At 68.3% G+C, this 57671-nt stretch carries 48 protein-coding genes, 3 tRNA genes and 2 pseudogenes; 41 read left to right on the forward strand and 12 right to left on the reverse strand.

All coding sequences use genetic code 11. The features are described from left to right. Window positions 1-184: 184 nt before the first annotated feature. From MSA03_RS07600 to MSA03_RS07665, 14 genes are all read left to right on the forward strand, one after another. On the forward strand, window positions 185-1141 hold the full coding sequence (locus tag MSA03_RS07600; protein WP_218028806.1) for a DUF6807 domain-containing protein: 957 nt from the start codon (window positions 185-187) through the stop codon (window positions 1139-1141). Then, window positions 1138-2235 (forward strand): Gfo/Idh/MocA family protein, encoded by a 1098-nt coding sequence (locus MSA03_RS07605; RefSeq protein WP_036272694.1) that lies wholly within the window; start codon window positions 1138-1140, stop codon window positions 2233-2235. Before MSA03_RS07600 ends, MSA03_RS07605 begins: the two co-directional genes overlap by 4 nt. Further along, window positions 2232-3227: a family 43 glycosylhydrolase gene (locus tag MSA03_RS07610; protein WP_244946359.1), complete on the forward strand. Its 996-nt coding sequence runs from the start codon at window positions 2232-2234 to the stop codon at window positions 3225-3227. The genes MSA03_RS07605 and MSA03_RS07610 overlap by 4 nt, the downstream gene beginning before the upstream one ends. 157 nt (window positions 3228-3384) lie before the next feature. Continuing rightward, window positions 3385-4677, forward strand: a complete 1293-nt coding sequence (locus MSA03_RS07615) for an ABC transporter substrate-binding protein (protein WP_028496454.1) — start codon at window positions 3385-3387, stop codon at window positions 4675-4677. Window positions 4678-4750: 73 nt separating this feature from the next. Next, window positions 4751-5746, forward strand: coding sequence for a carbohydrate ABC transporter permease (locus MSA03_RS07620; RefSeq protein WP_028496455.1), 996 nt, complete (start codon window positions 4751-4753; stop codon window positions 5744-5746). Beyond that, window positions 5743-6672, forward strand: a complete 930-nt coding sequence (locus MSA03_RS07625) for a carbohydrate ABC transporter permease (RefSeq protein ID WP_028496456.1) — start codon at window positions 5743-5745, stop codon at window positions 6670-6672. The genes MSA03_RS07620 and MSA03_RS07625 overlap by 4 nt, the downstream gene beginning before the upstream one ends. 15 nt (window positions 6673-6687) lie before the next feature. Further along, entirely contained in the window at window positions 6688-7341 is a 654-nt protein-coding gene (locus MSA03_RS07630; protein WP_147050244.1) for a hypothetical protein, read from the forward strand. 30 nt (window positions 7342-7371) lie between these two features. After that, window positions 7372-8649 (forward strand): ABC transporter substrate-binding protein, encoded by a 1278-nt coding sequence (locus MSA03_RS07635; RefSeq protein ID WP_147050245.1) that lies wholly within the window; start codon window positions 7372-7374, stop codon window positions 8647-8649. Window positions 8650-8675: 26 nt separating this feature from the next. After that, on the forward strand, window positions 8676-10193 hold the full coding sequence (arfA, locus tag MSA03_RS07640) for an arabinosylfuranosidase ArfA (protein ID WP_147050246.1): 1518 nt from the start codon (window positions 8676-8678) through the stop codon (window positions 10191-10193). 178 nt (window positions 10194-10371) lie between these two features. After that, window positions 10372-11499 (forward strand): Gfo/Idh/MocA family protein, encoded by a 1128-nt coding sequence (locus MSA03_RS07645; RefSeq protein ID WP_036272776.1) that lies wholly within the window; start codon window positions 10372-10374, stop codon window positions 11497-11499. 5 nt (window positions 11500-11504) lie between these two features. After that, entirely contained in the window at window positions 11505-12707 is a 1203-nt protein-coding gene (locus tag MSA03_RS07650; protein WP_028496461.1) for a dihydrodipicolinate synthase family protein, read from the forward strand. Next, window positions 12704-13573 (forward strand): sugar phosphate isomerase/epimerase family protein, encoded by an 870-nt coding sequence (locus tag MSA03_RS07655; RefSeq protein ID WP_028496462.1) that lies wholly within the window; start codon window positions 12704-12706, stop codon window positions 13571-13573. Before MSA03_RS07650 ends, MSA03_RS07655 begins: the two co-directional genes overlap by 4 nt. A gap of 10 nt (window positions 13574-13583) precedes the next feature. Then, on the forward strand, window positions 13584-14621 hold the full coding sequence (locus MSA03_RS07660) for a LacI family DNA-binding transcriptional regulator (RefSeq protein ID WP_244946360.1): 1038 nt from the start codon (window positions 13584-13586) through the stop codon (window positions 14619-14621). A gap of 16 nt (window positions 14622-14637) precedes the next feature. Next, window positions 14638-15738: a glycerate kinase gene (locus tag MSA03_RS07665; protein WP_170245473.1), complete on the forward strand. Its 1101-nt coding sequence runs from the start codon at window positions 14638-14640 to the stop codon at window positions 15736-15738. A gap of 357 nt (window positions 15739-16095) precedes the next feature. On the opposite strand, the gene pgm is transcribed toward MSA03_RS07665, so the two are convergent. Beyond that, window positions 16096-17736: a phosphoglucomutase (alpha-D-glucose-1,6-bisphosphate-dependent) gene (gene pgm, locus MSA03_RS07670; protein ID WP_147050249.1), complete on the reverse strand. Its 1641-nt coding sequence runs from the start codon at window positions 17734-17736 to the stop codon at window positions 16096-16098. 57 nt (window positions 17737-17793) lie between these two features. On the opposite strand from pgm, the gene pheA reads away from it, so the two are divergent. Then, on the forward strand, window positions 17794-18753 hold the full coding sequence (gene pheA / locus MSA03_RS07675) for a prephenate dehydratase (protein ID WP_051526281.1): 960 nt from the start codon (window positions 17794-17796) through the stop codon (window positions 18751-18753). A gap of 532 nt (window positions 18754-19285) precedes the next feature. Here the strand turns inward: pheA and MSA03_RS07680 are convergent. The 3 genes from MSA03_RS07680 to MSA03_RS07690 are packed head-to-tail and all read right to left on the reverse strand — an operon-like array spanning window position 19286 to window position 22933. After that, complete coding sequence (locus tag MSA03_RS07680) at window positions 19286-20320, reverse strand: LLM class flavin-dependent oxidoreductase (RefSeq protein WP_147050250.1); 1035 nt, start codon at window positions 20318-20320, stop codon at window positions 19286-19288. A 57-nt stretch (window positions 20321-20377) separates the two neighbouring features. Next, a complete protein-coding gene (locus MSA03_RS07685) occupies window positions 20378-21733 on the reverse strand; it encodes a cryptochrome/photolyase family protein (protein ID WP_147050251.1) in 1356 nt (451 codons plus the stop codon). A 33-nt stretch (window positions 21734-21766) separates the two neighbouring features. Then, window positions 21767-22933, reverse strand: coding sequence for a diacylglycerol/lipid kinase family protein (locus MSA03_RS07690; RefSeq protein ID WP_028496469.1), 1167 nt, complete (start codon window positions 22931-22933; stop codon window positions 21767-21769). Between the two features lie 61 nt (window positions 22934-22994). Between MSA03_RS07690 and serS the strand changes: the two genes are divergently transcribed. From serS to MSA03_RS07710, 4 genes are all read left to right on the forward strand, one after another. After that, window positions 22995-24275: a serine--tRNA ligase gene (gene serS / locus MSA03_RS07695; RefSeq protein ID WP_147050252.1), complete on the forward strand. Its 1281-nt coding sequence runs from the start codon at window positions 22995-22997 to the stop codon at window positions 24273-24275. Beyond that, the gene (locus MSA03_RS07700; RefSeq protein ID WP_147050253.1) at window positions 24272-25189 is read left to right on the forward strand and encodes an HAD family hydrolase; all 918 of its coding nucleotides are present in this window, start codon (window positions 24272-24274) and stop codon (window positions 25187-25189) included. The genes serS and MSA03_RS07700 overlap by 4 nt, the downstream gene beginning before the upstream one ends. Before the next feature lie 101 nt (window positions 25190-25290). After that, window positions 25291-25375, forward strand: a tRNA-Ser gene (locus MSA03_RS07705). Window positions 25376-25394: 19 nt separating this feature from the next. Further along, complete coding sequence (locus tag MSA03_RS07710; RefSeq protein ID WP_244946361.1) at window positions 25395-26714, forward strand: LCP family protein; 1320 nt, start codon at window positions 25395-25397, stop codon at window positions 26712-26714. Window positions 26715-26737: 23 nt separating this feature from the next. Here MSA03_RS07710 and MSA03_RS07715 read toward each other — a convergent pair whose 3' ends face one another. Beyond that, window positions 26738-27541 carry an SDR family oxidoreductase gene (locus MSA03_RS07715; RefSeq protein ID WP_147050255.1) on the reverse strand — a complete coding sequence of 268 codons (804 nt, stop codon included), beginning with the start codon at window positions 27539-27541 and terminating at the stop codon, window positions 26738-26740. 160 nt (window positions 27542-27701) lie between these two features. On the opposite strand from MSA03_RS07715, the gene MSA03_RS07720 reads away from it, so the two are divergent. Together MSA03_RS07720 and MSA03_RS07725 are read left to right on the forward strand one after the other, a co-directional pair. After that, window positions 27702-27793: transfer RNA gene (locus MSA03_RS07720), tRNA-Ser, on the forward strand. Between the two features lie 523 nt (window positions 27794-28316). Next, window positions 28317-29481 (forward strand): annotated as a pseudogene (locus MSA03_RS07725) (IS3 family transposase). 213 nt (window positions 29482-29694) lie between these two features. Here MSA03_RS07725 and MSA03_RS07730 read toward each other — a convergent pair. From MSA03_RS07730 to MSA03_RS07745, 4 genes are all read right to left on the reverse strand, one after another. Continuing rightward, a complete protein-coding gene (locus MSA03_RS07730) occupies window positions 29695-30591 on the reverse strand; it encodes a carbohydrate ABC transporter permease (RefSeq protein WP_147050256.1) in 897 nt (298 codons plus the stop codon). Further along, entirely contained in the window at window positions 30588-31460 is an 873-nt protein-coding gene (locus MSA03_RS07735) for a carbohydrate ABC transporter permease (protein WP_147050257.1), read from the reverse strand. The genes MSA03_RS07730 and MSA03_RS07735 overlap by 4 nt, the downstream gene beginning before the upstream one ends. Window positions 31461-31522: 62 nt before the next feature. Beyond that, a complete protein-coding gene (locus tag MSA03_RS07740; protein ID WP_218028807.1) occupies window positions 31523-32842 on the reverse strand; it encodes an ABC transporter substrate-binding protein in 1320 nt (439 codons plus the stop codon). Between the two features lie 103 nt (window positions 32843-32945). Further along, window positions 32946-33953 carry a LacI family DNA-binding transcriptional regulator gene (locus tag MSA03_RS07745; protein ID WP_147050259.1) on the reverse strand — a complete coding sequence of 336 codons (1008 nt, stop codon included), beginning with the start codon at window positions 33951-33953 and terminating at the stop codon, window positions 32946-32948. A 210-nt stretch (window positions 33954-34163) separates the two neighbouring features. Between MSA03_RS07745 and MSA03_RS07750 the strand changes: the two genes are divergently transcribed. The 17 genes from MSA03_RS07750 to MSA03_RS07830 all read left to right on the forward strand — a co-directional run bounded on the left by MSA03_RS07750 (window position 34164) and on the right by MSA03_RS07830 (window position 52573). Then, complete coding sequence (locus tag MSA03_RS07750; RefSeq protein ID WP_147050260.1) at window positions 34164-35522, forward strand: glycoside hydrolase family 172 protein; 1359 nt, start codon at window positions 34164-34166, stop codon at window positions 35520-35522. Between the two features lie 2 nt (window positions 35523-35524). Continuing rightward, window positions 35525-36766: a glycoside hydrolase family 32 protein gene (locus tag MSA03_RS07755; RefSeq protein WP_147050261.1), complete on the forward strand. Its 1242-nt coding sequence runs from the start codon at window positions 35525-35527 to the stop codon at window positions 36764-36766. Further along, on the forward strand, window positions 36747-37826 hold the full coding sequence (locus tag MSA03_RS07760; protein WP_244946362.1) for a carbohydrate kinase family protein: 1080 nt from the start codon (window positions 36747-36749) through the stop codon (window positions 37824-37826). Before MSA03_RS07755 ends, MSA03_RS07760 begins: the two co-directional genes overlap by 20 nt. Before the next feature lie 36 nt (window positions 37827-37862). After that, window positions 37863-38426, forward strand: coding sequence for a glycosyl hydrolase family 28-related protein (locus MSA03_RS07765; protein ID WP_147050263.1), 564 nt, complete (start codon window positions 37863-37865; stop codon window positions 38424-38426). Beyond that, window positions 38314-38790 (forward strand): GH32 C-terminal domain-containing protein, encoded by a 477-nt coding sequence (locus MSA03_RS07770; protein ID WP_503826266.1) that lies wholly within the window; start codon window positions 38314-38316, stop codon window positions 38788-38790. The genes MSA03_RS07765 and MSA03_RS07770 overlap by 113 nt, the downstream gene beginning before the upstream one ends. Before the next feature lie 126 nt (window positions 38791-38916). Continuing rightward, a complete protein-coding gene (locus tag MSA03_RS07775; RefSeq protein WP_147050265.1) occupies window positions 38917-40389 on the forward strand; it encodes a glycoside hydrolase family protein in 1473 nt (490 codons plus the stop codon). Between the two features lie 52 nt (window positions 40390-40441). Next, entirely contained in the window at window positions 40442-41770 is a 1329-nt protein-coding gene (locus tag MSA03_RS07780; RefSeq protein WP_147050266.1) for an ABC transporter substrate-binding protein, read from the forward strand. A gap of 64 nt (window positions 41771-41834) precedes the next feature. Continuing rightward, window positions 41835-42716, forward strand: a complete 882-nt coding sequence (locus MSA03_RS07785) for a carbohydrate ABC transporter permease (protein ID WP_147050435.1) — start codon at window positions 41835-41837, stop codon at window positions 42714-42716. Continuing rightward, window positions 42713-43624: a carbohydrate ABC transporter permease gene (locus MSA03_RS07790; RefSeq protein ID WP_147050267.1), complete on the forward strand. Its 912-nt coding sequence runs from the start codon at window positions 42713-42715 to the stop codon at window positions 43622-43624. The genes MSA03_RS07785 and MSA03_RS07790 overlap by 4 nt, the downstream gene beginning before the upstream one ends. A gap of 32 nt (window positions 43625-43656) precedes the next feature. After that, window positions 43657-44634 (forward strand): LacI family DNA-binding transcriptional regulator, encoded by a 978-nt coding sequence (locus tag MSA03_RS07795; RefSeq protein ID WP_371863085.1) that lies wholly within the window; start codon window positions 43657-43659, stop codon window positions 44632-44634. A 144-nt stretch (window positions 44635-44778) separates the two neighbouring features. Next, entirely contained in the window at window positions 44779-46101 is a 1323-nt protein-coding gene (locus tag MSA03_RS07800) for an ABC transporter substrate-binding protein (RefSeq protein WP_147050269.1), read from the forward strand. A 155-nt stretch (window positions 46102-46256) separates the two neighbouring features. Then, window positions 46257-47111, forward strand: coding sequence for a carbohydrate ABC transporter permease (locus MSA03_RS07805; protein ID WP_147050437.1), 855 nt, complete (start codon window positions 46257-46259; stop codon window positions 47109-47111). Further along, window positions 47108-47944: a carbohydrate ABC transporter permease gene (locus MSA03_RS07810; protein WP_147050270.1), complete on the forward strand. Its 837-nt coding sequence runs from the start codon at window positions 47108-47110 to the stop codon at window positions 47942-47944. Before MSA03_RS07805 ends, MSA03_RS07810 begins: the two co-directional genes overlap by 4 nt. A 21-nt stretch (window positions 47945-47965) precedes the next feature. Further along, on the forward strand, window positions 47966-49327 hold the full coding sequence (locus MSA03_RS07815) for a NosD domain-containing protein (RefSeq protein ID WP_147050271.1): 1362 nt from the start codon (window positions 47966-47968) through the stop codon (window positions 49325-49327). Continuing rightward, entirely contained in the window at window positions 49324-50373 is a 1050-nt protein-coding gene (locus MSA03_RS07820) for a LacI family DNA-binding transcriptional regulator (protein ID WP_147050272.1), read from the forward strand. Before MSA03_RS07815 ends, MSA03_RS07820 begins: the two co-directional genes overlap by 4 nt. An 80-nt stretch (window positions 50374-50453) precedes the next feature. Further along, window positions 50454-51680 carry a glycoside hydrolase family 32 protein gene (locus MSA03_RS07825; protein ID WP_170245470.1) on the forward strand — a complete coding sequence of 409 codons (1227 nt, stop codon included), beginning with the start codon at window positions 50454-50456 and terminating at the stop codon, window positions 51678-51680. Then, entirely contained in the window at window positions 51677-52573 is an 897-nt protein-coding gene (locus tag MSA03_RS07830; RefSeq protein WP_147050274.1) for a PfkB family carbohydrate kinase, read from the forward strand. The genes MSA03_RS07825 and MSA03_RS07830 overlap by 4 nt, the downstream gene beginning before the upstream one ends. 47 nt (window positions 52574-52620) lie before the next feature. Here the strand turns inward: MSA03_RS07830 and MSA03_RS14685 are convergent, their stop codons facing one another. Both MSA03_RS14685 and MSA03_RS14690 read right to left on the reverse strand, forming a co-directional pair. Next, on the reverse strand, window positions 52621-53010 hold the full coding sequence (locus MSA03_RS14685) for a tyrosine-type recombinase/integrase (protein ID WP_371863087.1): 390 nt from the start codon (window positions 53008-53010) through the stop codon (window positions 52621-52623). Between the two features lie 460 nt (window positions 53011-53470). After that, window positions 53471-53830: pseudogene (locus MSA03_RS14690) on the reverse strand (N-terminal phage integrase SAM-like domain-containing protein); the annotation flags it as partial. A 321-nt stretch (window positions 53831-54151) separates the two neighbouring features. On the opposite strand from MSA03_RS14690, the gene MSA03_RS14340 reads away from it, so the two are divergent. From MSA03_RS14340 to MSA03_RS07855, 3 genes are all read left to right on the forward strand, one after another. Next, window positions 54152-54258 (forward strand) — tRNA-OTHER (locus MSA03_RS14340). A 354-nt stretch (window positions 54259-54612) separates the two neighbouring features. Then, complete coding sequence (locus tag MSA03_RS07850; RefSeq protein WP_244946365.1) at window positions 54613-55194, forward strand: hypothetical protein; 582 nt, start codon at window positions 54613-54615, stop codon at window positions 55192-55194. Window positions 55195-55682: 488 nt separating this feature from the next. After that, the gene (locus tag MSA03_RS07855; RefSeq protein ID WP_218028808.1) at window positions 55683-56156 is read left to right on the forward strand and encodes a MarR family winged helix-turn-helix transcriptional regulator; all 474 of its coding nucleotides are present in this window, start codon (window positions 55683-55685) and stop codon (window positions 56154-56156) included. A 251-nt stretch (window positions 56157-56407) separates the two neighbouring features. Here MSA03_RS07855 and MSA03_RS07860 read toward each other — a convergent pair whose 3' ends face one another. Further along, the gene (locus MSA03_RS07860; RefSeq protein WP_170245471.1) at window positions 56408-57496 is read right to left on the reverse strand and encodes a trypsin-like serine peptidase; all 1089 of its coding nucleotides are present in this window, start codon (window positions 57494-57496) and stop codon (window positions 56408-56410) included. Window positions 57497-57671: the final 175 nt, after the last annotated feature.

Consider the following 57671-nt stretch of genomic DNA (forward strand, 5'->3'; position numbering starts at 1 on the left):
TCTAGCGCGCGGACCCGCACGCCCGTCCTCGCCGCGCCCGCATCCCGTGTCGGATTCGTACGCGCGGTCGAAAGCGGCACGCGCGGTCGAACTTTCCGCAGCGCGTGCTGTTTTCGGCCGCGCGAACGGCTGGATGACGGTGTGCGCGCGGCCTGGATAGCGCTTTCCCGCGAGATCTCCTAGGGTGGATGCCACGTCCCACGACCCCGGAGGTCCCATGCACTTCGACGCCGAAGAGTCCGGCCGCCTGCGCCTGCGCGACGGTGCCGGGGTGCTCGCCGAGTACGTGTACGAGCCCGACGACGCGCCGATCGAGTCACCGCGACCGTACGCGCTGCTGCGCACGCGGGCGGGCGTCGATGTGACGGCCTACCGCCCCGACGACCACGTGTGGCACAAGGGCCTCTCCCTCGCGCTCCCGGTCGTCGGGCCGCACAACTTCTGGGGCGGCCCGACCTACGTGCACGGCGAGGGCTACGTGCAGCTGCCGAACAACGGCGCGCAGGTGCACCGCGGATTCGTCGTCTCCGACACCCCCGTCGCGGATGCCGTCGCCGGCCTCGCCCGCGTCGACGAAGACCTCGACTGGGTCGCCGAGGACGGCGCCCCCGTGCTCGTCGAACGCCGCACCCTCACCGCCCGGCCGATCGACGCCGACACGTGGGCGTTCACGTGGCGGAGCGCTCTGCGCAACGTCGCCGACGTGCCGCTCGGCTTCGGCTCGCCGACGTCGAAGGGCCGCGAGAACGCCGGTTACGCCGGCATCTTCTGGCGCGGTCCCGTTGCCTTCACCGGCGGCGACATCGTCGCCCCCTCTGGGCTCGCAGGCGATGACACGCGTGGTCAGCCCGGGCCGTGGCTCGCATTCATCGCGCCGGACCGCTCCGCGGGCGTCCTCGTGCTGGATGCCGGCGAGGGCGAGAGCCCCTGGTTCGCGCGCAGCGCCGAGTATGCCGGCCTCAACCCGGCACCCTTCTTCTTCCACGAGACCGTTCTGCCTCCCGCCGAGACCCTCGTCCTCGCCTCCGCGCTTCTCATCGGCACCGCCGAGGTCGCGGCGCTGGCATCCACCGTCGGTGCGACGCTCGTCGACGAGCTGCGCGCCGCTCACACCCCCGACCCCACGGAGGACCCCGCATGACCGTCCGCACCCTGCGCTGCGCCATCGTCGGCACGGGCGCCGTCGCCCACCTCCACGCGCGCGCCGTCGGCGCCCACCCGCACGCCGAGCTCGTCGCCGTCACGAACCTGACCCGCAGCAAGGCCGACGAGTTCGCGCGGGCGTGGGGCGCCCCCGCGGTCTACGACACCCTGGACGAACTGCTGGATGCCGAGCATCCCGACGTCGTCCTCATCTGCACGCCGCCCGGCGTGCACCGGGAGCAGACCATCGCGGCCTTCGCGGCCGGCGCTCACGTCGTCGTGGAGAAGCCGCCGGCACCCTCTCTCGACGAGCTCGACGAGATGCGCGCCGCGGCGGCTGCCGCCGACCGGCAGCTCGCGGTCGTCTTCCAGCAGCGCACCGGCACGGCGGCGGCGCACGTGCGCACGCTGTTGCAGAGCGGAGCCGTGGGGCGGCCGCTCATCGCCGTCTGCCAGACGCTCTGGTACCGCGACGCGGAGTACTTCGCCGTGCCGTGGCGGGGTCAGTGGGAGACCGAGGGCGGCGGGACGACCCTCGGTCACGGCATCCATCAGCTCGACCTGCTCGCCTTCCTCCTCGGCGACTGGGCGAGCGTGCAGGGCCGGCTCTGGCGGCTGGACCGCGAGACGCAGACCGAGGACGCCTCGACCGCGACCGTCACCTTCGCCAACGGCGTCGTGGCCCAGGTGGTGACGAGCGCGGTCTCCCCTCGGCAGATCAGCTCGATCCGACTCGACACGCAGAAGGCGACGATCTCGGTCGAGCACCTCTACGGACACGGCCACGAGAACTGGAAGATCACGCCCGCGCCGGGATTCGAGGCCGAGGCCGACGCGTGGGATCTGCCTCCGTTGGAGGAGCGCAGCGACCACGGTCCGCTGCTGCGCGACGTGTTCGACGCGCTGCTCGCCGGCGAGCAGCTCCCGCCGACGGCAGACGAGCCGGCCCGCTCTTTCGAGCTCGTCGCCGCCATCTATGCGTCAGCAGCGGCCGACGGCGCCGTCGTCACGCCGGCCGATCTCGCGGTACACCCCACGCACCGCGCCGGCTTCGCAAGTCCAGTGGCTGACATGCGCGACGTCGACTCGTGAGCCTCGGCATCCGGGCGGAAGCGGACGAGTGGGACGAGCTGTACCGCGACCCGGTGTACGACGGGGCGACCGATCCGACGGTCGTCATCGCCGACGGCGAGTGGTGGATGTTCTACACGCAGCGTCGCGCGACCCATCCGGACCCCGGACCGGGCGTCGCCTGGGTGCACGGCAGTCGCATCGGCGTGGCCCGCTCCGACGACGGCGTGAGCTGGCGCTACACCGGCACCCTCGAGCCGGATGCCGGCGGTCTCACGCTCGAGCCTGGCCCGCCGCCGCTGCACGTCGACGTCACCCACTGGGCGCCCGAGGTCATTCATGACGGCCGTCGGTGGCGGATGTTCCTCACCGAGATCGACGGGGTCCCGGACCGCTGGCCGGGCTTCGCCCGCACCATCGTCGGCTACGACTCCGAGGATCTCCGGTCGTGGAGGCGACTCGGCCCTCTGTCGCTCTCGAGCGACCGGGTCATCGACGCGGCCGTCGCCCGAACGGGGGAGGGGCTCTGGCGCCTCTGGTACAAGGACGAGGTGGCCGACTCGGTCACGATGACGGCATCCTCGACCGATCTGGCCGAGTGGGTGCTCGAGGGGGTCGCGATCGGCGGGCGGCCGCACGAGGGGCCGTCGGTCTTCGAGCTCGACGGTTGGTGGTGGATGGTCGTCGACGAGTGGCGGGGGATGGGCGTCTACCGTTCCGTCGCCGGTGTCGGCTGGCACCGTCAGGGCGGGGCGGATGCGGTCATCCTGGGCCCCGGCGACCTGCCGGGCGGCGACATCGGCAATCATGGCGCGGCCGTCCGCGACGGCGACGACGTCTGGTTCTACTTCTTCGCACGTCCGGCGGGCGTCGCAGGCGGGAGCGGCGTCGCTGAGGACGAGCGACGCAGCGCTGTCTACCGGGTGAAGCTGCGTGTCGACGAGGGCGTCCTTTCGACGCGCTCCCACCTGACCGCCTGGCAGACTGTGACCGGTAACACTTCGGAGATGTAACGAACGGAAAGCGTTTGCCCGCGACGGTTGCGTAACGTTTCAACGCGTAGTACCGTAACCGGCAAGCGCTTTCCCATCGGGATGGCTCGCACCCGCACACACGGACACGGACGTCCCCGCAGCACCAGAACACGGGCGTTCGACAGAGAGGACAAAGATGTTCAGCAAGAAGCGGTCACTCGCCGCTGTCGCCCTCGCGACCGGCGCCGCACTGGCCCTCGCCGGCTGCGCCGGCGGCGGAGCGGACCCCGAAGCCACCTACGACCCGGACGAGAAGGTCACACTCGACCTGGCGTTCTGGGGCAACGACGTCCGCGCCGGCCTGTACAACGAGGCCATCGCCGCGTTCAACGAGGAGTACCCGAACATCAAGGTCAACGCGACCTTCCTCGGTTTCCCCGAGTTCTGGGAGAAGCGCCAGACCGAGGCCGCCGGCGGGGGCCTGCCCGACGTCATGCAGTTCGACTACTCGTACCTGCGTCAGTACTCGGAGAACAACCTCCTGCTCGACCTCGACCCGTACCTGGGCGGCATCATCGACACCGAGCCGCTGAGCGACCAGATCCTCCAGATCGGCGTCGTCGGTGACACCACCTACGGCATCGCGACCTCCACGAACGCGTGGGGCCTGTTCACGAACCCGGTGCTGCTCGAGACTGCCGGTGTGGACGAGTTCGCGGGCGGCACGTGGGATGAGTACGCCGACTGGATGACCGAGGTCACGGAAGCCTCCGGCGGCAAGTTCTGGGGCGGCGGCGACTTCACCGGTCGCATCCAGAACTTCGAGCTGCAGCTGCGCTCGGAGGGCTCGTACCTCTTCAGTGAGGACGGTGAGCCCGGCTTCGACGAGGAGCGCCTCACCGAGTTCTGGGAGTCCGGCGCCGAGCTGCGCGACGGCGTCGTCGTCCCGCAGCAGCGCGTCGAGGAAGTCCTCCCCAAGGGCGCCTTCGACTCCGCCCTCGCGGCCAGCGAGCTCACGTGGGACAACTTCGGTGCCGGCTACCTCGCCGGTCTCGGCGAGGGCTACACGGAGCTCGGCCTCCTCGCCCCGCCGATCACCAAGGAAGGCGCGAAGGACCTGTACCTCAAGCCGTCCATGCTGCACGCGATCTCGGCCAAGACCGAGCACCCCGAGGCCGCGGCCACGCTGGTGAACTTCCTCGTCAACTCGCCCGAGTCCGGCGCGATCTTCGGCACGAACCGCGGCCTCCCGGCCTCGGAGACCGCCCTCGAAGGCGCCGAGCTCGACCCGCTGAGCGAGCAGGTCCGCGCCCACGAGGCCGCGATCGCCGACCGTCTCGGCGACGCCCCGCCCGTCCCGATCGTCGGCTACGGCACGCTGGAGGAGAAGTTCCGCGTGCTCGGCACCGAGCTGAACTTCGGCACCAAGACGGTCGACGAGGCCGTCTCCGAGTTCTTCAACGAGATGGACATCGTCCTCAACGGATGACATCCCTGCGGGGCCCGGATGCACGTCCGGGCCCCGCAGCCTCCACCCCCTTCCCCACCACCTCAGGAGCACCGTGAGCACGACAGCGACCAGGGTCATCGTCACGAAGCAGCCCTCCACCCAGCGACGCCTGGTCCGCAAGCCCCGCCCGGAGCACCTCACCCGGCCCGGCCAGCGGTCGCGGGCGCGTCGCGAGACCGTCGCCGGCTACGCGTTCCTCATCCCGTGGCTCATCGGGTTCTTCGGGCTCACGCTCGTGCCGATGGTCTACTCCCTCTACCTCTCGTTCACGCGCTACGACATCTTCTCCGCGCCCAAGTGGATCGGGCTGGACAACTACATCCGCCTCTTCACGAACGACCCGAACTTCATCCAGTCGGCGCAGATCACGCTCGTCTACGTCCTCGTCGGCACTCCCATCACCCTCGTCGCCGCCCTCCTCGTGGCGATGCTGCTGAACTACCGCGACCGCGGCGCCGCGTTCTTCCGCTCCGCGTTCTACGCCCCGTCGCTCATCGGCGCGTCGGTATCGGTCGCGATCGTCTGGCGGGCGATGTTCTCCTCGAACGGCCCCGTCGACAACGGTCTGAGCCTCTTCGGCATCGAGCTCGGCGGCTGGATCGGCGAGCCGTCGCTCATCCTCCCGATGATGATCCTCCTGGCGGTGTGGCAGTTCGGCGGCACCATGGTCATCTTCCTGGCGGGCCTCAAGCAGATCCCGAAGGAGCTGTACGAGGCGGCCGAGATGGACGGCGCCGGCCCGTGGGCGCGCTTCCGCGCCGTCACGATCCCGATGCTCTCGCCCGTCATCTTCTTCAACCTGCTGCTCGGCCTCATCGGAGCGTTCCAGGTCTTCGGGTCGGCGTACATCATCTCCAACGGCACCGGCGGCCCCGCCGGCATGACGAACTTCATCACCGTCTACCTCTACAAGACCGGCTTCAGCGACGGCCGGATGGGGTATGCCGCCGCCATCGCGTGGGTCCTGCTGATCGCCGTCGCGATCATCGCCGCCATCCTCTTCCGCACCCAGCGCAACTGGGTCCACTACTCAGGAGACAACCGATGACCACTTCATCCTTCTCCGAGAACGCGCTCATCCAGGTCGAGAACCAGGTCGACCCCGACGCGAAGACCCGGCCGGCCCGGCGACGCGTCAAGCGCAAGACATGGCAGACGATCATCTGGTTCATCGCCCTGCTGGCGGTCACCGTCGTCGTGCTGTACCCGCTCGTGTGGCTGTTCGTCTCGACGTTCAAGCCGAACTCCGAGTTCGGCCAGAACATGGGTCTGCTGCCGAACAACCCGACGATCGAGAACTATGTCAAGGTGGCCGAGGGCATCGCCGGTGTGCCGATGTCGACGTTCTTCCTGAACTCGTTCATCATCGCGGCGGCCTCCGTCATCGGCACCGTGATCTCCAGTGCGCTGGCCGCCTACGCGTTCGCCCGCCTGCAGTTCAAGGGTCTCGGCATCCTGTTCGCCGCCATGATCGGCACGTTGCTTCTGCCGTTCCACGTCGTGATCATCCCGCAGTACATCCTGTTCAACAATCTGGGACTGGTCGACACGTTCGTGCCCCTGATCCTGCCGAAGTTCCTGGCCACGGAGGCGTTCTTCGTCTTCCTCATGGTCCAGTTCATCCGGCAGATGCCGCGCGACATGGACGAGGCCGCGAAGATCGACGGTGCCGGACACCTGCGCATCTTCTGGGCGATCATCCTGCCGCTGATCAAGCCGGCCCTCATCACCTGCGCGATCTTCTCGTTCATCTGGGCGTGGAACGACTTCCTCGGTCCGCTGCTGTACCTCACGAGCCCGGAGAACTACCCGCTGCCCATCGCGTTGCGTCTCTACAACGACCAGACGTCGGTGAGCGACTACGGCGCCACGGTCACGGCATCCTTCATCGCGCTCGTCCCGATCCTGCTCTTCTTCATCGTCTTCCAGCGCTTCCTGGTCGACGGCGTCGCGACGCAGGGCTTGAAGGGCTGACGGGGGATGCCGACCATGACGAGCACGCGCCGCGAGCAGACCGCCGCTCTCCGCGCCGACCGCTCCGGCAGCGGGCCGACCGTCGCGGAACGGCCTCCGGCACGGTTCCCCGGCGCCTCGGCCGCCTTCGCCCTGTTCGGCGAGGTGCTGCTGATCGGCGTGCTCGTGACCCTGGTGAGCCTTCCCGTCGTGACCTTGCCGGCCGCGCTGGCCGCCGGCATCCGGCACCTCCGGCGCTTCGTCGCCGCCGAAGCCTCCCAGGTCAGCGCGTTCTGGGCCGACGTGCGCCGGGCCGCCCTGCCCGGGGCGCTCGTCGGGCTCGTGGCCACGGTGCTCGCGCTCGTGCTCCTGCTCGACATCGATCTCGCGCGCTCGGGGCTCCTCCCCGGGGGCGCCGTCATCGAGGTCGTGGGCTGGATCGGCCTGGCCGCCGTCTCGGTCGTCGTCCTCTCGGCGGCAGGGGCCTGGTCGCCCGAGCGCGGATGGCGCCCCGCCCTGCGGGCCGTGCCCGCCCTCGTCCGCGCCGACATCGCCGGCGCCGCCTACCTCGTCGCCGCGGCCGGCTTCGTCGTCGTCCTCGCCTGGATGATGCCGCCGCTCGTCATCGCCGGGCTCGGCTGCGCCGCGCTCGCGGTCGTCGCCGTCCCCACCCGCCGCCGTCGTCGCTGACGGCGCTCGATCACCCGAAGAAGGAAACTGATGCCTGCTCTGCGCCCCTGGGCCGCGCTCGCCGCCGCTGCCGTCACCCTTTTTGTCCTTTCCGGCTGCGCGGGGGCGACCTCCGACGCCGCCCCGTTCGAACCGGACGAAGAAGTCAAGATCGATTTCGCGTTCTGGGGCAACGACGACCGGGCGACGCGCTACGACGCGCTCATCGACGCCTTCAACGAGGAGTACCCGAACATCACGGTCAACGTGAGCTTCAGCGACTTCCCGAGCTTCTGGGAGAAGCGGCAGACTGAGGTCGCCGGCGGCGGTCTGCCGGATGTCTTCCAGTTCTCGGACAGCTACCTGCGCCAGTACGCCCAGCCCGGCCACATCCTCGACCTCGCCGAGGTGTCCGACTACATCGACACGACGACCTTCGAGGACTCGCTCCTCGGAACCGGCGCCCTCGAGGGGACGCAGTACTCGCTGCCGACCGGATACAGCCTCTGGGCGAACTTCCTCAACGACGACCTCGTGAAGACCTCCGGCGTAGAGGCGCCCCAGGGCGGGACGACGTTCGCCGAGTTCGATGAGTGGATGGACGAGGTGACCGCGGCCGGCGGCGGCGACGTGTACGGCGGCACCGACTACACCCAGCGCATCCAGGTCTTCGAGCTCGCCCTCCGCGCCGAGGGCGGCAACCTCTTCACCGACGACGGCGGGCTCGGCTTCACCGAGGACGACCTGCGCGAGTTCTGGGAGTCCGGGCAGAGGCTGCGCGACGGCGCGGCCGTGCCGCAGAAGCGCCTCGAGGAGCTGTCCCCGAAGTCCGGGTTCGGCGCGGCGCTGACGGCCAGCGAGATGAGCTGGAGCAACTTCCTCGGCGGTTACCTCGCCGACTCCGGCGCCTCGTCGATCTCCATCATCGCGCCGCCGACCGCCACCTCGGGGTCCAAGGACCTCTACCGGCAGGCCGGGCTCCAGGTCGCGATCTCGGCGAAGACGGAGCACCCGGAAGCCGCCGCACTGTTCCTCGACTTCGTCGTGAACAGCGAGGCTGCCGGCGAGATCTTCGGGACCACGCTCGGCTTCCCGGCCTCCTCGTCCAAGCTCGCCGGCGCGACCCTCGAGGGTGCGGACAAGCAGGTCGCCGACTACATCGAAGCCGCCGCGGAGCGCATCGGCGACGCGCCGCCGGTCCCGGTCGTCGGATATGGCACGCTCGAGCAGAAGTTCTGGGACCTCGGCAAGTCCCTCGGCCTCGGGGTCATCTCCGTCGACGACGCCGTGAGCCAGTTCTTCTCCGAAGCCGACGTCGTCCTCGGCTGAACAGCACCCTTCCGAAAGGACCCCGCGTGACCTCCGTCCACGGCTTCGTCGACCCGCGCTTCGAGATCTCCCGCATCGACCGGCGCCTCTTCGGCGGGTTCGTCGAGCACCTCGGACGCCACATCTACGACGGCATCCACGAACCCGGCCACCCCACCGCCGACGCGGACGGCTTCCGCGCCGACGTCGTCGAGCTCGTGAAGGAGCTCGGCGTCTCGACCATCCGCTACCCGGGCGGCAACTTCGTCTCCGGCTACCGCTGGGAGGACGGCATCGGGCCCCGCGAGGACCGCCCGCGGCGGCTGGACCTCGCGTGGCACTCCACCGAGACCAACGAGGTGGGGCTGCACGAGTTCCAGGCCTGGCTCGACCTCGTCGGCAGCGACCTCATGCTGGCCGTGAACCTCGGCACGCGGGGCACCCAGGAGGCCCTCGACCTGCTGGAGTACGCCAACGCCTCCGTCGAGACGGCGTGGACGCGCCGGCGCGCGGAGAACGGCCGGGACGAGCCTTTCGGCGTGACGATGTGGTGCCTCGGCAACGAGATGGACGGTCCCTGGCAGCTGGGCCACCGCAACGCGGAGGACTACGGCAAGCTCGCCTCCCGCACCGCGAAGGGGATGCGGATGCTCGACCCCGGCGTCGAGCTCGTCGTCTGCGGGTCGTCGGGCAGCGGCATGCCGACCTTCGGCTCGTGGGAGCGGACGGTGCTCGAGCACACGTTCGACGACGTCGACTTCATCTCCTGCCACTCGTACTACCAGGAGCACGGCGGCGACGCGCAGGAGTTCCTTGCCTCGGGCGTGGACATGGCGCGGTTCATCGAATCGGTCGTCGCGATCGCGGATGCCGTGGCGGCGACGCGCAAGAGCGACAAGCGCATCATGATCTCGTTCGACGAGTGGAACGTCTGGTACCTGCACCGCGAGGACGGCAGCGAGAGTGGCGACGAGCTGACCGGCGACGACTGGCCGGTCGCCCCGCGGCTGCTGGAGGACCGCTACCACGCCCTGGACGGTGTGGTCTTCGGCGACCTGCTGATCACGCTGCTGCAGCACTCCGACCGGGTGCGCTCGGCATCCCTCGCCCAGCTCGTCAACGTCATCGCCCCGATCATGACCGAACCGGGCGGGCCGGCGTGGCGGCAGACGACGTTCTTCCCGTTCTCGATCACATCGCGCCTGGCGGGGGAGCGGGCGGTGCGGGTCCCGGTGGATGCCGGGACGATCACGAGCGCGCGGTTCGGCGAGGTCGCGCGCGTCAACGCCGTCGCGACGGTGGATGACGGGGGCGCCACCCTGTTCCTGGTGAACCGCTCGACGACGGATGCCGTCGACCTGCGGCTGGACATCACCGCGCTCGCGGGCGGCGACATCGCCGTCATCGAATCGCACCTGCTGCACGAGGACGACCTGTACGCGGCGAACACGCTGCAGGAGCCGGAACGGGTGGGGGTGCGACCGCTGGACGGCGCGCACGTGACCGACGGCATCCTGTCGCTGCAGTTGCCCGCCGTCTCGTGGGCGGCCGTCCGGCTCGGCTGACGCGATGGCTCCGGGAGCGCTTGCGGAAAGCGCATTCCGATGTCAGGATGAAGATACGGAAAGCGCTTACCGGATGAGCCGGCAGGCGATGAGAGAAGGAACGACAGTGTCAGAGACGACCACCCTCGCCCCCGCGGCGACGTCCGCCCGGCCCCAGGTGCGCGAGATCGGCATCATCATGAACGGCGTCTCCGGCCGTATGGGCTACCGCCAGCACCTCGTCCGCTCGATCCTCGCGATCCGCGAGCAGGGCGGCATCGAGCTGCCGGACGGGTCGAAGATCACCGTCAAGCCGCTCCTCGTCGGTCGCAGCGAGGCGAAGCTCGCCGAACTCGCCGCGAAGCACGGCATCGAGGACTACACGACCGACCTGGATGCCGCCCTCGCGGACCCCCGCTGGGAGATCTACGCCGACTTCCTCGTGACGAAGGCGCGTGCCACGGCGCTGCGGAAGGCGATCGCCGCCGGCAAGACGATCTACACCGAGAAGCCGACGGCCGAGTCGGTCGACGAGGCGCTGGAGCTCGCGAAGCTCGCCGCCGCCGCCGGGGTGAAAACCGGGGTCGTGCACGACAAGCTCTACCTGCCGGGCCTGCAGAAGCTCAAGCGCCTCATCGACTCCGGGTTCTTCGGCCGCATCCTCTCGGTGCGCGGCGAGTTCGGCTACTGGGTGTTCGAAGGCGACTGGCAGCCCGCGCAGCGCCCCAGCTGGAACTACCGGACCGAGGACGGCGGCGGGATCATCGTCGACATGTTCCCGCACTGGAACTACGTCCTGGAGAACCTCTTCGGCGACGTGAAGTCCGTCTACGCCCAGGCCGCGGTGCACATCGCCGACCGCTGGGACGAGAACGGGGAGCACTACACCGCGACCGCCGAAGACGCCGCCTACGGCGTCTTCGAGCTCGAGGGCGACATCGTCGCGCAGATCAACTCCTCGTGGACCGTCCGCGTCAACCGCGACGAGCTCGTCGAGTTCCACGTCGACGGCACGCACGGCTCGGCCGTCGTGGGCCTGTTCGGCGCGAAGATCCAGCACCGCAACGCCACCCCCAAGCCGGTGTGGAACCCCGACCTCGCCGACGACCACGACTACGCCGCCGACTGGGCGCAGGTGCCGACCAACGAGATCTTCCTCAACGGCTTCCGCCAGCAGTGGGAGGAGTTCCTCACCTCCTACGTGCTCGGCACCGACTACCCGTTCGACCTGCTCGCCGGCGCCCGCGGGGTCCTCCTCGCCGAGGCCGGCCTGCAGTCCAGCCGCGAGGGCCGCAAGGTCGCGCTGCGCGCCCTGACCCTGGACTGATCCGCATGACCGACCTCACCCTCCTCGGCGCCGACGGCGTCGTGCACCGCACGCCGCTCGTCGAGTCGTCGGGCTACACGAAGCCCACCGAGCCGCTGCGCAGCCGTGTCGCCTACGCCGCCGCGCACGTGGTCCCCGTCACGTGGGGCGAGAACACGCCGGGGCAGCCGGCGCAGATCGACTGGGACGCGACGCTCGACTTCCGCCGCGCCGTGTACTCGTGGGGCCTCGGCGTCGCCGACGCCATGGACACGGCGCAGCGCAACATGGGGCTCGACGCCGCCGCGACCCGCGAGCTCATCGCGAGGTCGGCGGAGGTCGCGCGCGAGGAGGGCGGGTCGGTCGTCGTCGGAGTCAACACCGACCACATCGACGACGAGCACATCACGCTCGATGAGGTCAGCGACGCCTACAAGGAGCAGCTGCACTTCACCGAGGAGCAGGGCGCCGGCCCCGTCGTCATGGCGAGCCGCCACCTCGCCCGCGTCGCGGCATCCGCCGAGGACTACCGGCGCGTCTACCGCGAGGTGCTCGCCGCCGCGACGACGCCTGTCGTCCTGCACTGGCTCGGCACCGCGTTCGACCCGCAGCTGGAGGGCTATTTCGGCGCGACCCACTGGCGCGACGCCTCGCGCGTCCTGCTCGAGGTCATCGAGGAGAGCGCGGACAAGGTCGCGGGCGTGAAGATGAGCCTCCTCGACGCCGAGTCCGAGGTGTCGGTGCGCGAGCGCCTGCCCGAGGGTGTCCGGATGTTCACGGGCGACGACTTCAACTACGTCGGGCTCATCGGCGGCGCCGACGTGCCCGCCGCCGCCCAGCCGGCCCGGAACCCGGCCGCGACGCGTCAGCACTCCGACGCCCTGCTGGGCGCGTTCGCGGCGCTCACGCCGGTCGCCTCGGCGGCCATTCAGGCGCTGGATGCCGGCGACCCCGACCGCTACCTCGAGATCCTGGCGCCCACTGAGGAGCTCAGCCGGCAGGTCTTCGCCGCGCCGACGTTCTACTACAAGACCGGGGTCGCGTTCCTGTCTTGGCTGAACGGACACCAGGCCGCGTTCCAGATGGTCGGCGGCCTGCACTCCGCACGGAGCCTCCCGCACCTGTCACGCATCGTCGAGCTCGCGAACGCGGCCAAGGCGTTCGAGCAGCCCGAGCTCGCGGCCGAACGCTGGCACGCGCTCCTCAGCCTGAACGGAGTCTCCGCGTGAGCACCCCCGACCCGCGCCTGTCGATCAACCAGGGCACGCTGAAGTACGCCGACCTCGCCACCGCGCTGCGCGCGACCGCGGAGGCCGGTGTGCAGGCGATCGGGCTCTGGCGGGAGCCGGTCCAGGAGGTCGGACTCGCCACCGCCGCCCGGATGCTGACCGACTCCGGGCTGCGCTTCTCCACGCACTGCCGGTCCGGCTTCTTCACGATGCCCGAGGGTCCCGCGCGCCGCGCCTCGATCGAGGACAACCGCGTCGCGATCGAGGAGGCCGCGACGCTCGCCGCCGCGGGCGCTGCGGGCTCCACGGCCGTGCTCGTCATCGTCGCCGGCGGGCTCCCGCAGGGGTCTCGCGACCTCATCGGCGCCCGCGAGCGGGTGCGCGACGCGATCGGGGAGCTTGCCCCGGATGCCGCCGCCGCCGGCGTCACGCTGTCGATCGAGCCGCTGCATCCCATGTACGCCTCGGATCGCTGCGTCGTCTCGACGCTCGGGCAGGCGCTGGACATCGCCGCGGACTTCGATCCGGCCGTCGTCGGCGTGACCGTCGACACGTTCCACATCTGGTGGGACCCCGACGTCCTGGCATCCATCGAGCGCGCCGGCCGGGAAGGCCGCATCGCGACCTACCAGGTGTGCGACTGGAAGACGCCGCTGCCGGCGGACGTCCTGCTCGGCCGCCACTACCCGGGCGACGGCGTCATCGACTTCGGTCCCATGACCCGCGCGGTGATGGCATCCGGCTATGACCGCGACATCGAGGTCGAGCTGTTCAACGAGGACATCTGGGCGACCGCGCCGCTGGAGGCCGTGCGCCGCACCGCCGCCGGGTTCGAGGTCGCGGTCTCGCCCTACCTGACCGAATAGGATCACGATCGTGACCGACGCCCCCGCTCGCCTGCGCGCGACCTCCACGACGCTCGACGACGTCGCGCGGGAGGCGGGCGTGTCGCTGGCCACCGCGTCCCGCGTGCTGAACGGGTCGACCCGCAAGGTCGCCGACTCGTACCGTGCGCGTGTCGAGGACGCGGCCGAGCGGCTCGGCTACAGCGCGAACCTGTCCGCGCAGGCCACCGCGCGGGGCACGTCGGCGACGATCGCGCTCCTCGTGGCGGACATCGCCGACCCGTACTTCGGCGAGCTCGCGTCCGGCGTCGCCCGCGGCGCGGAGGAGGCGGGCCTCGTCGTCACGATCTCGATCACAGAGCGCGACCCCGAGCGGGAGGTGCGGCTCGTCCGCGCCCTGCGCGGCCAGCGTCCCCGCGGGGTCATCCTCGCCGCATCCCGCACGTCGCGGGAGATGGCGCCGGAGCTCGCGCGGGAACTCGATCTCGTCACGGCGGCCGGGGGCCGCGTCGTCGCCCTCGGCGCCGGCATCCCCGACGTCCGCAACGTCGTCATCGACAACCGGGGCGGCGCCGAGGCGCTCGGCGCCGCGCTGGCCGGCCGCGGCTACCGGAACGCCGTCGTGCTCGCCGCCGCCGACGGCGTCGTGACGAGCGACGTGCGTCTCGACGGCTTCACCGCCGGGTTCACGGCCGGTGGCGGCGCCGCGCCGCGCGTCTACCGCGGCGCGTTCACCCGCGAGTCCGGCGTCGAGCTCATGGACCAGGCGCTCGCCGACGGCATCGAGCCGGGCACCGTCGTCTTCGGCATCAGCGACGTCGTCGCGATCGGCGCCCTGTCGGCGGTGCGCGCGGCGGGCCGCGAGGTCGGCGCCGACATCGCCCTGTGCGGCTTCGACGACATCCCCACCGGGCGCGATGTGACGCCCGCCCTCACGACCGTGCGCGTGCCCCTCGAGGAGGTCGGCTACGCCGCGTTCCGGGCGGCCGTCGACGACGAGTGGGCACAGGATGCGGATGCGCTCCGCCTCGAGGTGCTGCTGCGCGACAGCACACCGTCGCGCGCGTGAGCCGGGCGTGGGTTCTGTGACGCACGTCGTCGTCGCGCTCGACAGCTTCAAGGGATCGATCACCGCGGCCGATGCCGCGGTCGCCGTGTCGGCCGGGGTCGAGGCGGCGGTCGGGGCGGATGCCGCGGTGGACGTCGTGCTGCGGCCCATGGCCGACGGCGGCGAGGGTACGGTGGCGGCGTTCGCGGCGGCCGTGGACGGCGCCGAGCGCGTTCCGGTGGCGGTGCGCGGACCGGCGGGGCGGCCCGTCGAGTCATCGTGGCTGCGCCTGCCGGACGGCACGGGCGTCGTCGAGCTGGCCTCCACGAGCGGGATCGAGCTCCTCGGCGAGGAGCGTCGGCCCTGGGATGCCGACACCTTCGGCTTCGGTCAGGCTGTCGTCGCCGCGCTCGATGCCGGGGTGTCACGGCTCGTCCTCGGGATCGGGTCCAGCGCGTCGACCGACGGCGGGGCCGGGCTCTTGTCGGCGCTCGGCGCGCGACTGCGTGACGCGTCGGGTGCAGCGATCGCGCCGGGTGCGCGGGGGCTCGCCGACGTCGCGTCAGTCGACCTGTCGGGGCTCCGTCCCCTGCCTGAGGGTGGCGTGGTCGTGCTGAGCGACGTGACGAACCCGCTGCTCGGCCCGGCCGGTGCGGCCGCCGTCTTCGGCCCGCAGAAGGGCCTGGATGCCGACGGCGTCGCCCGCGCCGAATCCGGCCTCGCCCGACTGGCCGCGCTCGTCGGCGCCGACGCGGCGACACCGGGGACCGGCGCGGCGGGCGGCACCGGCTTCGCGCTGCGTGCGTGGGGCGCACAGCTCCGGCCCGGCGCGGCCGAGGTCGCCGACCTCATCGGCCTCGCGGACGCCGTGCGCGGCGCCGACCTCGTCGTCACGGGGGAGGGCGCCTACGACGGGCAGTCCGCGGCGGGCAAGGTGCCGTCCTTCGTCGTCGGCCTCGCCGCCGAGGCGGGGGTGCCGGTCGCCCTCGTCGCGGGGCGCATCGCGCCGGAGGCGGACGTGGCCGCGTTCGCGGCATCCCTCTCGCTCACCGACCTGGCGGGCAGTTCCGCCGCAGCGATGACCGACCCGGCCCAATGGCTCCGCGCCGCCGGCGCCGCCCTGGCCGCGCGGCTCTGACCTCCGGGGCAGGTCGGTTCGGGGTCACTTCCTGCCGCCTCGGACCTCGCGAGGCGACCATACTCGGCCCCTATCCGGGGCGCGCGGTCCGGGGCGCCGGGTTCGGGGTCAGTTCGTGCCGCCTCCGACCCCGCGAGGCGACGTTACTCGACCCCTATCCGGGGGCGCGCGGTCCGGGGCGCCCGGTTCGGGGTCACTTCGTGCCGCCTCGGACCTCGCGAGGCGACCACACCCGACCCCAATCTGGTCGGCGCGGTCCGAGCCGCCCGGTTCGGGGTCACTTCATGCCGCCTCGAACCCGGCGAGGCGACGCCAAGCGCCCCGATTCGAGCCCACCTGGTCTGAGCGTTGCCGCGATCAGCCGCCGAGGGCGGCCGAGACGACGGCGCGGGCCTCTTCCTGTACGGCGGCGAGGTGCTCGGGGCCCTTGAGGCTCTCGGCGTACAGCTTGTACACGTCCTCGGTGCCCGACGGGCGCGCCGCGAACCAGGCGTGCTCGGTCTGCACCTTGAGCCCGCCGATCGCGGCGCCGTTGCCCGGCGCGTGCGAGAGCTTCGCAGTGATCGGCTCACCGGCGAGCTCCGTCGCGGTCACAGCCTCCGGCGCGAGCTTGCCGAGCGTCGCCTTCTGCGCGGGCGTCGCCGGGGCATCCACCCGCTGGTACGCCGACGCGCCGAACTCCGCCTCGAGCTCCGCGTACCGCTGCGACGGCGTCTTGCCCGTCACGGCCAGGATCTCCGCCGCGAGCAGGCACAGCAGGATGCCGTCCTTGTCGGTCGTCCAGACGGTGCCGTCCTTGCGCAGGAACGAGGCGCCCGCCGACTCCTCGCCGCCGAAGGCGACCGACCCGTCGAGCAGGCCGGGCACGAACCACTTGAACCCGACCGGCACCTCCAGCAGCGTCCGTCCGAGCGATTCGGCGACGCGGTCGATGATCATCGAGGAGACGAGGGTCTTGCCGATCGCGGCATCCGACGGCCACCCGCCGCGGTGGCGGTACAGGTAGTCGATCGCGACCGCGAGGTAGTGGTTGGGGTTCATGAGACCCGCGTCGGGGGTGACGATGCCGTGCCGGTCGGCATCCGCGTCGTTGCCGGTGAGGATGTCGTACTCGTCGCGGCGCGAGACGAGGGATGCCATCGCCGACGGCGACGACGGATCCATGCGGATCTTCTCGTCCCAGTCGAGGGTCATGAAGCGCCACGTCGGGTCGACTTCGGGGTTCACGACGGTGAGGTCGAGGCCGTAGACCTCGGCGATGAGGGCCCAGTACTCCACGGAGGCGCCGCCGAGCGGGTCGGCGCCGATGCGGACGCCCGCGCGGGCGATGGCATCCACGTCGATGATGCTGCCGAGGTCGCGCACGTAGCCGTCGCGGAAGTCGTACGTGCCGACGGTCGCGAGGTCGATGTCGGCGAAGCGCGTGCGGGTGACGCCCTCCAGGCCGGCGGCGATGAGCGCGTTCGCGCGGTCGGCGATCCAGCCGGTCGCGTCGGTGTCGGCGGGGCCGCCGTGCGGCGGGTTGTACTTGAAGCCGCCGTCGCGCGGCGGGTTGTGCGAAGGGGTGACGACGATGCCGTCGGCGCGGCTCGCGTCATCGCCCGCCTTGCCGCGGTTGTAGGTGAGGATGGCGTGGCTGAGCGCCGGCGTCGGCACCCACGAGTCGCGGGAGTCCACCCGCACGTCCACGCCGTTGCCGACGAGGACCTCGACGGCCGTCCGTTCAGCGGGCCGGGACAGCCCGTGCGTGTCACGGCCGAGGAAGAGGGGACCGGTGATCCCCTGCGCGGCGCGGTAGTCGACGATCGCCTGCGTCGTGGCGAGGATGTGGTCCTCGTTGAAGCTCGTCGACAGCGACGAGCCGCGGTGACCGCTCGTGCCGAACGCGACGCGCTGCTCCGGCACGGAGGCGTCGGGTTTGCGGTCGTAGTAGGCGTTGATCAGTTCGTCGATGTCGATGAGATCGGATGCTTCGGCTGGCTGTCCTGCGCGGCTCATTGCCCCAGTCTGACACCGCGGAGGAGGGGAAGGCACCCCGCACTAGGCTTGTGGACCGTGAGCATCGATCCCGAAGCGCCTGTCCGTCGCACGTACAGCTACTTGGGTCCCGCGGGAACGTTCACGGAGTCCGCCCTCGCGCAGGTGCCCGAGGCGCGCGAGCAGATCTGGCGGCCGGTGCGCAACGTCGGCGAGGCGCTCGCCGACGTCGTCGAGGGACGCTCGGATGCCGCGATGATCGCGATCGAGAACTCCGTCGACGGCGGGGTCTCCACGGCGCAGGACGCCCTGGCCACGATGCCGGGCCTGCGGATCGTGGGGGAGTACCTCGTTCCGGTGAACTTCGTGCTCGTCGCACGGCCCGGCGTGCGGCTGGAGGACGTCACGCTCATCGCGGCGCACCCCGTCGCCTACGCCCAGTGCCTGCAATGGCTCAGTGAGAAGCTCCCCGAGCACGCGCACATCCCGGCGGCCAGCAATGTGGCATCCGCCGTGGGCATCATCGACGGCGTGAGCGACGCGCAGGCGGCGATCGCGCCTCCCGGCATCCTGGAGCACTACGACCTGGAGCTGCTGGCCGAGGGCATCGGCGACAACGTCAATGCCGTGACGCGGTTCGTGCTCGTGAGCCGCACGGTCGCGGCGCCCGCGCCGACCGGCGCCGACAAGACGTCGCTCATCGTCGAGCTGCCCGAGGAGTACCCCGGCGCGCTGCTCGAGCTGCTCGAGCAGTTCGCGACCCGTGGGATCAACCTCTCGCTCCTGGCTTCGCGGCCGATCGGCGACGAGCTGGGCCGGTATCGCTTCGTGATCGACGCCGACGGGCACATCGAGGACGAGCGGATGGCCGACGCCCTCCTGGGCCTGCGCCGCTTCTCGCCGAAGGTGATCTTCCTCGGGTCGTACCCGCGCGCCGACCGCGCGATCGTGCACTACCCGGAGCGCTACTCCGACGACGTGTTCGTCGAGGCGCGCGACTGGCTGCGTGGGCTCATCTCCGGCGAGCCCGACGCGTAGCCGCGGGGTCGCGGCTCGTTCACCCGCGCCAAAGTGCGGGTCGCGGCGCACTGCACCCGCCTTTCGGCACGGATGAATTGCGCCGCGGATTCTCGGTCGCGCCGAAGTGTGGGTCATGGCCCGAGGCACCCGCAGTTCGGCGCGGACGAACTGCCGCGCGGCCCCGGCATCCATCACGACGCGTGGGGGCGTGTCCTCCGCCTCCGCCTCGGCCTCGGCGCCCGCGTCCCGCCCGCGCCCGCGGCTCCGGAGGAGATGTCGCGTCGGGAGGACGCATTCCCGGGATTCCACCTCCCGAGGCGTCATCTCCTCCCGGGGCGTCACATCCTGGGGGCGATGTCCCGCGGATGCGGAGGAGATGTCCCGCCAGGAGGATGAAAACCTTGGGATGCCACCTCCCGGGGCGTTATGTCCTCCCCAGGCGTCACATCCCCGCGGGGCGTTACGTGCCCCGGGCGTCACATCTCCCCGGAGCGTCACGTCCCCCGGGGTCACCGACCCCCGGGCCACGCCCGCGCAGGGCGCAACCGCGTCAGCCGGCGACGGCCTCGAGGGTCTGGATGCGGCCCGCGGCCGACTCCATCGGCTCCGCGTCGTACGCGCCGGCGACCGGCGAGATCATGACCTCGTCGACGCCCCAGCGGGCGGCGAACTCCGCCAGCGCCGTGCGCACGTCCGGCCCGGTCCCGACGAACCACCGGCGGCGGAGCGCTTCGAGCACCGGCGCGGCGAGCCCGTCCGCGGCCTCCGCGGCGGCGGCCTGCTCGACGGTCTCGAGCGCGACGAGCGGCCGGTTCCCGCGGAGCCGGGCCATCATGCGCGCCTGCGGCAGCATCCGCTCCTCCGCCTCCGCGGCCGTCGCCGCAGCGACGACGTTCGCGGTGAGGAACGTGCGCGGGGCGGCCAGGGTCGCCGACGGCTGGAACTGCGAGCGGTACAGATCGAGCGCGCGCTCGAGGCCCTCGCCGGAGAAGTGGTTGGCGAAGACGTACGGGAGGCCTTGCGCCGCGGCGAGCTGCGCCGAATAGTCGCTCGAGCCGAGCAGCCACACCTCGGGCGTCGTCGTGGCGGCGGGGGTGGCGTGCACGTCGTACGTGCCGCCGGAGGTGAAGCGCAGCGTCGCGCCGTCGCCGGAGACCAGCCCGACGATGTCGCGGACGTGTTCGGGGAACCGCTCGACGTCGCTCGTGGTGCCGCTCATCCGCAGCAGCTGCGTGATGACCGGGTCGCTGCCCGGGGCGCGCCCGATGCCGAGGTCGATGCGTCCCGGCGCGATGGCCTCGAGCGCCGCGAACTGCTCGGACACCACGAGCGGCGAGTGGTTCGGCAGCATGACGCCGCCCGATCCCACCCGGATCGTGGAGGTCCGCGCCGCCGCGGCGGCGATCAGCACCGGCGGCGTCGTCGAGGCGACGGCGGGCATGTTGTGGTGCTCGGCGAACCAGTAGCGGCGGTAGCCGAGCTCCTCGGCGCGCTGCACGAGCGAGAGGGATGCCGTCACCGCCTGCGCGCTGGTCTGGCCGGTGCGGACGGGGACGAGGTCAAGGACGGAGAGCGCAGGAGTCATCCCCCATGACAACTCCGGGAGTCCCGCCCCGTATTCCAGGCCACCCCTGGCGTTGCCTCAGCCTCCGCGGCGGACCGCCTCATAAGCGGCCAGCGCCGCACCCCGCGACTCCTTGAGGTCGACCACGGGCTCCGGCCGGAGAGCGCTGCCCGCGCCGTACTCCGGCGCCCACCGCGCGACGTACCGCCCGTCGGCGTCGAACTTGGTCGCCTGCAGCTCGGGGTTGAACACCCGGAAGTACGGCGCGGCGTCGGCGCCGGACCCTGCGACCCACTGCCAGTTGAACGGGTTGCTCGCAGCATCCGCGTCGACCAGGGTGTCCCAGAACCACTGCTCCCCGAGCCGCCAGTCGATCAGCAGGTTCTTCACCAGGAAGGATGCCGTGACCATGCGCACCCGGTTGTGCATGTGCCCCGTCGCCCAGAGTTCCCGCATCCCGGCGTCGACGAGACGGTAGCCGGTGCCGCCGCGCTCCCACGCCTCGAGCAGGTCCGGTCGCAGCGGCGGCCACGGGAACGCATCGAACTCCCGCCGGAGGTTCGTCGTCGCCAGGTCGGGGGCGTGGAACAGGGTGTGCCAGGCGAACTCCCGCCAGCCCAGCTCGGTGAGGAAGCGCCCGCCGCCGCCGGCCTCGGCCGCCGCATGCCACACCGTGTGCGGACCGAGCTCGCCCCACCGCAGCCGTGGCGACAGCAGCGAGGTCGCCCCTGCGGCGGGTTCGTCGCGCGCCCGGTCATAGTCGCCCACGTCCTCGGCGAGGAACTCCCGCAGCCGGCGGCGGGCGGCCGGCTCACCCGGCTCCCACGCCTCGCGCAGGCCCCCGGCCCAGTCCGGCGCGGTCGGCAGCAGGGCCCAGTCCGACAGATCGTCCGACGGCACGTCTCCCTCGAACCGGGCGATCGTCCGCGGTTCCGGCAGCGGCCCCCGCGGCCCCGGCTGCTGCTGGCATGCGCGCCAGAACGGGGTGAAGACGGAGAAGTGGGTGCCGGCGCCGGTCGTCACGGTCCACGGCTCGAACAGGAGCGCGGCCGCGAACGAGGCGACCTCGACGCCGTCGGCGCGCAGCGACGACTTCAGGTCGGCGTCGATCTCCCGCTCGGGGAGCCCGTAGCGCCGGTTCCAGAACACGGCGCCGGCGGCGGCATCCTGCACGACGTCGCGCACGGTGCGTGCCGCGGGTCCCCGTCGCAGCACGAGGCGCCCGCCCTTCTCCCGCAGTCGCTCGGCGAGCGAGGCCAGCGAGTGGTGCAGCCACCAGCGGGCGGCGCCACCGAGCGGGCGGATGCCGGGGGACTCGTCATCCAGCACGAACAGGGCGATGATCGGCGCACCCCGGTCGACGGCCGCGCGCAGCGCCGGGTTGTCGGCGAGCCGCAGGTCGTCGCGGAACCAGACGATCGAGGGCGACGTCATCCGTCCATCCTGCCCTCATCGGGGCCGAGGAGGTCAGACCGCCGTGACCGAATGCCCGCGCGGCACGGTGACCAGCAGCCCGCCGGTCTCCACGCGGCAGTGCAGATGCGTGCCCTCGCCGAACTCGTCACCGTCCAGCTGCACGGGCTGTGCCGACGGCGTCGCGATGTCGATGCCAACGCCGCGGGTGTAGCGGACGGCGTTGTCCTCCGTGGTCAGCGCGAGGAACTTGCGTCCCGCCCGGAAGCGTCGCAGCACGCTGTTGTCCCAGGCGACGCGGCGCCAGACGAGCAGCCAGCCGAAGGGTCCCTTCGGCTGCACGACGACGACATCGAGCTGACCGTCCGTGACGGACGCCTCGGGGATGAGCTCGAGCCCTGCCGGCAGGGACCCGCAGTTGGCGATCAGTACGCTCTGCACGTTCGCGCGGTGCATGCGGTGCCCAGGCAGCTGGTACATCACGGGGAACGGCTTCGCCCCGACGAGCGAGCGGGCGGCGCCGTCGACGTAGGCGACCCAGCCGACCTTCTTCTTCAGGTCGCCGTTGGTGTTGGCGATCATGGCGGCGTCCAGCCCGATACCGCCCATGACGACGAACGCGCGTTCCTCCGTGCCGGCGTTCGTGCGGGTGATCTTCGCGAAGCCCACGTCGATCGGCAGCGTCTCGCCGTCGAAGGTCGCCCGGATCATCGTCTCCGCGTCGTCCAGCGGCAGCCGGAGGTTCCGGGCCAGCAGGTTGCCGGTCCCGCTCGGCACGATCGTGAGCGGGACCCCCGACCCGGTCATCGCCTCCGAGACGGCGCGCACGGTGCCGTCGCCGCCGGCCACGAGGACGGCATCCACCTCTTCGGCGAGCGCCTGTCGGGTCACGTCGTCGCCCAGGTCGTCCACGGTGGTCTCGTAGAAGAGGGGCTCGACCCACCCGGCCTCGGCGGCCAGCCGCGTGACGGAGGCGCGCAGCTCGTCCGCGTCGACCTTGATCGGGTTGTACACGAGCGCGGCCTTCGGGTTCGGCCGCCGCCCGCCCTCGGAGATCGGTGCCGTGTGGCCCGCGGCATCCACGCGGCGGGCCTCGCCGCCCTCACCGTCGGTGGTGTCGGGTGCGACGTCCTCCGGTTCGCGGATGGTGTCGTCGGGCGCGGCGGCCTCGACGGGGTCGGGAGCGTCGGCACCGCGGTCGTCGTCAGAGAGAGGCCCCATGGGAACAGACTAGGACCCGCAGGCTGGGGAGGAGCCGCCACCCGCTGGCTAGACTTGACGGATGATCGATCTCGCCCTCCTCCGCGACGACCCGGAGCTCGTGAAGCGCTCGCAGGAAGCACGCGGGGAGTCGGCCGACACGGTGGATGCCGCCCTCGTCGCCGACCGGGAGCGCCGCGCGGCGCTGACGGCGTTCGAAGAGCTCCGCGCCGCGCAGAACGCGCACGGGAAGACCGTCGCGAAGGCCGCCAAGGAGGACAAGCCCGCGCTCGTCGCCGAGGCGAAGGAGCTCAGCGACCGGGTCAAGCAGGCTCAGCAGGCGGTCACCGCGGCGGAGCTGGCCGCCGACGAGGCTCTCGCGAAGATCGAGAACATCGTCCTGGACGGCGTCCCCGCCGGCGGGGAGGACGACTTCGTCACCCTCCGCACGCATGGGCAGCCCGCGACGTTCGACTTCGAGCCGCGCGATCACCTGGCCCTCGGCGAGCTGCTCGGCGCGATCGACATGGAGCGCGGCGCGAAGGTCTCCGGCGCCCGGTTCACCTTCCTCACCGGCATCGGTGCGCGTCTCGAACTGGCCATCATGAACATGGGGCTCGACCGGGCGCTCGCCGCCGGGTTCATCCCGGTCATCCCGCCGACGCTCGTGCGCGCCGAGGTCATGCGCGGCACCGGGTTCCTCGGGCAGCACGCCGACGAGGTCTACCGGCTCGACGACGACGACCTCTACCTCGTGGGTACGAGCGAGGTGCCCCTCGCCGGGTTCCACATGGACGAGATCCTCGACCTCAGCGACGGCGCGAAGCGCTACGCCGGGTGGTCTGCGTGCTACCGGCGGGAGGCCGGCTCAGGCGGCAAGGACACCCGCGGCATCATCCGCCTGCACCAGTTCAACAAGCTGGAGATGTTCGTCTACACGACCCCGGAGGATGCTGAAGCCGAGCACCTGCGTCTCGTGGAGATGCAGGAGCGGATGCTGCAGGACCTGGGCCTCAGCTACCGCGTCATCGACGTCGCCGCTGGTGACCTCGGCTCCTCCGCCGCCCGCAAGTACGACGTGGAGGCGTGGGTGCCCACGCAGGGTGCCTACCGCGAGCTCACCAGCACCTCGAACTGCACGACCTTCCAGGCCCGCCGGCTCGACATCCGGCACCGCCCGCCCGTCGAAGGCGGCGGCGTCGGAAAGACGGCGCACGTCGCGACGCTGAACGGGACGCTCGCGACGACCCGCTGGATCGTCGCGCTGCTGGAGACCCACCAGCGCGCCGACGGGTCGGTGTGGATCCCGGAGGCGCTGCGACCCTACCTCGGCGGCTTGGAAGTCGCGGAGCCGATCGCGTGAGCGAAGCGCACCTCCCGCCGACCGGGTCGGTCAAGGTCGTCCGGCCGACGAAGGCCGCGGAGCTCGTCGAGGAGATCGCCGAGGACACCGAGAACCCGGATGTCCCCACCGAGCGCCTCCTCATCGCCCTCGACGTCGACGGGACGGTCCTCCTGGAGGATGAGACGCTGAGCCCCGGGGTGGTCGCGGCCGTCGCGCACGCCCACCGCGCCGGCCACGAGGTCATGCTCGCGACGGGCCGTTCGTGGGAGGGGACCCGCGGCATCCTGCGCATTCTGGAGATGCAGCCGGAGTACGTCGTCTGCTCCAACGGCGCCGTGATCATGAAGCGCATCGCCGGCGACTTCGCCGACGAGGTGCGCTACGAGCGGTTCCACGTCGAGACGTTCGACCCCGCCGAGGTCCTCCACCTCCTGCGCGAGCACCTGCCGGAGGCCCGGTACATGGTCGAGCTGCCCGACGGGCGGCGCCTGTACACCGAGCAGCTCGACGATTGGAACCTGCAGAACGCCCGCCGCGTGCCGTTCGAGGAGCTCTCCGCGTCCCCCGTGTGCCGTGTCGTCGTCGTCTCCCCGGAGGACACCGACGAGGACTTCGTCGACCTCGTCGCCCGCATCGGGCTCAACAAGGTCTCGTATGCGGTCGGCTGGTCGGCGTGGCTCGACATCGCCCCGCAGGGCGTGGACAAGTCCACGGCGCTGGAGAAGGTGCGGGTGTGGCTGGAGGTCGATCCGCCGCACGTGCTCGTCATGGGTGACGGCCGCAACGACGTCGGGATGTTCCGCTGGGCGCGTGAGCACGGGGGTCGGGCCATCGCGATGGCGCAGGGGCCGGAGGACGTCCGCCGCGAGGCATCCGAGACGACCCGGTCGGTGCAGCACGGCGGCGTCGCCGACGTGCTCCGCAAGCTCTGATCCCGCTACTCAGCCGGTCCACAGCCGTTCCGGCGAAAATGGGGAGCGAACCCGTCCACTAGACTCGACGCCTGTTCGTCGGATGCCGTTGGCGTCCGCCGGGAGGGTTGTCCGAGCGGCCGAAGGATCCGGTCTTGAAAACCGGTGGGCAGCAATGTCCCGTGGGTTCGAATCCCACACCCTCCGCAGTTTCGAAAGGACGTCCGTGAGCGAGCCCACCTCCGCCGCCAAGGCGTCCCGCCACCGCCGGCACCCCGTCGCCCGGCACGGCATCCTGTCCTCCCCCCACCCGTTCGTGCAGGTCCTGCAGATCCTCGGCGCCGTCGTCGCGGTGCTGGCGATCAGCATCGGCACGGTGGGCGCCTTCGCGGTGTGGGACGCAGCGCGCGCCCTCGAGGACAGCGGTGTCTCGATCGGCGACGACGAGACCGAACTGCCGCCGAGCATCGGCGAGATCGAGGGCGGTGTCAACCTGCTCGTCGTCGGCACCGACTCGTGCGAGGGTCAGGACCTCGCGCTCTTCCCGCGGTGCGCGGACGACGACGGCGGTGAGCGCAACGACGTGACCATGCTGCTGAACATCAGCGACTCGCCGCGGCGCGTGACCGTGGTCTCGTTCCCCCGCGACATGGTCATCCCGATCCCCTCGTGCCCGAACGAGGACGGTGGCAGCTACCCCGCCATGAGCGCGCAGATGCTCAACTCGTCGTACATGAACGGCGGCCTGCAGTGCAGCGTGCTGACGATCGAGGAGCTCACCGGCGTCGACATCCAGTTCGCGGCATCCATCCGCTGGACCGGCGTGATCAACATGTCCGACGCGATCGGCGGCGTCGACGTCTGCCTCTCCGACGACATCAAGGACATCCATACCGGGCTCGACCTGGCCAAGGGCGAGCACACGCTCGTCGGCGCCGATGCCCTGCAGTTCCTCCGCATCCGGCACGGCATCGGCGACGGCTCCGACCTCGGCCGCATCTCGAACCAGCAGCAGTTCATGGGCTCCCTCGTGCGGAAGCTGAAGTCGGACGCGGTCCTCGCGAACCCGCAGGCCCTCTTCGGCCTGGCGACCACGGCGCTGCAGCAGGTCAACAACGGCCAGCTCGTGCTGAGCTCGTCCCTGGCGAACGCGACCCGGATGGTGCAGATCGCGATGGCCGTCAAGGACGTCGCGTACGAGGACATCGTCTTCGTGCAGTACCCCACCGAGTACGCCACCGGCGGCGCGCGCGTGCAGCCGGTGACCTGGGCCGCGGACGTGCTGTTCCAGGCCATCGCGGAGAACAGGCCGCTGAAGCTGACCGGCGAGGTCAGCGGGGGCAACGGGGTCGAGGTCGTGGGCGAGGCCGACGGCGACGGCACCATCGAATCCCCGACCGCGACTCCCGATACGGCCGTGACGCCGGATCCGAGCGCGACGCCGGATGGCACGCAGACGCCGAGCACGGACGCCCCGGTCGAGCTGCCCAGCTCCGTCACGGGACAGACCGCGAAGCAGGTCACCTGCACCCGCGCGGAGCAGTAGCGCGACGCTCACGCGGCCGGGGCTCAGCCCTGGCGCCAGGCGTCGGATTCGAGGTGCGAGCCGGCCTGCGGCCCCATGGTCAGCATCCCGCCGTCGACCGGCCAGCTGGCGCCGGTGACGTACCCCGCCGCCGGGGACGCGAGGAACGCGACGACCGCCCCGATCTCCTCGGGCGTGCCGGGGCGCTGGATCGGGATGCCGGGGCGGTGCGTGCGCGCGGCATCCTCCGACTCCATGTCGTTCAGCGGCGTCGCGATCTCGCCGGGGGCGACGGCGTTGACGGTGATCCCGTGCGCGCCGAGCTCCTGCGCCATCGTCTTCACGAGACCGCCGAGCCCGTGCTTCGCGGCGACGTAGTGCGCCGACCCGACGCGCGGCTGGTGCTCGTGCACGCTCGTGATCGCGATGATCCGTCCCCCGTGGCCGGCCGCGACCATCCGCCGGGCGGCCGCCTGCATGCCGGCGAAGGCGCCGTCGAGGTTGAGGGCGACCGTCTGCCGCCAGTCGTCGAGCGACAGGTCGAGGAACGGGATGCCACCCCCGCCGCCGGCGTTGTTGACGAACACGTCGACCCCGCCGAGTTCGTCGGCGAGTGCGTCGATCGTCGCGGGCACAGCCCGCAGGTAGGTCGCGTCGAAATGTGCGACGACGGCGCGGGAGCCCGCCGCGCGCACGGCGTCCGCCGTTCTCTGCGCCCCCTCCTCATCGCTGTGCCACGTGATGCCGACCTCGATCCCGGCATGGGCGAGCGCGATGGCGGTGGCGGCGCCGATCCCCGAGTCGGATGCCGTGACGATCGCGTGGCGGGGGAGGAAGGTGTCGATCATGGCGTCACCGTACGTGCGTCGCGGGGCGCAGCGGAGAGGGTTTACATCGGGATGCCGGTGGGGTAGCCGCGCGGCGGATGCGGTGCGATGCGGTGCGATGCGGTGGCCGGGACCGGTTATGATTGCCGGGTGCATCTGCGCCGTTTTCGGCCGGATGCCTGGAGACGTCGCATAGTCAGGCCTAGTGCACCACCCTGCTAAGGTGGAGTCCTCGCAAGGGGACCGAGGGTTCAAATCCCTCCGTCTCCGCCAAGAAATCCCCGGTCAAGCCGGGGATTTTCTGACTTCCGATCGGTCGGCTATCTCTCATAGATCAGGGAGAAATTGGGCGACAGTGTCCCCACAGTGTCCCGGAAGATCAGCCCGCTCCTGTGCGTGGGCTCTCCGCGCCGGTACCTGTGCGCGTGCGCCATTCTGCGACGGGCTCGCGAAGACCCAAGGCGGAGCGCACCGCCCGTGACCGAGCTTGCCTCCGGGCCTGTTCGACCCCGTAGGGGATGGCCGAGAGCGTGATGGTCAGGATGGTGGCGATGCCGTACATGCCGGCGGCGGAGAAGAGTGGTGGGCTTGCGAAGCGGCGAGGGCAGCGATGATTGCGACTATTCCGAGGACGGCCGCAACGCCCCAGAGGTAGGTCGCGATCAGGAAGAGGATTCCTGCGCCGGGTCCGGTGCGGGCGACTACCCAACCGACGATCTCGTCGTCGGGGTCTGCCGCACTGGTAGGTGACATCTGAGTTGGGTTGCCCGGGAGGGGGCCCTGGAAGGATGTCATTGTGCCGAAGCCTTATCCGAGCGAGTTCCGAGACGACGTCGTGCGCGTTGCGCGGGGCCGTGAGCCTGGTGTGACCATCGAGCAGATCGCGACCGATTTCGGGGTTCACCCGATGACGCTCACGAAGTGGATGCGGCGTGCCGCGGTCGAGGAGGGCTCGAAGCCGGGCGTGACCCGGTCAGAAGGCGCAGAGCTGCGGGAGGCGCGGAAGCGGATCCGGCTGCTCGAGCAGGAGGTCGAGGTGCTCCGCCGTGCGGCGGCGTATCTGTCGCAGGCGAACCTGCCGGGAAAGGGCTCTACCCGCTCGTGACCGAGCTCGCCGCTGACGGTTTTCCCGTCGCGGTGACGTGCCGGGTACTTAAGCTCGCTCGCCAGCCCTACTACCGGTGGCTGGCCAACCCCATCACCGATGGTGAACTCGTCGCGGCGTATCGCGCGAACGCGTTGTTCGACGCGCACGCGACGACCCGGAGTTCGGTTACCGGTTCCTGCTCGACGAGGCCCGCGACGCAGGCGAGGTCATGGCGGATCGGACGGCGTGGCGGATCTGCCGCGATAACGGCTGGTGGTCTGCGTTCGGGAAACGTCGTCGTGCGAAGGGCAGACGGCCCGGTCCGCCCGTTCACGACGATCTCGTGCGCCGGCAGTTCACCGCCGACGCCCCGAATCGGCTCTGGCTCAGCGACATCACGGAGCACAAGACCGGCGAAGGCAAGCTCTATCTCTGCGCGATTAAGGACGTGTTCAGCAACCGGATCGTCGGGTACTCGATCAGCGACCGGATGAAGGCTCGTCTCGCCGTCGACGCGGTGAACAGCGCCGCCGCACGGCGCGGGAACGTTGCCGGCTGCGTGGTCCACACGGACAGAGGATCCCAGTTTCGCGCGAGGAAGATGGTCCGCGCCCTGCACCACCACGGCATGGTCGGATCAATGGGCCGCGTCGGGGCGGCGGGCGATAACGCCGCGATGGAGTCCTTCTTCAGCCTGCTCCAGAAGAACGTCCTCAACCGCCGCACCTGGTCCACCCGCGACGAACTCCGCATCGCCATCGTCACCTGGATCGAACGCACCTACCACCGACGCCGCCGGCAGAGACGGCTCCACGGTTTGACCCCAATCGAGTACGAAGCAATCATGAACACCAACGTCGCCCTCGCGGCGTGACTACAAAAACGTCACCTATCGGTGCAGCAGACCCGTTCGCCGTGAGCGGTCAGTCGCGTCTTCCGCGACAGTTCGAGCGCTCCGCGCGTGAGTTGCGTTCAGGGGGTCACGAGCATCGATGCTCGGATCGTTGTTGGCGGTGAGCGCCAACACGTGGGAACCCACCAAGGCCAGTGCCGTCGACTGCACAGATAGCACCGGGGTGTCCCGCCGTCAGCCCTTCACGGCCCCGACGGTCATACCTGCGATGACCTGACGTTGGAAGAGCGCGTAGATGATCAATTGGGGCACGAGCACGAGGGTCGCAGCTGCCATCATCCCGCCGTAGTCGACGGTGTACTGTCCCTGGAATCGTGAGACGGCGAGGGAGACTGTGACCATGTCGGGGTCGTTGATGAGGATCGACGCAAACGGGAACTCGTTGAACACGTACACGACGTTGAAGATCAAGATCGTTGCGATCACCGGCCGCATGAGGGGGAGTACAACGGTCCAGCAGAGCTTCCACAGCCCGACACCGTCGATGATTGCGGCTTCTTCGATCTCGGTGGGGAACTCGCGCAGGAAACCGGTCATGAGGAGGATGTTGAACGGGATCGTGACGGCGATGTACGGGAGGATGAGCGCCCAGTAGGTGCCGAATATCCCCAGCGTGAGGTCGAGCCGGTAGACCGGGAAGAGCAGGATGTAGACGGGCACGGCGAGGCCGGCCAGGAGGTAGAGACGCAGCGAAGATTGCGCGCGTCGTCGCCGGAATACCATGCGGGTGAGCGCGAACGCGGCCATGAACGAGATCGCGGTGCCGATGGTGACCGAGGCTACGGCGATGAAGATCGTGTTTGCGTACATCCGCAGTAGCGGCAGGCCAGTGATCGCGTTGATGTAATTGTCGAACGTGAGGTTGTCAAACGCGAGGGGATTTCCCAGGATGTTGCCGCTGGGCTGAAATGAGAGCAACAGGATCCACAGGAGGGGAAGCACGATCAGGAACGTCACGAGGTAGGCGACGGCTCCGAGGGTGATCCCGAGTCGGCGCCCCGGTCGACGGCGGTGCGCCGGATGGTCGGCGGCTGCGTCGTGGGTACCTGCAGGAATGGTCGGGGCGCTCATGCGGTGGCCTCCTTGCGGCGTGCAGCGATGAGGTAGCCTGCGGACACGATCGCGCCGAGGACGGTGATCACGACTGCAAGCGCCATGCCGTAGCCGTACTGCTGGTTGGTGAACGTGATGAAGTACATGTAGCTGACGAGTGTTTCGGAGCGATGGACGGGGCCGCCTCCGGTGAGCATGTACACCAGTTCGAAGATCTTGAAGATGTTGGTGATCATGAGGATCGTGACGATGGCGAAGGTCTCACGCATCATCGGGATCTTGATGTGCCAGATCTGTTGCCAGCCGCTGGCACCGTCGAGGGCGCTTGCCTCCAGCACATCGCCGGGGAGCAGCTGGAGGCCTGCGTAGAAGATAGTCATGGCGAAACCGATGCTGCTCCAGATGAACACAACCGACACCGAGTTGGGTGTCAGGTAGTCGCCGCCGATCCACTGGGCCGGAGGGATGCCGAACGCCGCAAGGGCGCGGTTCAGGAGTCCGATCTTAGGATCCAGGATGAACACCCAGATCAGCCCGACGAGGATGGGGGCGATGATCGCGGGCCCGAATACGAGCGCGCGCAGTAACCCACGTCCGGCGATGGCTCGTTGCAGGAGCAGCGCCAGCGCGAAGGAGGCGGGGATCAGGACGGCGAGGCTGACGACCAGGATGACGATCGTGTTCTGCAGGGATTGCCAGAAGAACGGGTCGTTGGCCAGCGCGAGGTAGTTGTCCAGGCCAATCCACGTGGGTGCACCGAAACCCTGGAAGCGGGTGAAGCTGAAGACGGCCGAGTAGATGACCGGATAGACGACGAACATTGTGAACGCGACGAGCCCCGGCGCGAGCATGAGGAGGATCTTCCAGCGTGTGCTGACCCAGACCATGAGAGTGCTTTCGTGTACGGGGGCGGAGCCGCAGTTCGCTGCGGCTCCGCCCGGGAGGTGGTCTACCGGTTGCTGTCGAACGCCTTTTGGACGAGCTCCACAGCGGCCTCGGGGGTGAGTTGGCCTTGGATCACGCCGTAGATGCTGTCGTACATCGCGTTGGCCACGGGAGTGGGCACGAGCAGGTCGGGCTGGGACTGCGGGCTGGTGACGCCGTCAGCGGATGCGGCATCCAGTGCCGCCTTCAGTGCGCTCTGCGTCGTCGGGTCGACGTTCGCCTGGAACGTCGTCACCGGGGGCTGGCCGTTATCGACGAGGATCTGCTGCGCCTCATCGCTGTAGTAGAAGGCGAGGAACTTCTTCACGGCCGCGAGCTTGGTCTCGTCGTCGGCAACGTTGTGGTCGACGGCAAACGGGGCGGAGGCCACGTTCATGATGATGTTCTGTTCGCCGACACCGTCGGAGAACTGCGGGCCCTGCCAGAACGCGATGTCCGAAGCGATGCCGGACTCCTGAATCGCACTCGACGCCCAGACGCCCGAGTCCAGCATGGCAGCGTTTCCGCTCGTGAACTGGTCGACGGCCTGCTGGTAGGTCTGCGTCGACACGTTCGAGGCGAACGCTCCAGCCTTGCGGAGCTCGTCGATGTGCTCATACAGGCGCAGGAAATCGTCGTTGGTGTACTGCACGGATCCGTCCAAGAGCCCGGCGACCTTGTCGCCGTAGCCAAACCGGTCGAGCATCGTGAGGAAGGACCACACGCTGAAGGCCGACTGGTTGGCCCCGTTGGAGATTGTGGTGATCCCCTTGGCGCTCAGCTTCTGTGCGGCGGACACGAGATCGTCGTAGGTCTGAGGCATCTCGATGCCGTTGTCGGACAGAATCTTCTTGTTCACCCACAGTCCCGTGAGCAGACCCTGATAGGGGACGCCGTAGATCACGTCGCCGGCCGAGAAGTTCTGGATCGTGCTCGCGGGGAAGGAATCGGTGAGCTTCAGTTCATCGAGGACCGGTGCCAGGTCGAGCAAGAGTCCGGACTGCTGCATCTGCTCGGCGTTGGACTTGTACACCCAGAAGATGTCCGGCAGGGTGTCACTCTGCGCCGCGATGGAGAGCTTCTGCAGATGCTCTGCGACGGCTTCGCCCGACACCGTCACTGTGATGTTGGGGTTCGCTTTCTCGAAGGCCTGCACGATCGCCCACGTCGCGGGGTCAGCCGTCTTCACGTCGGGGTTCTGCATCGAGAGGGTGATCTCGGTCTTGCCGCTTGCGTCCGTGCCGCTCGATCCGCCGCAGCCGGCGAGGACGAGGGCGGATACCGCGACGGCGGCGGCTGCAAGGACCAGTAGGCCCCGCGGCGCTCGGGGTGCTGTGCGTCGCACGTTCATCTCCTTTGATGTGTCGTCTGCAAGGTGCAGATCGAATCAGATATCGAAACGTTTGCGGGAAACGTTTGTCTCAAACTAGAGGCGATTCGAAGAGGTGTCAAGCGGGGAATCCGAAGCCCTCGGTGGACTCGCGCAGCTGGAGATCCTGATGCAACCGCACCGTTCTCGGGCTGGAGTCGGGCGCATCGAGGCGCTCCATGAGCAGACGCACTGCGGCGACTCCCATGTCGAAGGCGGGCTGGCGCACGGTGGTGAGACGAGGGCGAAACAGGTCGGGATTGTCGAAGCCGTCGAACGTCGCGAAGGCGATGTCCCCGGGGATCTCACTGCCTGCGTCCTCCAGTGCGCGCAGCCCGGCGACGGCGAGCGGGGTGCTGCAGGCGATGATCGCCGTGGCGTTGCCGTCTGCGAGAGCGACCCTGATCGCGTCCCCGATCCGGGCGCGGTCGGTGCCCTGAATGATGTGCTGTCCGCCCGCGTCGAGCTGAGCATCGCGGACGCCGTCGAAGAAGCCGTCGAGGCGCTCCTCCAATGCGGGCACGCGAACATCTCCCGCGATGACGAGAAGCTCTCGGTGCCCCTGCGCGGCGAGGTGGCGCACCAGCGCTCGCATGGAGTCCCGGTTGTCCGCGCCGACCTGGTCGAAGGGCAGATCCCGATAGAGGCGGTCGAGCAGAACGACGGGTGTCTTCTCGTCCTGCAGGTCCGTGAGCAGCGAGGGCGTCGCGGCCGCAGCGCACGCCAGGATGAGTCCGTCCACGCGGCGTTCGAGGAGCGTGCGGACGGCTCGCCGCTCTCGTTCCGGATCCTCCGCCGAATTCGCCAACAGCAGGGTGAGCCCTCGCGCGGCGGCTTCCTGCTCAACGCCGTGCACCATCTCGGCGAATGCCGGCTCGCCGGCATCCGAGACGACGAGCCCGATACTGTCCGACTTGGACCTGCGCATCGCGCGGGCAAGCGTGTCCTGCCGATACCCGGTCTGTTCGATCGCCTTCAGAACGCGGCTGCGGGTTTTCGGCTCGACGTTCCGTGTGCCGTTGAGGACATGCGAAACCGTCGAGATCGACACGCCCGCGATCCGGGCCACATCCACCATGGTTGCCATCGGATCGGACCTTATCTCCCTCGCTGCGCGATCGCGTTTGCGCAAACATACCCCATCGCGGATGCGGACCGGAAATACGGACGCAGTTCGGATGAATCAAGCAGATTCTTGCGCGGGAGATCACGAGCGCGCTATGGTCGTGCAGACAAACGTTTCGATGCCGATTCGGCATCCGAGAGAGCCCCTCGACAAGGGGCGAAGGAGTGGACGATGACGACCCCATCCCCCCGCCCGGCAGGACTGCTCGGCGACCTCACTCAGGCCCGCTCGGCACGCACGGCCCGGGTATCGAGCTTCGACCAGACCGGCCGCAACCGCGACAACTGGATCATCATGCCCGGCGAGGAGCGGACCCTCGCCGACATCGAGGGCCCCGGTTTCATCACCCACATCTGGATGACCCAGTCGTGCCGCATCCAGCCCGGTCCCGGACAGATCGACCCCAACGTGGTTGGCGTGCCCATGTTGGAGATCCACAACGCTCTCGGCGTGAGCTGGGAGGTGGTCGACCCGGACTACTACCGCAAGATCGTCCTCAAGATGTACTGGGACGACCAGGAGACACCGAGTGTGGTCGCGCCGCTCGGCGACTTCTTCGGACTGATGAACTCGCTGTCGGGGTCGTACGAATCGCTCCCGTTGTCGGTGTCGGCGAAAGAACCCGAACTGCACTCCTTCGGCGGCAGCGCCGCCTTCAACAGCTACTTCCGCATGCCGTTCGGCACGCGCGCTCGCATTGTCGTCGAGAACCAGAACGACATCCCCTACCTGCAGTACTTCTACATCGACTACGAGCTGGTTCGTGAGCCGCTGCCGGCAGACACCGTGTACTTCCACGCACACTGGCGCCGCGCACTGCCCACGCAGGGCTGGGGTCCCGACCTGCAGTCGAACAGCATCGAGACGACGATCCCGAATCTCGATGGCAAGGACAACTACGTCGCACTGGAAACCGAGGGCCGCGGCCACTATGTCGGCTGCACCCTCGCCGTACGACACTTCCAAGGCTCATGGTGGGGCGAAGGCGACGACATGATCTTCATCGACGACGACACCTGGCCGCCCAGCCTGCACGGGACGGGCATGGAAGACTACTTCGGTCACGCCTGGGGCATGCAGCACAACGCCTACCTGTTCAACGGGACGATCGTGCACGAGGAAGACGTCCCCGGCTTCCACCACAGCTACCGATTCCACCTGGTGGACCCGATCCGCTTCGACAAGCGCATCCGCGTGACCTTCGAACACGGGCATGGGAACCATCTCTCCGACGAATGGTCGTCGACGGCCTACTGGTACCAGACCCTTCCCTCGCCGGAACTGGACATCCCGCCCGTCGACGAGCGACTTCCGCTGCGGCCGGTGGATCGTGTCATCACGGCTCCGCTGCCGGAGCTGACCGACGATCAGCGTGCTGGCCGCGAGGCGGCCGCCGCCCGCATGGCGGACTTCATCGCCAAACGCGACCGGATGCGGGCCGAGCGCCGTGCGCAGATCGACCAGTGGGAGCACGGGAACCGTGAGATCGCGCGCGAGGTGCGACGCCGCTACGACGAGCGCGAGGGCTGAGCATGCGTCCTCTGCTGCACTTCACGGCGACGTCGGGGTGGATCAACGATCCTCACGGCATCACCTACCGGGAGGGTGAATACCACTCGTTCTTCCAATACGTGCCCGGCACGACGTCGTGGGCGCCGAACTGTCATTGGGGCCACGCCGTCGGTCCCGATTTGCTGTCGCTGCGCGAACTGGCCGTTGCGATCGCGCCCGGAGACGGCGATGGCGGCATCTGGACCGGTTCGCTCGTTCGTGAGGACAACGGCGCCGCACGCGTCTTCTACACCTCCACGTCCCAGCCGAACATCGGGATCGGTCGCATCCGCATCGCCACCCCCGCCGATGACGACTGGAACACCTGGAACAAGGGCGCCTTCGTCGCCGACGCGCCGGACGGGCTCGACATCATCGCCTACCGTGACCCGTTCGTGCGCCGAGACGGGGACATCTGGCGGATGTTCGTCGGGGCGGGACTGCGCGACGGCACCGCGACCGCGTTGACCTACACGTCCGAAGACTTGGACTCGTGGCGGTACGAGGGAATCGCGTTGGAGCGTTCGACCACGCAGACCGAGCCGGTGTGGATGGGGGCACTGTGGGAGTGCCCGCAGATCTTCGCGCTCGATGGCCGATCCGTGATGGTCTCCTCCGTCTGGGACGACGACGTGCTGCACTACGCGGGCTACGCGATCGGCACCGAGAACGACGGCACATTCGACGCAACCAGCTGGGGGCGACTCACCTATGGCACCAGCTACTACGCACCGTCCCTCTTCGTCGATGCGTCGGGCAGGCCGTGCCTCCTGTTCTGGATGCGAGAAATCGGCGGAGCACAGGACGGGTGGGCGAGCGCCCACAGCATCCCCCACGCACTCTCAATCGAGGACGGACGCCTGCACGCCCGCCCCCACGAGGATCTCCTGCGTCATCGCGGCACACTGAGCGCCGATGCGACGGTGCCGCATCCGGTCGCGGACATCGAATGGGAGCCCGCAGAAGGCGGCCAGCTCGACGTGCTCGTCGGCGGTGACAACGCCCTGTCCATCGTTCGCGTCGGCGACGAGTTCACGATCACCGTGGCGGACGTCAGCACATCAGTCCCGGGTCAGGACGCCGTCCTCCGCGTCATCGTGGACGGACCAGTGCTGGAGGTGTCGACAGGTGTCGCCCTGTTCGGTGCGCGCCTCGACGTCACGGATGCTCCGTTGTCGGCCAGATCCACCGGCGGCGAGCTCCGTGTCTACCCGCTCGCGTGACGGATACGCGCTCGTCGTCGGCGAGGCGCTCATCGATATCGTCGAGGTCGACGGGCAGCCGTCGACCGAGCACGTGGGTGGTTCGCCGGGCAACGTGGCACTCGGTCTCGGGCGGCTGGGGGTCCCCGTGCGGCTGCTCACCGCGCTCGGTCGCGATGATCGCGGGCGCAACATCAGCGACCACCTGCGCTCCAGCGGGGTGCAGATCGACCCGCGATCCTGGACACTCGCGCGCACCTCGACCGCCCGCGCGCGTATCGGCGGGGACGGATCGGCGGCCTACGAGTTCGACATCGAATGGCCCGCGTTCGACGCCTTCGCACCACCCGCGGCGGGACTCGTCCACGTGGGATCGCTCGGCGCGCTTGTGAACCCCGGGGCCGCCGACGTTCTTCGGCTGGTGCGCACGCTTCCACCGGGTGCGGTGCTCACGTTCGACCCGAACATTCGGCCACGGCTCCTTTCCGACCGGGCGACCGCGACAGCACAAGTCAGTGCGATCACCCAACGGGCGGACTTCGTGAAATTGAGCGACGAGGACGCCGCCTGGCTCTACCCCGGCCTCGACGCAGACAACGTGCTCGATCTGCTGCTCGACGCCGGCGCCCGCGCCGTCGCCCTCACGAGAGGGTCAGCCGGTGCAGAACTGGCCTCCCCGGACGCTCGCGTCCACGTGGACGCGCTGCCCGTGCACGTCACCGACACCGTCGGTGCGGGGGACAGCTTCATGGCCGCCATTGCGCGGGAGCTGTTCCACGAGCGCGTGGGGCCAGGCGAGTACGACGCGGACACGTTAACACGCCTCGGAAGACGAGGCGCCCAGGCGGCCGCTGTCACCGTCACCCGCGTCGGTGCCGACCTCCCGAGAAATGCCGATCTCCCGTCATCAGCTGGGGGAGCGACGCTACCACGACGTACCTTCCTCGCTGCGGCCCTAGCCGTCGCGGGTGCAGCCACCATTTGGCGCCTCTCGGATACACCCGCATCTGCGAGCGAGCGGGAGGAAGCGACTGCGGCTCCCGACACCTCCGGTCACGCCTCGATCGTCGGCGTGCTCTGAGCGTCGACTTCTCTCTCCGCATCGAATAGGAACAACATGTCCACCGTCTACGACGTCACCACCTTCAGCGGGAGCGTTTCCCCCCACACCGATATTGGAAGGGTGATCAATGAGATCATCGCCGATATCAAGGCACAGCAGACGACGCAGGTGACCCGTCCAGGCGCGGTCATTTACATCCCGCCGGGGCACTACGACCTCCAGACACGCGTCATCATTGACATCAGCTACGTGCAGATCAAGGGATCCGGGCACGGATTTCAGTCCCTCGCGATCCGCGATGAGAGTTCGACGTCGGGCTGGATAGATACTCTCCCTGGCGGCAGCCACATCCAGATGAAAAACACTGACGGTACGTCAGTTGCGTTCCTGGTCCAGCGCGCCGGGAGCCCCACAACGGTCGGTCGGATCAACTCGGTCGAGTTCCGTGACTTCATCATCGACGGAGTGTCAGCATCCAAGCGTCGACACCGCCGCCGAGATCCTCATCGTCGCCGGACACCTAGCTTCTACGGGCACTCAGGTCGAGATCGAGTTGCGGGCAACGATACCTCGGACAGGACGGTTGAGGCTCGACCTCCTAGTTACGCCGGACGGTGAGGAGAGCACAACCCTCGAGCTGCGGCGCGACCGCGATGGAGAACTCGCGATAAACCTTGACCGCTCACGCTCTTCGCTCGACGCCGAGGTCGACAGATCATCGCATTCCGGCGACCTCCCGCTCCTTCAAGGCAACACTGGCGACACCTGCATGGTACGCGTCTTCCTCGATCGCTCTTCTATCGAGGTGTTCGTGGACGGTGTCGCGCTCACCACCCGCGTCTACCCGACGAGGACCGATGCGGATCGCATCCGTCTTGTGGCCGAGGGAGACGTTCGGGTGGACGACGTCCGGGGTTGGCGCCTGCTCGACCAAGAGCAGAACTTTCGGGTCATGGAGCCTCCTCTGGACTCAGAGATGTGAGGTCGGGTCGGTCCGCGAGCGCCACGCCCCGCTTCTGGTCGTTGGCCAGTCCGATGATTAACCGCTTGACCAACCACGTTTGTTTGCTCTATAGTCTGGATAACCGCTTAACCAGACAGGACAACAATGAGCCAACGAGGGTTCTACCAACCGGAGGACGGATGGGTGGGGGACGTGATCCCCTACGAGGAGGACGGCGTCCTGCACCTGTTCTACCTGCATGACACGCGCCGCGTCCCGAAGGAGGGCATGCCGTGGCATCGGATCACGACGGAGAACCTCGTCGATTTCGTGGAGGTCGGGTCGGCGATCGGCTCCGGGGGGCCGGAGGCAGCCGACTTCAATATCTATACCGGGAGTATCGTCCGGGACGAGGCCGGGGTCCATCACGCGTTCTACACGGGACAGAACCCGTTGCATCGAGGAGCGGACGCGCTCCCGCTGCAGCTCGTCATGCACGCGACCAGCGATGACGGCATGGCGACGTGGACCCGTCACCCGGAGCTCACATTCGGTGCCAACCCGGGGTACGAGAGCGCCGACTGGCGCGACCCGTTCGTCTTCCACGACGACGAGTCGGGTCTGTGGCGAATGCTCATCACGGCGCGCCACGCCGACGGCCCCACGCGCCGACGCGGCGTGATCGCCCAGTGCACCTCGACGGACCTCACGACATGGCGCCCCGCGGAGCCTTTCTGGGACCCGCGCAGAGGCGTCGCGCACGAGTGCCCCGAGGTCTTCCAATGGGGAGACTGGTGGTACCTGGTGTCATCCGAGTTCAGCGACGCGTTTGTGACCCGCTACCGGATGGCGCGCACCCTTGCCGGTCCCTGGATCGCCCCCGAGCACGACACCCTCGATGGCCGCGCCTACTATGCCGCGAAGTCGGCGTCTCTCGGCGGGAGGCGACTCTTCTTCGGTTGGATCGCCAGCCGCGAGGCGGGCAGCGACGACGGCGCCTGGCAGTGGGCCGGGACCCTCTCCGTACTCGAGGCGGAGCAGAACGTCGACGGGACGTTGGCATTCCACCCGCCGCATGAACTTCTCGACACGTTCGGTGACCCGCAGGATGCCTTCGCGCAAAACACCGTGATCTCCGCACCCGACGGTCACGCCCAGCTGGTCTCAACTCACGACGTCCCGGAGGCCTTCCGCCTCACCGCGCGGTTCGACGCGGGGACGCGGGCACGCGAATACGGAGTACTGCTGCGCGCGAGCGAGGATGGAGACGAGGGATACATCCTGCGCCTCGAGCCCACGCGCGGACGCCTCGTGTTCGATCGCTGGCCGCGCAGATCGACCGGCGACGAGCAGTGGCAGATCTCCGGAGACGTGCCCTTCGCGATCGAACTCGAGAGACCGGCCAACCTGACGGGCGGCGCGCATGTTCTCGAGGTGATCGTCGACGGTAGCATCTGCGTCGCCACCCTCGATGACGCCGTCGTACTGAGCACGCGCGTCTACGATCGGCCGACTGGCCGTGTTGGCGCGTTCGTCGACGACGGAGAGCTCCGCATCGCCGAGTTCACGCTGCGCACACCACAGCGCTCCCTCGTCGCCCCGATCGCTCCGGCTGCGCTTGTCGGCGCGCGCCCGTAGGCGCATCCCATCTCTCACACTGCGGTACCCGAAAATCAAAGGAGATTCGACAATGAAGAAACACGCACTCCGGCTCGCGCTCGTCGGCGTCGCCGCGACGGCAGCCCTCGTGCTGTCAGGCTGCGGCGGCACTGCTCCCAGCGGAGAGATCGACCCCGAGGGCGATGTCGTCCCGCGCGAGATCTCATGGCTGCTGTCCCGGCCGGCTGACGGCGGGGTCATCACGGCAATGGAACAGATCGCGCATGAGTACGCCAAGGATCACCCGGGGTTCTCGCTGAACCTGATCACGACTCCCGACCGGCCCTCCTACATTCAGAAGTACGAGACGCTCGCCGCGGCGAACAAGCTTCCCGAGCTGTTCGACACCGACGCGACGCCTTTCGCGCAGAAGCTCGCGAAGCAGGGGCGCATGGTGGATGTGGAGAAGCTCCTCGACGACATCGGCCTGCAGGATCAGTATCGGGAAGCGGCGCTGAATTACCAGCGCTTCGACGACGGCTCTCTCTACATGGTGCCGTTCGAGTTCCAGCTCGAGTTCTTCTGGTACAACAAGGCACTCCTGCAGGAGGCCGGTGTCACGGTGCCGGCGACGCTCGACGACTTCCCCGCGATGTGCGAGGGACTCCGCGCGGCGGGCATCACACCGATCGCGCTGGACGGAGCCGACCAGTGGCCGCTGGAACGCTACATGGCGTACTACCCGTTCCGGCAAGCCGGCCCCGAATACGTCCAGGAGCTGAAGAGCGGCAAGGCATCGTTCGCGGATTCGGCCGGCCGGGCCGCGGCCGAATGGCTCTCCAAGCTCGGCAAAGCGGGCTGCTTCGCGGACGGCTTCTCATCGACGGGTTACGCAGACGCTCAGGCGCTTTTCACCTCAGGCAAGGCCGCGGTCTACAACATCGGGACCTGGGAACTCGGCAACCTGGCGACGGACGCCTTGGATGCCGGCGTCCGCGGTGATGTCGACTACTTCACGCTCCCGACGATCGATGGCGCCGTCACGAACGACAACGAGTACGTCACCCCGTCGGGCATCGGCATGGCGGTCAACGCCAAGACGTACGATCCTCTCGTGCGCGACTTCCTGAGCTTCGCCCTGAAGCGCTACCCCGAGATCTATGCGGCCACGGGGGCCCTGTCGCCCACGACGGGCGTCGAGACGACGATCCCCGACAACGCGACCCCGCTGTACGGCCGCGCGATCGAGCAGTCCGAAGACGTCGGACCCAAGATCGCGATGCCGTGGGACACCCAGCTCGACCCTGCCACGAACACGCGGTTGCAGCAGGAGCTCACGCTCCTCGTGCAGGGTGAGATCACTCCGGACGAGTTCATCGAGACGATGGACAAGACCCTCACGGAGAACGTCGGTGGCTGAGATGGCACACGCCGGGACGGGCGTCACGCGCCCGCCCCGGCGGTCCCGGCGCCAGTACGGGGCGATGCTCCCGCGGCGCTCGACGCTGTCTGTCCTGGTATTCCTCGTGCCGCCGCTGTTGCTCTACGGCGTTGCGGTACTGCTGCCGATCCTGCAGTCACTCGTCCTCAGCTTCTTCCGCTGGGACGGCATCACGGACCTTGCCTTCGCGGGCATCGACAACTACGTCAAGATGCTGACCCGCGACGACGTGTTCTGGACTGCGTTCGGCAACGCCCTCGGCTACCTGGCTATCTGCCTGGTCCTGCAGCTGGGAGGCGCGCTCCTCGTCGCCGGCCTCCTCACCGCACTTCCGCGTGCCCGCGAGCTGGTGAAGACCCTGTACTTGCTGCCCGCTGTCATCTCCACGGTCGCGATCGCGCTCCTGTTCCAGCGCATTTACTCGCTCGATCCGGTCGGACTGCTGAACCAGGTTCTCGCGGGGGTCGGGCTGGAGCAGCTCCAGACGGCGTGGTTGTCGAACGTGCAGACCGTTCTGGTCGCCGTATCGATCCCTGAGGGATGGCGCTTCACCGGCCTGTACATGCTCATCATCTACGCGGCACTCATCGCAGTGCCAAGCGAGCTCGAAGAGGCGGCGCGCCTCGACGGAGCGTCATGGTGGCAGGTGTTCTGGAAGATCCGTTTCCCGTACATCCGGCCGGTCTGGATCACGACCACGATCATGGCGACGACCTTCGCGTTGCGGGGTTTCGACATCCCCTACCTCCTCACCGGCGGCGGCCCCGGGCAGGCATCCGAACTGCTCACCACCTACATGTACAAGACCGCCTTCGTACACACCGACTATGGCTACGCCAGCGCGATCTCTGTATTCATCGTGATCGAGTGCCTCGTGGCGGTCGGTCTCATCCTGCTGCTGCTCCGTCGAAGGGACGACTCATGACCGCCGCGACGCTCACGCGCGAGTCCCCAAAGCCGTTGCCGCCCGAGCGTGAGGCCCCGCCACGCCGGAGCGCCTCGCCGCGGATCAGGGTCCAGAAGACGCTGCTTACCGTGACGGTCATCTTGATCGTTATCGTGCAGGTGTATCCGCTTGCCTGGCTGTTCATCACGAGTTTCCGCACCGCATCCGACTTTGCGGGCGGGAACCCGTTCGCCTTCCCGTCGGAGTTCACCCTCGCGAACTACGGGCGCGCCTTCGCGACTGGCAATCTGGGGCTGAACATCGTCAACAGTCTCATTGTGACGCTCGGCGCCAGCCTGCTCATCGTGATCGCCGGGATGATGGCGGCGTACGCGCTCCAGGTTCTGGGCTTCCGGTTCAGCGGGTTCGTACGCGCGCTGTTCCTGCTCGGGATCATCGTGCCGGTGCAGATCGCGCTCGTGCCGCTGTTCATCGACTACTCTCAGGTCGGGCTCCTCGACACGCACATGTCGATGATCATTCCCCTCGCGGCGTTCGCGCTGCCGATGTCGGTGTATCTCTTCTCGTCGTTTTACGAGTACATCCCACGCGAGAACTATGAGGCGGCGTCGCTCGACGGCGCCGGCCCCTACCGCATCTTCGCGCAGATCACCCTTCCGCTGTCGGTCAACACCATCATCACGGTCGTCCTGGTCAACAGCATCTTCATCTGGAACGACTTCATCTTCGCCAACACGTTCGTGCTGTCCGACGGGCTGAAGACCATTCCGCTCGGTCTGCAGAACTACATTGGGGCGATGGGCAACACGGACTGGACCGCGACGTTCGCCGCGGTGTGCGTCACCGTCACGCCGCTCCTGCTCGTCTTCCTCGTTCTGAACAAGGCGATGATCCAGGGCCTGGAGAGCGGGGCGACGAAAGGATGAGCCGCGGTTCGGGTGGGACCTCCAGTGTGACGATGCGCGACGTTGCCAAGGCGGCGGGCGTATCCATCGCGACCGTATCGCACGTCATCAACGACAAGCCGGGTGCGCGGATCGGCGACGACGCGAGGCGCAGGGTGCACGATGCGGTCGCCGAACTCGGGTACCGCCCCAATGCGCTCGCGAAGACCCTGTCACAGGGGGGATCGCGATTCATTGGACTGGTCGCCGACCAGATCGCTACCACGCCATTCGCCGGACAGATCATCCACGGCGCCCAAGACGAGGCGTGGAGACACGGTTACGTTCTCCTCGTCGCCAACACCGACGGCAACGCAGATGCCGAGAACGAAGCCATCGCGATGATGCTGGAGCACCAGGTGCGGGGCATCCTCTACTCGAGCTGGTACCACCGCGAGATCTCCGTCCCCGAACAGCTTGAGCTGACCGACACCGTTCTCGTCGACTGCTTCGCGCGGGGAAGCGGGTTGTGCGCCGTCGTCCCCGACGAGGAACAGGGAGGGCGCGCCGCCACCGAAAAGCTGATCGCCGCCGGTCACCAACGGATCGCGTTCATCAACACGACTACTCCTTCACCCGCACAGACGGGCCGCCTGGCGGGCTATCGCGCCGCACTGGATGCGGCCGGCATTGAACATGATCCTTCGTTCGTCCTCGACGCCTCGCCCGAGCAGGAGGGCGGCTACGGCGCCGCGGGCCGCATCGTGGAGTCCGGTGTCACGGCGGTGTTCTGTCACAACGACCGCGTGGCGATGGGCCTCTACGATGGCCTGCGCGAGCACGGCCTCCGTGTTCCCGACGACGTCGCCGTCGTCGGGTTCGACAATCAGGAGGTCATCGCTGCGCACCTGCGCCCACCCCTCACCTCGGTCGCACTCCCGCACTACGACCTCGGTGTCGTAGGAGTGAGAATCCTGCTCGGACTCGACACCGCTGATCAGGCGATCCCGACTCTCGTCGCCTGCCCGGTCATCCAGCGGCAGTCGGTCTGACGGCACTGTCGGTCGCTGAGGCGTCTTCTTTCAATACCGATTGACGCGGGGTCGAAGCATTGCTATCTTCATGCCAAGACGTTTTGCCAAAACGTCTTGGCACCGAGTCTGCACCTCATCGCACACCCCAATGAAGGAGTCGAAGTGACGAAGCTTCGCACACGTGACGCACGACGCGGCCGTGCCCTGCTCGCCCTGACCTCGGTGGCTGCTGCTGCCGTGGTCCTCAGCGGATGCGGTGCCGGCGGCACCGCGCCCAACGCGACCGGTGACAGCAAGACGCTGACGGTCGTGGTCGAAGGCGGCGGCAAGGCCGAGCTCCAGCCGGTCGCCGACCTGTACAAGAAGGAGACCGGCATAGATGTCAGCCTCGTGGAGCTTCCGTACGCGGGTCTGTACGACCGGATCTCGTCGGAGCTCAAGGCCGGTAGCCCGTCGTTCGACGTCGCTGCGGTCGACGCCATCTGGCTGACGGCCTTCGCGCCCGGACTGGCTCCGATCGACGACCTGTTCACCGACGACGTGAAGTCGGATCTGTTCGGCGGGCTCGTCACCGAGGCGCAGTCCGGCGACCACTTCGTCGGCATGCCGGTGTGGACAAACTCGGAGATCCTCTTCTATCGCACCGACCTCTTCGATGACGAGAAGAACAAGGCGGACTTCGAATCGAAGTACGGTTACCCGCTCGCCGCGCCGACGACATGGGAGCAGTACAAGGATGCCGCGGAGTTCTTCACGCGTGACACCGACGGGGATGGCAAGGTCGACCTGTACGGCACCGATGTGAAGGGCGCGGTGGAGACCGAGTGGCTCGCTACGGTCTCGCAGGCCGGCGAGAAGCAGATGGTGCTCGACGCCTCGACGAACGAGGTCACGATCGACGACGCTGCGCACAAGAAGGCGCTCGATTACTACATCAGCCTGTTGCCGTACGCTCCCTCGGGCGCGGCGCAGCTCGACTGGGCTGGTGCGCAGAACCTCTTCTACCAGGGGAACCTCGCGATGATGCGCTTCTGGGGTCACGCGTACCGCCAGACGCCTGCCGACTCGCCGATCAAGGACGACATCGGCGTCGGGCCGATGATCGCCGGTCCTGGAGGCATCGCCGGAGTGCCCGGCGCTTGGTACCTCTCTCTGCCGTCGACCGGCAAGAACCAGGATGCCGCGAAGAAGTTCATTCAGTTCGCGTACGAGCACAACGACCTCTCCGCCGACACCTCGCTCGGCCTGGTGGCGCGCAAGAGCGCGTTCGAGAGCAAGAACGGCACGGCGGGATTCGAGAACTTCCCTGCACTAGTCGAGACCCTCGAGTCCCCACAGTCGCTGCCACGTCCTGCGACCTCTAACTGGCAGGAGATCGTCGACTCCGTCCTGACGCCCATGCTGCAAAAGGCCGTGGAGCCCGGCGCCGACACCGCCAAACTCCTCTCCGACGCCAAGTCGCAGATCGAGTCCATCGTCAAGTAGTCGAACGCTCCGTTCGACCTCGCAAGAAGGAACCTCCCGTGGAAACGACCACTCCACTGGCCACGGCTGGGGCGGCGCACGCCGCCCCAGCCTCGGGGCCCGGGCGCCGCGCCCGCAGCAAAGATCAGGGCGACCGCCGGTTTGCGCTGCTGCTGATGGTGCCCGCCGCCCTGTTCCTGGCGGCCTTCGTGCTCTGGCCGCTCATTCGATTCATCTCGGACAGCTTTTACGAGATCTCGCCATTCGCCGGAGCACCGCGCACCTTCGTGGGCTTCGCCAACTACGCCACCGCCTTCGCTTCAGAGGCATTCCAGTCCGCGTCCGTGCGCACCGTCGTCTACACCCTTGTCGTCGTGGTCGCCGAGTTCGTCCTCGGGCTCGCGGTGGCACTGCTGTTCACGGCGCTAGGCCGCCGGTCGGCGGTGTTCCGCACGATCTTCATGTATCCGCTGATGATCGCACCGGTGGTCGCCGGTCTGCTGTGGCGGTTCCTCCTCATCGACAACTTCGGCATCATCAACCAGTTTCTCTTCGAGGCGCACATCCTCTCCAGCCCCGATCAGATCCAATGGCTCAGCAACCCTGACATCGCCCTGTTCTCGGTCGCGATCCCCGACATCTGGCTGACCACATCGTTCATCACCCTCGTGCTGTTCGCGGGACTGCAGAACGTCCCCGGCGACGTCATCGAGGCGGCGCGCATCGATGGCGCCCGCTATCCGCGAATCCTGTTCAGCATCATCATTCCGCTCCTGCGCCCCGTGATCGCCGTCGCGTTGATCGTGCGCGGTATCGACGCCGCACGTGCATTTGACATCATCCTTATCCAGACCGACGGCGGCCCACAGGGCAGCACGACGACACTCAGCCTGCTCATCTATCGCACCATGACCCGGTTCGGCGACCCGGGCCTGGCGAGCGCGATGGGCACCGTCTACCTGCTGGCAATGCTGGCCGTCGCGATCGCGGCGATCATGCTGATCTGGCGTCCGGGGAGTAGTGCGCGATGAAGCCTCTCGAAACGCGTGGCCGCTCCCGCATCATCCTGTGGGCACTGCTTGCCGTCGCGCTGGTGCTGTACGGCTTCCCCTTCCTGTATCTGGTCCTCACCTCGTTCAAGACGCCGCTGGATGCCATCGCGGTGCCGCCGAGCGTATGGCCGAAGGTCTGGACGCTCGACAACTACGTCGCTGCGCTTTCGCGCGAGGGAGTCCCCGCGGCGTTGATCAACAGTGTCGTGACTGCCGTGATCTCGACGATCCTCTCGCTGGTGCTGGCCGTGCCGGCGGCCTACGCCATCACGCGGTTCCGCACGCCGAGCGGGCGCGTTTTCATAGTCGCGGCCCTTGTTACCCGGATGGTGCCGACGATTGCCGTCGGTGCGCCGCTCGTGGAGATCATGCGGAACCTGGGGATCACCGACACGTCGTTCGGGCTCGCCCTGGCGCACACCACAATCTCGCTACCCCTCTCCATATGGCTGATGGCGAGCTTCTTCGAAGCCGTGCCCGACGAGCTCAGCGAGGCGGCCGAGGTCGACGGGTGCAACCGGCTCCAGGCGATGTGGCGGGTCGTGCTGCCCGTGGTGTCCGGCGGACTGGCGGTGACGGCGATCTTCGCCTTCCTCGCATCGTGGAACGAGTTCCTCTTCGCGCTGCTCCTCACGTCGGTGCGCGCGCAGACGACCCCCGTCGTGATCGCGAACTTCCAGAGTCAGTTCGGGCTCGACTGGGGTGGGATGACCGCTCTGGCCGCCGTGTACTCGATTCCCGTCATCCTGCTCACCCTGTTCCTGCAGCGACACATCGTCGCCGGACTCACTCTCGGCGCTGTCAAGGGCTGAGGACACGCGAAAGAAGCGGACATGACGACCCACAATCGATACGACGTCACGACCTGGCCGCACGGCGACCCGTTCGACGACATCGGAGCGGTGATCAACGACATCATCGACGACATCAAGAGGACCCAGCCGTCGAAGGACGTCCGGGACGGCGGCAAGCCCGGGGCGGTGATCCGCATTCCTCCGGGCGACTACCGCCTCCGCACGCCCGTGCTCATCGATGTCAGCTTCCTCCGGATCGAAGGCGACGGCCACGGCTTCACGTCCTCGAGCATCCGCTTCAACGTGCCCGAGTCCGACCAGGCAGACCTTCACGAGCTGTGGCCAGGGGGAAGCCGCATTCTCGTCGACCTGCCGGGAGATGACGACCTTCCGCCGGCTCACCGCGCGGCGTTCGTGGTCGCCCGTGAGGGCAGCCCGCGGATCAGCTCCGTCGAGTTCGCGAGGTTCTGCATCGACGGACTGCATTTCACCGGCGAGGGTCCTCACGGCAATCCCGAGAACTCCTATCGCAACGGCCGCGTGGGGATCATCGTCACCGAACCCAACGACTCTCTCCGCGTCGTAGAGATGGGGCTCATCTATCTCGAACACGCGCTGTGGATCGAGAAGGCGGACGCGCTCACGGTGCATGACAACTTCATCGCCGAGTGCGGCAACGGAATCGAACTGCGCGGCTGGGGTCAGGCTTCGAAGGTCACCGACAACCTGATCGGCGCGGGGCCCTGGGGCCAATCTATCTACGCGGAGAACCACGGTGGTCTGCTCGTCACCGCGAACAACGTGTTCCCGCGCGGGTCGAGCAGCGTGCACCTGACGGGCGTGAAGCGCTCTTCGGTCACGGCGAACCGTCTGCATTCGTTCTATCCCGGCATGGTCGTCTTCGACGGCGGCAGCGCGGAGAACCTGTTCGGCGCCAATCACCTGTTGCGTGATCTCGAACCCTGGACGCCGTTCAGCGGGGTCGACAACGGCCGGGACGACGACTACGGCCTGATCCGGATCGAAGGCGATGGCAACTCGATCATCGGCAACCACGTCTCCGAGGTCGTCGACCCAGCTGGCGTGCGGCCCGCAGGGTCCACGCCGGTGATCATCCGAATCGCGTCGGGGCACGGCAATCACATCGCGGCCAATCACGCGGTCGCCTCGTCGGTGGTCGCGACGGCCACCGACGAGTGCTTCGAAGGTCAAGTCGATGCGCTCCTTGGTGCAGGGGAGTCCGGCGAACTCGCGGTGACGACCGTGATGGTCGACGCCTCGGCACGCCTGAACACCGTCCTCGACTCGGGCCGTGATGATCAGGTGATCTTGGATGCGCGCACGAACGCCTTCCGTGCCACGCCCGGCATCGCCACACACTCCCCGGAGGACACGCCATGAAGCAGCCCCGCGTCACGATCAAGCAGGTCGCGGCCGAAGCCGGAGTCTCGATCACCACGGTCTCGCACGTGCTGAACGATGTGCCGGGGCTGCGCGTCAACCCGGCGACCAAGCAGCGGATCCTCGAGGTCTCGGGCCGCTTGGGCTACATCCCCAATGGCCTGGCCCAGTCCCTGCGCACACAGCGGTCTCACACGATCGGCTTGATCGGCGATGAGATCGTCACGACGCCCTTCGCCAGCAAGCTCATCCTGGGCGCGCAAGAGGTCGCGCTGGCGCGCGACACGGTGCTCTTCGTCGTCTCCACCGGCTACCAGCGCCACGTCGAAGACCGCGAGATCGAAGAGCTCTTGCGGCGACAGGTCGACGGCATCCTCTACGCCTCGATGTTCCATCGCGCGGTGACCCTGCCGCGTCAGCTCGCCAGCGTGCCGACCGTGTTCCTGAATGCGGAGTGCGCGACGCCGGGCGTGCCGTGGGTAGCGCCCGACGAAGTCGCCGGCGGTCGCGATGCCGCCGAGGTCCTGCTGGAGGCCGGCCACCGGCGACTGGGGTTCATCAACAACGTGGACGACATCCCTGCGTCCTCCGGCCGCCTCGCGGGGTTCCTCCAACGCGTCGAGGAAGCAGGCGTGGATGCGTCGTCGGTGCGCGTCATCTCCGTCGAGTCGGAGCCGGCGGGCGGGTACGCCGCAGCGATGGAACTCCTGGACACACCGGAACGGCCGTCCGGGGTCTTCTGCTTCAACGACCGGCTCGCGCTGGGCGCCTACCGCGCGTGCGCAGAGCTCGGACTTCGCGTCCCCGACGACGTGTCGATCGTGGGATTCGACAACCACGAATACGTGGCCGACGGGGTCTACCCCGGTCTGACCACGATCGAACTGCCCCACTACGACATGGGCGTGTGGGGCGCGGAGCACCTGTTCAGCCTCATCGACGGAGACGCAGACGGCACTGGTGCCGGTGAAGTCGCGGCGGCAGAGTCCGCACTCCTGCGCGGCCCCGTCATCCACCGAGGGTCGGTTTCATCCCCCTCCACCTGACCGCGGGTGGGTCCGAGTCGTATCCCGCAGACTCGCGACCGGGCCCTCCCGCACCTTCGCCCATGACGAAAGAAAGCAGCATGCGACCCACCATCCACTTCACCCCCGCCTCTGGCTGGATCAACGATCCGCACGGCATCACCGCGACCGATGACGGCTACCAGGTGTTCTTCCAATACGTGCCGGGTCGCACGGAATGGGCCCCCGACTGCCACTGGGGCCACGCAACCGGGCGCGACCTGCTCTCGCTACGAGAGAAACAGGTCGCGATCGCGCCCGGAGACGGCGATGACGGGATATGGACCGGATGCATCGTGGGCACCGGAAGGTCGGCGCGCGCGTTTTACACGGCTATTTCCACTCCGGACTTCGGTATCGGTAGAGTGCGCGTCGCCCATCCGGTCGATGACCAGTGGACGGTGTGGGCCAAGGATGATGTGGTCGTCCATGCCCCCGAGGGAATGGATCTGATCGCCTTCCGCGACCCGTTCATCCGTCGCGAGGCCGACGGGTGGCGTATGTTCGTTGGCGGCGCGGATCGGGACGGCACGGCGAGAGCGCTGACCTACACCTCTCGCAATCTCGAGGAATGGAGCTACGACGGCGTTGCGCTGGAACGCAGCACTGCTCTGCACGACCCCGTATGGATGGGTGCGCTCTGGGAATGCCCGCAGGTCTTCGAACTTGGTGACCGGTCCATGCTGATTTCCTCGATCTGGGACGCGGATGTCCTCCACTACGCCGCGTACGCCGTGGGGACGTTCTTGGAGGGGCGCTTCGAAGCCGCCGACTGGACAAAGCTGACCTGGGGTCCGAGTTTGTATGCCCCATCCCTGTTCACCGATGCCGAAGGGGAATTGGCGCTCACCTTCTGGCTACGCGGCATCCGCGGTGAGAATTGGGTCGGCGCGCACAGCATCCCGTACCGCATCGCCGAAGTCGACGGACGACTCGTGGCGACGCCCCACCCGGACGTCGCCGCACATCGGTCCGCCCCCGCCCCCGACGGCGTGGTCGACGGCCTAGCGGCCGACATCGAGTGGTCGCAGCCGGGAGGATCACTCGCGATCTCGTCAGGTGGCGAAGATGCGGTGAGGGTCGAGGTTGACGGAGGCGAAGCCGTCGTGGCGACGAGTACCGATGAGTACCGCATTCCCGTCGACGGTGTCATCCGCATGATCATCGACGGACCGGTCTTGGAGCTGTCATCGTCAGCTGGACTCTTCGCTGCCGCCGTTGAGCCCAAAGGCTCGGATCTCTCCGTGGCGGTATCCGCCGGCACCGTCATGGTCTGCGCACTCTCATGAGCGAGGCACAGCGGGTCCTTGTCATCGGCGAAGCGCTCATCGACGTTGTCGGCGGTGTAGAGATCGTGGGTGGATCACCATCCAACGCAGCTCTCGGACTGGGGCGCCTCGGTGTGAAGGTCGATCTACTCACCGCTCTGGCGAGGGACGAGCGCGGCGAGCGCATTCGCACGCATCTGGAGGATTCCGGCGTGCGCGTTCTGCCCGAATCATTCTCGCTCGAGCGGACCTCGACCGCGCGAGCAACCGTCATGCCCGACGGCAGCGCGGAATACGAGTTCGACGTGACATGGCAGGTTCAGCCCGTCGACGTTTCTGCGTACGGGGTGGTGCATGTCGGTTCCATCGGATCCTTCGTTGAGCCGGGAGCATGCGTGGTCAGGGGTCTGGTTCGCTCTGCGCGACTTGAAGGCGCGCGCGTCACGTTCGATCCGAACGTGCGCCCTGCGCTGCTGGGGTCGCAGGACGCTGTCGCCCGGGCGGATCTCATTGCGCGTTTCTCGGCGGCAGTGAAGCTGAGCGAAGAGGATGCGCAGGCCCTGTACCCGCGCCTCCCCCTCGACAAGGTCGCGGATCGACTGCACGAACTCGGTCCGGACCTTGTTGCCATCACCCGCGGTGGCGATGGATCGATCCTCTCCACCCGCACCGCGAGGGTCGTAGTCGCTGCGCCCTCAGTCGACGTCGTTGACACGGTCGGTGCCGGCGACACCTACATGGCGGCGCTCATCGCCTCGCTACTTGCCGAGGCGGATTGGGACCTCGGGGCAGAGAGGCTGAACCGCCTGGGCGAGTTCTGTGCGACGGCCGCAGCTATCACCGTGGGCCGTTCCGGCGCCGATCTTCCGACTCGGAGCGATCTCGAGCCCACATCGGGACTGCTGCACGGATAGGTGACATCTTGACCTATCCGTGCAGCAGTCCTTTTTCAGTCGTTCGGTCAGTCCTGAGCTAGCCAATCTGACAGTGTGCTCACTGCGCGGCGTCCTTCATCTGTGAGGACGTGTCGGTACGGATCCGAGGCCTCCGAAGTGCCGTGACCGCTCACGCCGGAGAATGCCGCCCACGGGACCCCTGCGTGCTCAGACAGGGTGACGTACGAGTGGCGTAGCCAGTGCGTTGTCGCGAGAGGCTGGTCGACGCCGGCCTTCAGAAGCGCTGCGCGCAGGTGGGCGTTGTCGTCGCTGTTCTCGCGCGGCCGGCCGTCAGGCCGGTGCCAGATCAGGCCATGCGGGTTGGGCCCGCCGTCCTCGTCTATGTACATACGCAACTGCGCCGTGGCTTCTCGCGTCAGCGGGACCTGCCGGGCGGTGTTGTTCTTGGGTCGCACGAATACAAACCGGCCAGAGAGCGGCTCCCAGTCGAGCTCGTCGGAGATATCGATGTGCCGCTGGGGGCAGTTCCCCCCCGCGATTCTTGCCGCAGGTGCCGCCGCAGCCGTGCGTGAAGGTTGCCTCAGTGATCGACCAGGACAAGGTGGCGACGCCGCGCGCTAGGTCGACGTCCTGGTGGCGCAGGGCGCGCGCCTCACCGCTGCGCAGGCCCGTCAACAGTCCTAGCGTCCACCGCGGATCCTCGATAGAGAGAAGATCACGCGCATCCTCACGTCGCAGCGAATCCCGACTGCTGCCTTGTTGTGTACGCCTCGGTGGAGTGAGCATTGCAACGTTCTCCGTGCAGATTCGCTCCGCGCGGCCGTACTCCAGCATGGTGACGAGGGTCCGGTGCACGCTCGAGATGCCTGAGTAGCCGATGCCGGCCGCACGCACGCGCGCGTGGAGGCGACGGACATCAGCAGGAGTCAGCTCTGACACGAGACGCGTCCCGAGGGCCGGCTTGATCTTGGCGTTGACGTTCGAGCGGTAGTTCGCGAGTGTCTTGGGTTTGGCGCGGCTCGACACATCGTCGAGCCACTTGTCGGCGAGCTCGGAGACCCGTGTGGTGCGATCCAGCACCCGCCCCACTGTGTCGCGCTCACGCAACATCTGGTTGAGCTTCTGGACAGCTCCCTCTTTGGTCTTCGACATGCGAGCCTTTTGCAGGCGCTTGCCGGTCACAGGATCGAAGCCATCATCGATCACCGCGCGCCAAAGGCGGCGGGACTCGACCCAATAGAGCGCCCCCTGCCCGTGCTCGCGCGACTTGGCCATGCGTCAATCGTACGCTTTGGTGTACACATCGGTGTACACATACGCATGGCACCACGTGAGGTCCTGTGGCGACCGACCCGCGAAATTATGCGGAAAAGTGGAGGGGATGACGGGAATCGAACCCGCGCTATCAGCTTGGGAAGCTGAAGTTCCCGATGCCGCGCGGCCCATCGCAAGTAGTTGTGCGACAGTGTCCCGAAAGTGTCCCGAGTGGCCCGAGAGAGGCGATGCGGGCGAGTTGTAAGTGTGTTGAGTGCGTGATGAGACGAGCGCGCCGAGGGGGGAAAGCCGAGATCAGGATGGATTTGCGCGCAATGTCGCGGAGGTTGGGTCATCGGTAGCTCAACAGCCGAAGATTGGCATTTCCACCCTGCTAAGGTGGAGTTCCCTTACGGGAACCGAGGGTTCAAGTCCCTCCGTCTCCGCCATGAAGCCCCGGTTACCCGGGGCTTTTCGTTTTCCCGCTATGTGAGCGTCCGCGCGGTCGCGCTCGCGTGCGCGCGGGGCCGTCCTTCGCCCAAGATGTGGCGAGCACGGTACGCGAGTCATCGCCCAGGTATGCCGCCACCTCGTTGACGGGTGCTCCCAGGCGCAGCCAGGTCGATGCGGCGAAATGCCGGAGGGCGTGTCGCTCGAAACCGAGGCGCCGCTCGGCGTGGAGTTCGTCGAGTTCGGTTGACGCACTGGTCGCCTCGGCCGATCGCGGTCTTCCCCGCCTCTATCGTTGACGGATGCCGACGAATCCGTGGCGGGGCATAGGCCTCGATGTCTACGAGTCGCACATGAGTGACCCAGATGTCGGGCAGCTCGCCGCGCTCCTCGGCATCACAGCCGCGCAACTCCGCGACCACCCTTCCCGCAGAGTAGGAATTCGGGGGATCGCTGCCGGCAACGGGTTGGATGCCCTCGATGAGACTGAGGTCGATTCGGTCTCCGGGTATGACATCAATGCGGACTACCTCGAAGCATGCCGGTCGCGATACGAAGCCCGCTTCGGAGACCGAATGCACCTGATCGAATGCTCCATCGACCGCAGCCTGGCCATCACTCCGACCGATCTTCTGATCGCCAACCTGCTCATCGAGTACATCGGCATCGACGAGTTCGCCGCGTTCGTCGCAGCCAACACCACAGCGATCGGCGTGCCCTCCTGCGTCACGCAGCGGAACGGCGAGGTGGGTGTCGTCAGCAAGACGAAGTACTCGTCGGCGTTCGTCGGCCTCGAATCCATCGCCTCGGAGGTCGACCCCGACGCACTCGCCGCCGCGCTGAGCGCGGTCGGGTGGTTCGAGGTGAGTCGCTCGGAGCATCCATTGCCGAACGGCAAGGTGCTCACTCGTCAGGACTTCGCCGCCACATCATGACGGAGCGTGGCCCGCGCCAGACACCAGGACGTCGTCGTGCCGATCGACGAGGCACGACGCGACCTCGCGGCAGTCGCCGCCGCGAATCCCGATGACTGGCCCGCAATGGCGACGGCGCACGCCGCGGTGGAGGGTTCGGCTTCATTCGCTGACGATGATCAGGACGTCCCCCTGAGAGTGCATGGATTCGGCGTATGCGAAAGCTTCTTGGACGTTCCTGATGGTGTGCCAGCTGAGGGGATGGTCTGGAACCGGTCGCCGTATTCGTTCACGAGCATCGCGAAGTGCGACGTGTCTCTCGCGATGAGGCTGACGGAGCGTCCGGCATCCAGGAGCTGCTGCGCAAGATGAGTCGCCGACTCGGTGTCTTGAATCGTATGCATGGTGTGAGGCATGCCATCCGCCTTCTGTAGGCCCAGTCGGTCTACGTATCGAACTAATAGTTAGTCATAACCTAATGGTTAGCCGTGATAGGTTCAAACCCGGAGGTGAGTGATGTGCCCAGGTTGACGTCGGCGGAGCTGATCGAAGAGTTGTCGCTGGAGGGTCGCGGCCTGGCGCGGCTGCTCACTGAGGAGCGCGTCCAGCCCTTCCTCGGCCTCGACCTCACGCTGTCGCAGCTGAAGACCCTCCTCCTCGTCGCGTCAGGGATGGCGCACACGGGCAGGGAGCTCGCCGACCGGCTGCGCGTGAGCGCGCCGAGCGTGTCCGCAGGGGTGGATCGTCTCGTGGAGCTCGGATATCTGAGCCGAGCGGAGTCCGCGAACGATCGGCGGGTGAAGACTCTGGCGCCGACACGACGCGGCTCCGACCTCTACAACGAGATCGTCGATCACCGCGCAGCGTCGGACGAGCTTCTGAGGACCCTCGACCCGGACGACCTCGCCGCGCTGGTCCGAGGAATCAGCGCGCTGCGACGCGCGGCGCAGGTCCACCTCTCGCCCGCGGAACGGTCTAGCTGATCGGCTGAGTGCTCAGCGGGCGACGCCTAGGACCCCGCGGACGACCTCCTCGCCCTGCCCTTCCTGCAGTCGGAGGCTCTGCCCAACCCCGGTGCCGCCTACAGCATCTCGAAGCGCGCCAACCAGGTGCGCGTGCAGGCGGCGCGCCTGGCCTGGGGCAAGCGCGGAGCCCGCGTCAACAGCATCGCCCCGACTCGTCGTTCATCACCGGCACCGACCTGACCGGACGGTGATCGGACCGCCGCGGTTCGTCAGGGGTGTTCCTGGCGGGCGCGGCGCACCAGTCCAGTGAGGCGGTCGCCGCCGGCGACGAAGTTGTTCGAGCTGCTCTCGCCCGAGGTCACGCCCACGACGTACGGCCCGTCGGACCAGAACCCGAACACCGGGCTGCCGGACTGGCCGGGCCAATTGTCGAACGTGTCGCTGAGCAGCACCGTGCCACCGGCATCGGAGTCGTAGTCCTCCTCATCGAGAGCGAAGTCGCGCTGATACGTCGCGAGGTCGCCTGTCCAGCTGAAGTCCTGCGGGTAGCCGATGTTGCGCCAGGGCAGGACCTCGTCGTCCCAGGAGTCGGAGTAGGTGCGCGTGCCGAACCATCCGTAACGGTCGCCGAGACGCTGGTCCAGCACGATGACCGAGTAGTCGTCATCCATGTTCGTCGAGCTGTAATTGGCCGCCGTCACCTTCTGCGTGTAGTACGCCCAGGTGCCGTACGCGGATGCCAGGGAGCTGCCGTTCGTGTACAGCACGTCGACTTTCAGCCATCCGGGCGTCCAGTCGACGCAGTGGCTCGCCGTGAGCACGTGGCGCGGTCCGATGAGCACACCGCTGCCGCTCCAGCCGGAGGGCCGTGTCATCCGCACCAGGCACCGCCACGGGTAGCGGGTGTCGTAGTACACCCAGCGGCCGTCGGGGCTGAAGACCGTCGTCGGGCGAACATCGCGGTCGTCGCGGAAGCCGCGGACCCGCCGCAGCTCCTTCGACAGGCGCGGCCGGATCGCGAGGTCGTCGCGGTCCGCGGGGATCGAGGGTGCAAGCTCGCCCGGCTTCATCTTCGACAGCCCCGTGGTGAGCTTCCTGGCGGGGACGCGCACCAGTTGCGGCGCCGCGCGTTCGATGACCGCCGACCGCGAGCCCGACACCACGACGTTGAAGCGCCACTTGCCGTCCCCCGTGCGCTCGAGCGCGATGTCCGGCTTCTCGTCGGAGTCGACGCTGAGGTCGAACGACGCGGTGATCGGTGTCGGAGGATCCTGTTCGTGTGGCCGCACATCGATGCTGCCGACGCGGAGCTGGCGTTCGTTCAGTGGCGGTTCGGCGCCGTTGCTGTTCTCGTCCATGCTGAGAAGAGCGGCCGGCGGGCCGGAGTGATACACCGGTCCGAGCGCAGGCCCGCCTCCGGCTTGCGCACCACGAGCTCGTAACCGCGGAGTCGCGAACGCGGCCATACCGTGTGCGGCCCGCGCGCGCTACGGTGATCCGGACGAGTGATGGGGAACTCTGCCGGGGGTGATT

It is taken from the genome of Microbacterium saccharophilum, assembly GCF_007992455.1.
GTDB classification, from domain to species: Bacteria; Actinomycetota; Actinomycetes; order Actinomycetales; family Microbacteriaceae; genus Microbacterium; species Microbacterium saccharophilum.

What these genes read in the sequence shown, in the direction of transcription:
- MSA03_RS07780 (WP_147050266.1), top strand. Translation starts at nt 40,442, where the DNA reads ATGAAGAAACACGCACTCCGGCTCGCGCTCGTCGGCGTCGCCGCGACG.
- MSA03_RS07715 (WP_147050255.1), bottom strand. Translation starts at nt 27,541, where the DNA reads ATGATCGACACCTTCCTCCCCCGCCACGCGATCGTCACGGCATCCGAC.
- MSA03_RS07685 (WP_147050251.1), bottom strand. Translation starts at nt 21,733, where the DNA reads ATGACGTCGCCCTCGATCGTCTGGTTCCGCGACGACCTGCGGCTCGCC.
- MSA03_RS07775 (WP_147050265.1), top strand. Translation starts at nt 38,917, where the DNA reads ATGAGCCAACGAGGGTTCTACCAACCGGAGGACGGATGGGTGGGGGAC.
- serS (WP_147050252.1), top strand. Translation starts at nt 22,995, where the DNA reads ATGATCGATCTCGCCCTCCTCCGCGACGACCCGGAGCTCGTGAAGCGC.
- MSA03_RS07810 (WP_147050270.1), top strand. Translation starts at nt 47,108, where the DNA reads ATGAAGCCTCTCGAAACGCGTGGCCGCTCCCGCATCATCCTGTGGGCA.
- MSA03_RS07730 (WP_147050256.1), bottom strand. Translation starts at nt 30,591, where the DNA reads ATGAGCGCCCCGACCATTCCTGCAGGTACCCACGACGCAGCCGCCGAC.
- MSA03_RS07860 (WP_170245471.1), bottom strand. Translation starts at nt 57,496, where the DNA reads ATGGACGAGAACAGCAACGGCGCCGAACCGCCACTGAACGAACGCCAG.
- MSA03_RS07795 (WP_371863085.1), top strand. Translation starts at nt 43,657, where the DNA reads ATGCGCGACGTTGCCAAGGCGGCGGGCGTATCCATCGCGACCGTATCG.
- MSA03_RS07790 (WP_147050267.1), top strand. Translation starts at nt 42,713, where the DNA reads ATGACCGCCGCGACGCTCACGCGCGAGTCCCCAAAGCCGTTGCCGCCC.
- MSA03_RS07735 (WP_147050257.1), bottom strand. Translation starts at nt 31,460, where the DNA reads ATGGTCTGGGTCAGCACACGCTGGAAGATCCTCCTCATGCTCGCGCCG.
- MSA03_RS07820 (WP_147050272.1), top strand. Translation starts at nt 49,324, where the DNA reads ATGAAGCAGCCCCGCGTCACGATCAAGCAGGTCGCGGCCGAAGCCGGA.
- MSA03_RS07830 (WP_147050274.1), top strand. Translation starts at nt 51,677, where the DNA reads ATGAGCGAGGCACAGCGGGTCCTTGTCATCGGCGAAGCGCTCATCGAC.
- MSA03_RS07690 (WP_028496469.1), bottom strand. Translation starts at nt 22,933, where the DNA reads ATGGGGCCTCTCTCTGACGACGACCGCGGTGCCGACGCTCCCGACCCC.
- MSA03_RS07605 (WP_036272694.1), top strand. Translation starts at nt 1,138, where the DNA reads ATGACCGTCCGCACCCTGCGCTGCGCCATCGTCGGCACGGGCGCCGTC.
- pgm (WP_147050249.1), bottom strand. Translation starts at nt 17,736, where the DNA reads ATGAGCCGCGCAGGACAGCCAGCCGAAGCATCCGATCTCATCGACATC.
- MSA03_RS07680 (WP_147050250.1), bottom strand. Translation starts at nt 20,320, where the DNA reads ATGACTCCTGCGCTCTCCGTCCTTGACCTCGTCCCCGTCCGCACCGGC.
- MSA03_RS07805 (WP_147050437.1), top strand. Translation starts at nt 46,257, where the DNA reads ATGGTGCCCGCCGCCCTGTTCCTGGCGGCCTTCGTGCTCTGGCCGCTC.
- MSA03_RS07645 (WP_036272776.1), top strand. Translation starts at nt 10,372, where the DNA reads ATGAACGGCGTCTCCGGCCGTATGGGCTACCGCCAGCACCTCGTCCGC.
- MSA03_RS07750 (WP_147050260.1), top strand. Translation starts at nt 34,164, where the DNA reads ATGACGACCCCATCCCCCCGCCCGGCAGGACTGCTCGGCGACCTCACT.
- MSA03_RS07765 (WP_147050263.1), top strand. Translation starts at nt 37,863, where the DNA reads ATGTCCACCGTCTACGACGTCACCACCTTCAGCGGGAGCGTTTCCCCC.
- MSA03_RS07815 (WP_147050271.1), top strand. Translation starts at nt 47,966, where the DNA reads ATGACGACCCACAATCGATACGACGTCACGACCTGGCCGCACGGCGAC.
- MSA03_RS07650 (WP_028496461.1), top strand. Translation starts at nt 11,505, where the DNA reads ATGACCGACCTCACCCTCCTCGGCGCCGACGGCGTCGTGCACCGCACG.
- MSA03_RS07745 (WP_147050259.1), bottom strand. Translation starts at nt 33,953, where the DNA reads ATGGCAACCATGGTGGATGTGGCCCGGATCGCGGGCGTGTCGATCTCG.
- MSA03_RS07825 (WP_170245470.1), top strand. Translation starts at nt 50,454, where the DNA reads ATGCGACCCACCATCCACTTCACCCCCGCCTCTGGCTGGATCAACGAT.
- MSA03_RS07635 (WP_147050245.1), top strand. Translation starts at nt 7,372, where the DNA reads ATGCCTGCTCTGCGCCCCTGGGCCGCGCTCGCCGCCGCTGCCGTCACC.
- MSA03_RS07755 (WP_147050261.1), top strand. Translation starts at nt 35,525, where the DNA reads ATGCGTCCTCTGCTGCACTTCACGGCGACGTCGGGGTGGATCAACGAT.
- MSA03_RS07785 (WP_147050435.1), top strand. Translation starts at nt 41,835, where the DNA reads ATGCTCCCGCGGCGCTCGACGCTGTCTGTCCTGGTATTCCTCGTGCCG.
- MSA03_RS07615 (WP_028496454.1), top strand. Translation starts at nt 3,385, where the DNA reads ATGTTCAGCAAGAAGCGGTCACTCGCCGCTGTCGCCCTCGCGACCGGC.
- MSA03_RS07850 (WP_244946365.1), top strand. Translation starts at nt 54,613, where the DNA reads ATGAGTGACCCAGATGTCGGGCAGCTCGCCGCGCTCCTCGGCATCACA.
- MSA03_RS07625 (WP_028496456.1), top strand. Translation starts at nt 5,743, where the DNA reads ATGACCACTTCATCCTTCTCCGAGAACGCGCTCATCCAGGTCGAGAAC.
- MSA03_RS07630 (WP_147050244.1), top strand. Translation starts at nt 6,688, where the DNA reads ATGACGAGCACGCGCCGCGAGCAGACCGCCGCTCTCCGCGCCGACCGC.